Annotated in this window: 44 protein-coding genes and 3 tRNA genes (2 of these 47 running past the window's edge); 25 read left to right on the top strand and 22 right to left on the bottom strand. The window is 26.0% G+C overall.

Annotation, left to right across the window (positions count from 1 at the left end; translation table 11 throughout):
- A protein-coding gene (locus QMG63_RS00710) for a tetratricopeptide repeat protein (protein ID WP_281860843.1) crosses the window boundary here: on the top strand, positions 1 to 938 show its 3' portion. It extends 157 nt beyond the left edge of the window; the window shows 938 of its 1,095 coding nt (coding positions 158–1,095); its start codon lies beyond the left edge, outside the window; it ends in the stop codon at positions 936 to 938.
- A gap of 17 nt (positions 939 to 955) precedes the next feature.
- Here QMG63_RS00710 and QMG63_RS00705 read toward each other — a convergent pair whose 3' ends face one another.
- Positions 956 to 1,957, bottom strand: coding sequence for an L-threonylcarbamoyladenylate synthase (locus QMG63_RS00705; protein ID WP_281860841.1), 1,002 nt, complete (start codon positions 1,955 to 1,957; stop codon positions 956 to 958).
- 162 nt (positions 1,958 to 2,119) lie between these two features.
- Here QMG63_RS00705 and QMG63_RS00700 point away from each other — a divergent pair, with 162 nt between their 5' ends.
- On the top strand, positions 2,120 to 2,875 hold the full coding sequence (locus tag QMG63_RS00700) for a septal ring lytic transglycosylase RlpA family protein (protein WP_281860839.1): 756 nt from the start codon (positions 2,120 to 2,122) through the stop codon (positions 2,873 to 2,875).
- On the opposite strand, the gene QMG63_RS00695 is transcribed toward QMG63_RS00700, so the two are convergent.
- Positions 2,865 to 4,922 carry an ATP-dependent DNA helicase gene (locus QMG63_RS00695; RefSeq protein ID WP_281860837.1) on the bottom strand — a complete coding sequence of 686 codons (2,058 nt, stop codon included), beginning with the start codon at positions 4,920 to 4,922 and terminating at the stop codon, positions 2,865 to 2,867. The two genes, QMG63_RS00700 and QMG63_RS00695, sit on opposite strands and share 11 nt — an antisense overlap.
- 259 nt (positions 4,923 to 5,181) lie before the next feature.
- Here QMG63_RS00695 and QMG63_RS00690 point away from each other — a divergent pair, with 259 nt between their 5' ends.
- Together QMG63_RS00690 and valS are read left to right on the top strand one after the other, a co-directional pair.
- Positions 5,182 to 6,174 carry a tRNA dihydrouridine synthase gene (locus tag QMG63_RS00690; RefSeq protein WP_281860835.1) on the top strand — a complete coding sequence of 331 codons (993 nt, stop codon included), beginning with the start codon at positions 5,182 to 5,184 and terminating at the stop codon, positions 6,172 to 6,174.
- Positions 6,175 to 6,177: 3 nt separating this feature from the next.
- Positions 6,178 to 8,802: a valine--tRNA ligase gene (gene valS / locus QMG63_RS00685; protein WP_281860833.1), complete on the top strand. Its 2,625-nt coding sequence runs from the start codon at positions 6,178 to 6,180 to the stop codon at positions 8,800 to 8,802.
- A 133-nt stretch (positions 8,803 to 8,935) separates the two neighbouring features.
- Here valS and mnmC2 read toward each other — a convergent pair whose 3' ends face one another.
- Both mnmC2 and groES read right to left on the bottom strand, forming a co-directional pair.
- Positions 8,936 to 9,613 (bottom strand): tRNA (5-methylaminomethyl-2-thiouridine)(34)-methyltransferase MnmC2, encoded by a 678-nt coding sequence (gene mnmC2 / locus QMG63_RS00680; protein ID WP_281860831.1) that lies wholly within the window; start codon positions 9,611 to 9,613, stop codon positions 8,936 to 8,938.
- 216 nt (positions 9,614 to 9,829) lie between these two features.
- Positions 9,830 to 10,102: a co-chaperone GroES gene (gene groES / locus QMG63_RS00675; protein ID WP_247065955.1), complete on the bottom strand. Its 273-nt coding sequence runs from the start codon at positions 10,100 to 10,102 to the stop codon at positions 9,830 to 9,832.
- 143 nt (positions 10,103 to 10,245) lie between these two features.
- Here groES and QMG63_RS00670 point away from each other — a divergent pair, with 143 nt between their 5' ends.
- The 3 genes from QMG63_RS00670 (at position 10,246) to QMG63_RS00660 (ending at position 15,839) form a co-directional block, all read left to right on the top strand.
- A complete protein-coding gene (locus QMG63_RS00670) occupies positions 10,246 to 11,877 on the top strand; it encodes an ABC-F family ATP-binding cassette domain-containing protein (protein WP_281860830.1) in 1,632 nt (543 codons plus the stop codon).
- 28 nt (positions 11,878 to 11,905) lie between these two features.
- Positions 11,906 to 13,585, top strand: coding sequence for an outer membrane protein assembly factor BamB family protein (locus tag QMG63_RS00665; protein ID WP_281860828.1), 1,680 nt, complete (start codon positions 11,906 to 11,908; stop codon positions 13,583 to 13,585).
- Between the two features lie 130 nt (positions 13,586 to 13,715).
- Entirely contained in the window at positions 13,716 to 15,839 is a 2,124-nt protein-coding gene (locus tag QMG63_RS00660; RefSeq protein ID WP_281860826.1) for a P83/100 family protein, read from the top strand.
- An 85-nt stretch (positions 15,840 to 15,924) separates the two neighbouring features.
- On the opposite strand, the gene QMG63_RS00655 is transcribed toward QMG63_RS00660, so the two are convergent.
- Both QMG63_RS00655 and QMG63_RS00650 read right to left on the bottom strand, forming a co-directional pair.
- A tRNA-Pro gene (locus QMG63_RS00655) sits at positions 15,925 to 15,997 on the bottom strand.
- Between the two features lie 9 nt (positions 15,998 to 16,006).
- A tRNA-Arg gene (locus QMG63_RS00650) sits at positions 16,007 to 16,080 on the bottom strand.
- An 84-nt stretch (positions 16,081 to 16,164) separates the two neighbouring features.
- Here QMG63_RS00650 and QMG63_RS00645 point away from each other — a divergent pair.
- Positions 16,165 to 16,800, top strand: a complete 636-nt coding sequence (locus QMG63_RS00645; RefSeq protein WP_281862055.1) for an endonuclease III domain-containing protein — start codon at positions 16,165 to 16,167, stop codon at positions 16,798 to 16,800.
- Between the two features lie 8 nt (positions 16,801 to 16,808).
- On the opposite strand, the gene QMG63_RS00640 is transcribed toward QMG63_RS00645, so the two are convergent.
- The 3 genes from QMG63_RS00640 to QMG63_RS00630 are packed head-to-tail and all read right to left on the bottom strand — an operon-like array spanning position 16,809 to position 19,095.
- Positions 16,809 to 17,660 (bottom strand): ABC transporter permease subunit, encoded by an 852-nt coding sequence (locus QMG63_RS00640; protein ID WP_281860824.1) that lies wholly within the window; start codon positions 17,658 to 17,660, stop codon positions 16,809 to 16,811.
- Complete coding sequence (locus QMG63_RS00635; protein ID WP_281860822.1) at positions 17,660 to 18,607, bottom strand: ABC transporter permease subunit; 948 nt, start codon at positions 18,605 to 18,607, stop codon at positions 17,660 to 17,662. Before QMG63_RS00635 ends, QMG63_RS00640 begins: the two co-directional genes overlap by 1 nt.
- Before the next feature lie 47 nt (positions 18,608 to 18,654).
- Positions 18,655 to 19,095, bottom strand: a complete 441-nt coding sequence (locus QMG63_RS00630) for a septum formation initiator family protein (RefSeq protein ID WP_281860820.1) — start codon at positions 19,093 to 19,095, stop codon at positions 18,655 to 18,657.
- Between the two features lie 78 nt (positions 19,096 to 19,173).
- Here QMG63_RS00630 and QMG63_RS00625 point away from each other — a divergent pair, with 78 nt between their 5' ends.
- Positions 19,174 to 20,808: a hypothetical protein gene (locus tag QMG63_RS00625; RefSeq protein WP_281860818.1), complete on the top strand. Its 1,635-nt coding sequence runs from the start codon at positions 19,174 to 19,176 to the stop codon at positions 20,806 to 20,808.
- 28 nt (positions 20,809 to 20,836) lie between these two features.
- Positions 20,837 to 21,361: a hypothetical protein gene (locus QMG63_RS00620; protein ID WP_281860816.1), complete on the top strand. Its 525-nt coding sequence runs from the start codon at positions 20,837 to 20,839 to the stop codon at positions 21,359 to 21,361.
- Here the strand turns inward: QMG63_RS00620 and QMG63_RS00615 are convergent.
- The 6 genes from QMG63_RS00615 to QMG63_RS00590 all read right to left on the bottom strand — a co-directional run bounded on the left by QMG63_RS00615 (position 21,318) and on the right by QMG63_RS00590 (position 27,871).
- Positions 21,318 to 22,328 carry a DUF4340 domain-containing protein gene (locus tag QMG63_RS00615; protein ID WP_281860815.1) on the bottom strand — a complete coding sequence of 337 codons (1,011 nt, stop codon included), beginning with the start codon at positions 22,326 to 22,328 and terminating at the stop codon, positions 21,318 to 21,320. The two genes, QMG63_RS00620 and QMG63_RS00615, sit on opposite strands and share 44 nt — an antisense overlap.
- Before the next feature lie 13 nt (positions 22,329 to 22,341).
- Positions 22,342 to 23,844, bottom strand: coding sequence for a Gldg family protein (locus tag QMG63_RS00610; RefSeq protein ID WP_281860813.1), 1,503 nt, complete (start codon positions 23,842 to 23,844; stop codon positions 22,342 to 22,344).
- Positions 23,845 to 23,851: 7 nt separating this feature from the next.
- Positions 23,852 to 24,586, bottom strand: a complete 735-nt coding sequence (locus tag QMG63_RS00605) for an ABC transporter permease (protein ID WP_281860811.1) — start codon at positions 24,584 to 24,586, stop codon at positions 23,852 to 23,854.
- A complete protein-coding gene (locus QMG63_RS00600; RefSeq protein WP_281860809.1) occupies positions 24,583 to 25,509 on the bottom strand; it encodes an ABC transporter ATP-binding protein in 927 nt (308 codons plus the stop codon). The genes QMG63_RS00605 and QMG63_RS00600 overlap by 4 nt, the downstream gene beginning before the upstream one ends.
- Positions 25,510 to 25,530: 21 nt before the next feature.
- Positions 25,531 to 26,490, bottom strand: coding sequence for a ribonuclease Z (locus tag QMG63_RS00595; protein WP_281860807.1), 960 nt, complete (start codon positions 26,488 to 26,490; stop codon positions 25,531 to 25,533).
- A 319-nt stretch (positions 26,491 to 26,809) separates the two neighbouring features.
- Positions 26,810 to 27,871 carry an NAD(P)/FAD-dependent oxidoreductase gene (locus QMG63_RS00590; protein WP_281860805.1) on the bottom strand — a complete coding sequence of 354 codons (1,062 nt, stop codon included), beginning with the start codon at positions 27,869 to 27,871 and terminating at the stop codon, positions 26,810 to 26,812.
- A 222-nt stretch (positions 27,872 to 28,093) separates the two neighbouring features.
- On the opposite strand from QMG63_RS00590, the gene QMG63_RS00585 reads away from it, so the two are divergent.
- The 3 genes from QMG63_RS00585 (at position 28,094) to QMG63_RS00575 (ending at position 29,534) form a co-directional block, all read left to right on the top strand.
- Positions 28,094 to 28,684: an ATP-dependent Clp protease proteolytic subunit gene (locus QMG63_RS00585; RefSeq protein WP_281860803.1), complete on the top strand. Its 591-nt coding sequence runs from the start codon at positions 28,094 to 28,096 to the stop codon at positions 28,682 to 28,684.
- A gap of 46 nt (positions 28,685 to 28,730) precedes the next feature.
- On the top strand, positions 28,731 to 29,390 hold the full coding sequence (locus QMG63_RS00580; protein ID WP_281860801.1) for a hypothetical protein: 660 nt from the start codon (positions 28,731 to 28,733) through the stop codon (positions 29,388 to 29,390).
- Between the two features lie 60 nt (positions 29,391 to 29,450).
- Positions 29,451 to 29,534: transfer RNA gene (locus QMG63_RS00575), tRNA-Leu, on the top strand.
- Here QMG63_RS00575 and QMG63_RS00570 read toward each other — a convergent pair.
- Both QMG63_RS00570 and QMG63_RS00565 read right to left on the bottom strand, forming a co-directional pair.
- Positions 29,516 to 30,409: an undecaprenyl phosphate translocase family protein gene (locus QMG63_RS00570; RefSeq protein ID WP_281860799.1), complete on the bottom strand. Its 894-nt coding sequence runs from the start codon at positions 30,407 to 30,409 to the stop codon at positions 29,516 to 29,518. The two genes, QMG63_RS00575 and QMG63_RS00570, sit on opposite strands and share 19 nt — an antisense overlap.
- Positions 30,410 to 30,445: 36 nt before the next feature.
- Positions 30,446 to 30,775 (bottom strand): nucleoside triphosphate pyrophosphohydrolase family protein, encoded by a 330-nt coding sequence (locus QMG63_RS00565; protein ID WP_281860798.1) that lies wholly within the window; start codon positions 30,773 to 30,775, stop codon positions 30,446 to 30,448.
- 107 nt (positions 30,776 to 30,882) lie between these two features.
- On the opposite strand from QMG63_RS00565, the gene QMG63_RS00560 reads away from it, so the two are divergent.
- The gene (locus QMG63_RS00560) at positions 30,883 to 31,770 is read left to right on the top strand and encodes a LysM peptidoglycan-binding domain-containing M23 family metallopeptidase (protein ID WP_281860797.1); all 888 of its coding nucleotides are present in this window, start codon (positions 30,883 to 30,885) and stop codon (positions 31,768 to 31,770) included.
- Between the two features lie 177 nt (positions 31,771 to 31,947).
- On the opposite strand, the gene QMG63_RS00555 is transcribed toward QMG63_RS00560, so the two are convergent.
- The 5 genes from QMG63_RS00555 to murG are packed head-to-tail and all read right to left on the bottom strand — an operon-like array spanning position 31,948 to position 37,091.
- Positions 31,948 to 33,318 carry a sigma-54-dependent transcriptional regulator gene (locus QMG63_RS00555; RefSeq protein ID WP_281860795.1) on the bottom strand — a complete coding sequence of 457 codons (1,371 nt, stop codon included), beginning with the start codon at positions 33,316 to 33,318 and terminating at the stop codon, positions 31,948 to 31,950.
- Entirely contained in the window at positions 33,311 to 34,471 is a 1,161-nt protein-coding gene (locus tag QMG63_RS00550; protein WP_281860793.1) for a two-component system sensor histidine kinase NtrB, read from the bottom strand. Before QMG63_RS00550 ends, QMG63_RS00555 begins: the two co-directional genes overlap by 8 nt.
- Positions 34,471 to 35,514 (bottom strand): hypothetical protein, encoded by a 1,044-nt coding sequence (locus tag QMG63_RS00545; protein ID WP_281860792.1) that lies wholly within the window; start codon positions 35,512 to 35,514, stop codon positions 34,471 to 34,473. The genes QMG63_RS00550 and QMG63_RS00545 overlap by 1 nt, the downstream gene beginning before the upstream one ends.
- A 10-nt stretch (positions 35,515 to 35,524) precedes the next feature.
- The gene (locus QMG63_RS00540; RefSeq protein WP_281860791.1) at positions 35,525 to 36,013 is read right to left on the bottom strand and encodes a CvpA family protein; all 489 of its coding nucleotides are present in this window, start codon (positions 36,011 to 36,013) and stop codon (positions 35,525 to 35,527) included.
- The gene (gene murG / locus QMG63_RS00535; protein WP_281860789.1) at positions 36,003 to 37,091 is read right to left on the bottom strand and encodes an undecaprenyldiphospho-muramoylpentapeptide beta-N-acetylglucosaminyltransferase; all 1,089 of its coding nucleotides are present in this window, start codon (positions 37,089 to 37,091) and stop codon (positions 36,003 to 36,005) included. The genes QMG63_RS00540 and murG overlap by 11 nt, the downstream gene beginning before the upstream one ends.
- A gap of 72 nt (positions 37,092 to 37,163) precedes the next feature.
- Between murG and QMG63_RS00530 the strand changes: the two genes are divergently transcribed.
- The 11 genes from QMG63_RS00530 to QMG63_RS00480 form a co-directional block, all read left to right on the top strand.
- A complete protein-coding gene (locus QMG63_RS00530) occupies positions 37,164 to 37,556 on the top strand; it encodes a hypothetical protein (RefSeq protein ID WP_281860787.1) in 393 nt (130 codons plus the stop codon).
- Positions 37,553 to 39,187, top strand: a complete 1,635-nt coding sequence (locus tag QMG63_RS00525) for a replicative DNA helicase (RefSeq protein ID WP_281860785.1) — start codon at positions 37,553 to 37,555, stop codon at positions 39,185 to 39,187. The genes QMG63_RS00530 and QMG63_RS00525 overlap by 4 nt, the downstream gene beginning before the upstream one ends.
- Before the next feature lie 149 nt (positions 39,188 to 39,336).
- Complete coding sequence (locus QMG63_RS00520; protein ID WP_281860783.1) at positions 39,337 to 39,651, top strand: hypothetical protein; 315 nt, start codon at positions 39,337 to 39,339, stop codon at positions 39,649 to 39,651.
- Positions 39,652 to 39,945, top strand: coding sequence for a hypothetical protein (locus QMG63_RS00515; protein ID WP_281860781.1), 294 nt, complete (start codon positions 39,652 to 39,654; stop codon positions 39,943 to 39,945).
- A gap of 244 nt (positions 39,946 to 40,189) precedes the next feature.
- Positions 40,190 to 40,864 carry a tyrosine-type recombinase/integrase gene (locus tag QMG63_RS00510; protein WP_281860779.1) on the top strand — a complete coding sequence of 225 codons (675 nt, stop codon included), beginning with the start codon at positions 40,190 to 40,192 and terminating at the stop codon, positions 40,862 to 40,864.
- A gap of 53 nt (positions 40,865 to 40,917) precedes the next feature.
- Positions 40,918 to 44,064, top strand: coding sequence for a type ISP restriction/modification enzyme (locus QMG63_RS00505; protein ID WP_281860778.1), 3,147 nt, complete (start codon positions 40,918 to 40,920; stop codon positions 44,062 to 44,064).
- Between the two features lie 53 nt (positions 44,065 to 44,117).
- Positions 44,118 to 47,258 carry a type ISP restriction/modification enzyme gene (locus tag QMG63_RS00500; RefSeq protein WP_281860777.1) on the top strand — a complete coding sequence of 1,047 codons (3,141 nt, stop codon included), beginning with the start codon at positions 44,118 to 44,120 and terminating at the stop codon, positions 47,256 to 47,258.
- A gap of 53 nt (positions 47,259 to 47,311) precedes the next feature.
- Positions 47,312 to 50,452, top strand: coding sequence for a type ISP restriction/modification enzyme (locus tag QMG63_RS00495; RefSeq protein ID WP_281860775.1), 3,141 nt, complete (start codon positions 47,312 to 47,314; stop codon positions 50,450 to 50,452).
- Between the two features lie 53 nt (positions 50,453 to 50,505).
- Complete coding sequence (locus QMG63_RS00490; RefSeq protein WP_281860773.1) at positions 50,506 to 53,652, top strand: type ISP restriction/modification enzyme; 3,147 nt, start codon at positions 50,506 to 50,508, stop codon at positions 53,650 to 53,652.
- A gap of 53 nt (positions 53,653 to 53,705) precedes the next feature.
- Positions 53,706 to 56,846: a type ISP restriction/modification enzyme gene (locus QMG63_RS00485; protein WP_281860771.1), complete on the top strand. Its 3,141-nt coding sequence runs from the start codon at positions 53,706 to 53,708 to the stop codon at positions 56,844 to 56,846.
- Positions 56,847 to 56,899: 53 nt separating this feature from the next.
- Positions 56,900 to 57,671 carry the beginning of a type ISP restriction/modification enzyme gene (locus QMG63_RS00480; RefSeq protein WP_281860769.1) on the top strand. The gene runs 2,369 nt beyond the window's last position, so 772 of the gene's 3,141 nt are visible here — the first part of the coding sequence; the start codon lies at positions 56,900 to 56,902; the stop codon falls past the right edge of the window.

The raw sequence follows: 57,671 nt of genomic DNA, 5'->3' as shown, positions 1-57,671 counted from the left end.
TTCTTAAGATTTCGGCTTATGATCAAGGTAATGTGAATTTTTCTTATTATAAAAAGCTTCTCTTAGCTTTAAATCCTAATATTGTCAATACGCTTATTCATGTTGGACTTACTAAGATTGATGAGGGAGATTATAATTTGGCGCTTGAGATTTTTTTGGCATTAAAAGGTATTGATAATGAAAATGAAGTTTTTCTTTTTAATTTGGCATTATTATATGAGAAAATGGCTGAAAACTTCTTAAGGGTTGATCAAAACATGAGTGCTATGACTAGTAATCAAAATGCTTTAGAGATTTATGAGAAACTTTTAAAATTTGAAAGTCCAAATGAAAATGTGTTTGCAAATGCTGGCTTTTTTTTTGTTAAACAATACAAATTGGACAGGGCTCAAGAGTTGCTTAATCATTATTTAAAAATTTCTAATAATTTAAGATTGAAAAATAAGGTAAGTGACGTCTTAAATGCTATAAGAGTTCATAAAAATTTAGCTTTAAATCTTGAGAGAATATATGATCTGATAATTTTATCGAAGGAAGATGAGGCTATTTCTAAACTTGTTAAACTTTTGGAATATCATAAAGATTCTTGGAATGCTTGGTTCTTGCTTGGATGGGGATATAGGAGAAAGGGTTTTTACTTTGAGGCAAAAGACGCTTTTTTTAAGGTATTATCTCTTGATTCTAAAAATGTCGATGCTATGAACGAGCTTGCAATTTGTTTGATGGAACTCCTTGAGTTTGATGATGGTCTTAAATATTTACTTAAGGCTTTGAAACTTGAACCTGATAATATCAAAATTATTTCAAATCTTGGAATTCTTTATCTAAAAATGGGGCGCAGAAAAGAGGCTAGAGAGTATTTTAAGATAGTTCTTGAATATGATTCGAGTGATCCTATTGCCCTTAAATATTTGGAACTATTGAGTAGTGAATTTTAATTTATATTGTATTCCTTTTAGGAAATAAATTTATTAAGACTTGCCTTTTTAAGTCTATTATTAATTGAGTATCCAAGTTGACTGTTATCTACGAATTCAGCAAGTATTTGTTTGTATGTTTTTTCAGATTCTACAAATACTTTGTAGATGTTTTTTGCATATTCTTCTAATGTGTTAAAAACACAAATATTATTCATATTCCAAGATTTGTTAAACCAATATGAATTAAGAGTAGCTTTCATTATGAGCACTTTTGTATCTTGTCTTGATGCATACTGTCTTATATTATCTTTTTGCTTAAACAGGTAAACAGGTATGCGTGGTTTGTAATGTTCTAGTAAGTTCCCAGGTGATTTGGATAGCATTTCTTTTCCTACTGAGTATTTTACTTTAACTTTTCCTTTAAGTTCTTTTTCTATCATCTCTTTTGTAATTGAACCTGGTCTTAGTATTGATATATTTCCTTTAGAGTCAAATCCTATAACGGTTGATTCTATACCAATTTTTGATTCTTCATTTTTTTTGATAATTCCTTTAACTAAACCATCAAGTTCCCTGATTGCCATTTCAAAATTAGTGGCACTGGGACGTCTTGATAAATTTGCTGATGGGGCTGCTATTGGAACTCCGCTCATCTTTATTAACTTGAGGGCTACAGGTTCTGATGGTATTCTTACTGCTATGCTGTCAAGTCCCCCGCTTATGAAGTTAGATATTTTACCCGCATTTTTTAGTATAAATGTTAGAGGTCCCGGGGTGAATTTTTGCATTAAAATCAGTGCACTTTTTGGTATATACTCTACAAGTTCTTTTATTTTTTCTATTGATTCAACATGTACTATTAAAGGATTTGTGATAGGACGCTTCTTTACTAGAAAGATCATTCGTATTGCTTCGTCATTGTATGCATTAGCCCCAATGCCATATACTGTTTCTGTAGGAAATACTACTAGTTCTCCTGCTTTTATGAATTTTGCTGCTTTTTTTATTTCAAGTTGTTCTATGATCTCTGTTTTCATTAATGTCATTTCCTATATTAATTTTACTTACTTATTTAGTAAAGCAAAAAAATTGCAAATAAACAATTTAGGTTAACTTAACTTGTTGATTTTATGTTATAAGTCTTAAACTTTATAATATAATATGATACAATACATGTCATGGTAAATTTATTTAATCTTATGGATATTAGATTTGGGTTCTTATTTTTGTTTTTTGCTTTTACTCAATTAAACAGTGCTACTGTTGGACTTGCTTCATGGTATGGCGAGGCTTTTCATGGAAAATCTACTGCCAATGGTGAAAAATTTGATATGACAGCTCTTACGGCTGCTCACAAGGAACTTCCATTTAATACTATTGTAAGAGTTACTAATTTACTTAATAATAGGACAGTTGTTGTAAGAATTAATGATAGGGGTCCTTTTAGGAAAGATAGAATAATTGATTTGTCAAAATCTGCTGCTGAAAAGTTAGATTTTCTAGGAATAGGTGTTGCTCCTGTAAAAATTGAGATATTGGAACAATTGGATGAAAATAAAGTTGTGACTCAGGAGTCTAAAAAAACTGTTAATATTGAAAATTTTTCTAAAGATGATTCAGTTGTTTTGGGTTCAAAATTAAACGGTAATGATGATTTAGATAAAGATCACTTTGAACTTGCAGAAAAGATTTTAGATGATTCGACTAAAGAACCAGATTTTTATATACAAGTTGGTTCTTATAAGACTAAAGATTATGCTCAAAGAGCTTATAGAATACTTCAAAAAGTTGGACTTAATGTTTTAGTGAATTTTCATGGACCTTTTTTTACAGTGTTCATTCCTACTTATGCTGATGATATTCATAAAAATGTTGAACTTATTAAATCTACAGGATATAGGGATATTTTGGTAAGAAAGACTAAAATTCCAGGAGATAGTATTTCTATGGATTAGTACTTTGATTTATCTTTTTAAAGAATTTGTCTATTATTTGTTTGATATTTTCAAAGTTTGAGTAATAAGTTTTGATATTAGGTAAGGATTGTAGGAATAATGTACCGTAATTTTTTTCAACAAGTCTTTTATCAAAGCATACGATAATCCCATAGTCCTTTGGATCTCTAATTAATCTTCCAAATCCTTGTTTGAATTTCATTATTGCTTGTGGCAGTGTTTCTTGCGTGAAAAAATTTTTATTTGATTTTGTAGCCAATTCGTTTTTTGCCATTAAAATGGGATCAGAAGGAGTTTGAAATGGCAGTTTGGGAATTATTATCATTGTTAATTTATCTCCTTTAATATCAATTCCTTCCCAAAAATTTTTTATTCCTATGAGTACGCTTTTTTTTTGCGATTCTTTAAAAGAATTTATTAGTTCATGTTTTGGCAATTTTCCTTGTATGAAGAGGTTTATATCATTTGTAAATAAAAAGTCTTTAATATTTTTTCCTATATATTCTAAGCTTTTAAGTGAGGTTAAAAGAATTAAGGTACCGCCTTTGTTTAACATTACAAGTTCTTTAATATACTGTGTTGATTGATTTAAAAATTTTTCTTCTTTATTAGGGTATTCAATATCTGATATAATAGTGAGTATTGATCTTTGTCTGTAAGGGAAAGAATATGGTAACTTTTCCATTTTGATGTTTTGATCACTTAAATTTAATCCTGTTTGATTTAAAAAATATGAAAATGATTGATTTGTCATTAGAGTAGCTGAGATGAAAATTATCCTTTTTACTCGTTTATACATAATTTTATTTAGACCAGGGCCTAAATAAATCTCTGATATTTGAAATATAAGCACATTTGTTTTTTTTTCTATCCAAAAGCAAAGATTGTCATATTGATTTTCAGAGATTAAAATTTTAATTAATGATTCTTTATGTTCTATGTTTTTAATTAGTCTCTTTAGTTCTATTTTTGCTGTTTTATTTTTTATCTCTTGTGTTAAAGATGTTATGGTTGTTTTGTAATTTTCTAAGTTATATATGACATTTTGTAAATGTATTTTAATTTTTGTATAAAAATCTGTTTTATGTGTATCATTGGTAACTCTATAAATTGATGGAAAATCTTTTTGTGTTTGTATTATATATTCAATATTTTCAAAGCATCGCATTGTTGAAGTTTCAAAATCTTTCTTGTATTTATTATTTATGTTTTGTATTTTTATTATTTTATCTATTTTAGTAAAAATTTTTTTTATTCCAATTTTTGAAAAACTCCTGTTAAATAATGTTCTTGCAGCTTCTTCTAGATAATGAGCCTCATCAATTATTATGTTTTTTGTATTAGGCAATATTAAATTAATCTCATCATCATTTTTTTCAGAGCCATTTTCATAGCTTTTTTTTTCTGTTAATATTTCATTTTTTATATAGAGATCATTTAGAAGTAAATAGTGATTGGTTATAATAATATCACATTCTAATATTTGTTTTCTTGCCTTTTTAAAAAAACATTTGTTGTCATCAGGACAGTTAATACCTGAACATGTCTCAGGATTTGCCGATACTTCTTCCCAGATTTGCTCATCAATAAAATTAAGTTCATCTTTATCACCTGTTTGTGTATTTTGTGACCAGTAGATTAGTGATTGTAAATTTTTTTTATTAAATGTATATGTTAAAAGGTTCCTTTCAAATTCTTTAAGCCGGCGAATGCAAAGGTAGTTTTTCATTCCTTTAATTATTCCAAATTTCATTTTAAAAGGAATGATTTTTTCTAGAGATTCGATGTCTTTTTTTATTAATTGTTCCTGAAGGTTAATAGATGCTGTTGAGATTATTATTCTTTCTTGTGTTTTTTGAATGAAGTCAATAGCAGCAATTAAGTATGCAAAACTTTTTCCAGTCCCTGTTGGTGCTTCAATAACTAAAAAATTTTCATTTTCAAGGGCTTTGCTTATTTTTTCGATCATCCTTAATTGTGTATTTCTTTTTACAAAGCCTTTGATGTTTAACTCTGCTTTTTTGAATATATATTCAATTAAATTCAATTTTAGTAAGCGTCCTTTTTATTGATTCTTTAAAAATATTTTTATAAATATTATTTGTGAAATTATTTAATTTTGAGTTGCTATAAATTGAGCTCATTTCTTGAAATGTTGCTCCAAGTTATCATTTTTAATATACTCTTAAATCCATCTGCAGTTGATATTGAGAATTTTTTTATTCTTTTGCAAGGTATATTAGTTTCTTTAAAATTCATCTTGTGCACTTCTTTACCATTGTGTTGTCTTATTATATATTTATTTTATGAATTTTTTAAGCAATATGAGTCGTCCAATTATGATTTTGGCTCCAATGGAAGATGTTACAGATACTGTTTTTAGAAATTTGATTCATTTGGTAGGCAATGGAAAGTATGGTCCTGATATTTATTTTACCGAATTTATTTCTGTAAAAGGGCTTTTAAATAAATCAAAGCAGTCAATGCAACATATTTTGACAAAAAATGATGAACTGAATCGACCTTTGATTGCTCAAATTTGGGGCAATGATCCTGATGAATTTTTTAAAGCAATAGAAATCTTAAGTAATTTGGGATTTTGGGGCATTGATCTTAATATGGGCTGTCCTAAGAAGAAAATAGTTAAAAAGGGAGTTTGTTCTGCTTTGATTAATAATAAATCTTTGGCTCGTGAGATAATTATGGCAAGTAAAGAGGCGTGTTTAAAATTTGGATTGTCTCTTAGTGTTAAAACAAGACATGGTTTTTTTTATTCTGAGGTTGAAGATTGGTTGGGATTTTTACTTAAGTTAGGTATTGATATGTTGACCGTGCATCCCAGGCTTGCTATTAATCAAAGTGAAGGGCCTATAGATGTTTCTGTGTTTGATAAACTTGTTAATCTGAGGGATCAAATCAATCCTTCTACATTAATTATTGGTAATGGAGATATTTTGAGTTTAGAGCAAGCTTATCAGATTGTGGAGAAACATTCTATTGATGGGGTAATGTTTGGTCGTGGAATTTTTAGAAATTTAAATTTATTTGGAAAAGGCTTGCCTAACTTTTTGAGTAATAATTTAAATTTTAGATTAAATGTATTAAAATTGCATATAACAGATTTTCATTCTACTTGGAGTCTTACTAAGGATTTTAATAAACTTAAGAAGTACTTTAAAATTTATTTTAATGAAGATGAAAGATGTAGCGAGTATTTTCATAATATTATGAATTCAAGTGATTATGAGGAGCTTTTTAACAATCTAAGTCGAATGGACATTATAGGAGATAATCATTAAGTAATGAGTGATGACCTTTCAAAAAATTATAATCCTAAGGTTTTTGAAGATAGAATTTATAAAAAATGGCTAGATAATGGAGTATTTATTCCTAATGATAGGATTGGGCCTAAATTTAGTATAGTAGCACCTCCTCCAAATGTTACAGGCATTCTTCATATGGGCCATGCCCTTAATTTTACTTTGCAAGATATTCTTGTTCGTTACAAGAGAATGCAAGGAGCTGATACTCTTTGGCTTTTTGGGACAGATCATGCTGGAATTGCAACTCAAGCGGTTTTTGAAAAACAGCTTAAAGAAGATGGAAAAAGTAAGGATGATTTTAGTCGTGAAGAATTTGTTGAAGAAATTTTTAAATTAAAGGATAAACATAGAGAAATAATTGTTAATCAAATAGAAAGGCTAGGGGCTTCCTATGATCATTCCAGAGAGAGATTTACTCTTGATGCTGGGCTTTGTCAAGCTGTTAATAAGGTTTTTATTGATTTATATAATAAGGGATTTATTTATAAGGGAGAATATCTTGTCAACCTTGATCCTGGGTCTGGAAGTGTTGTTAGTGATGAAGAGGTTGAGTACAGAGAGGTTATTGGGAAGATTTATTTTATTAAGTATTTATTAGATGATAGTAACTTTATTGAAGTTGCAACCACTCGACCTGAGACAATGTTTGGAGATATGGCTGTTGCTGTTAATCCTAATGATGATCGGTATAAATCTTTGATTGGTAGGGACGTTACAATTCCTATTGCAAATAGAAAGGTTAAAATAATAGCAGATAGTTATGTTGATATGGAATTTGGTAGTGGTGCTTTAAAAATAACACCTGCCCATGATCCTAATGACTTTGAAATTGCAAAAAGACATGATCTTGCTAAAATAAATATTTTAACTAAGGATGCAAAACTTAATGAAAGTGTTCCAATTGAGTATCAAGGTTTAAGTGTTAATGTTGCAAGAGACAAGATAGAAAGAGATTTAAGAGACAGAGGATTTTTAATAGATGTTAAAAATCATAAACATCAGGTTGGACATTGTCATAGATCTGGAGAGATCATTGAGCCTTATTTATCAAATCAATGGTTCGTGCGAATGAAACCATTAGCTGATGCTGCTTTACAAGTTTTAATAAACGGTGAGATTAGGTTTTATCCTAAAAAGTGGGAAAATACATATAAACATTGGTTATTAAATATTAAAGATTGGTGTATATCTAGACAGTTGGTTTGGGGACACAAAATTCCTGCCTGGTATGATGTTAAAACAGGAGAGATTATTGTTAGTGAATTTGATCCTTCTTTAAGTGAAGAGTATAAGGGTAGAAGTTTCTTTAGAGATCCAGATGTGCTTGATACTTGGTTTTCTTCTTGGTTATGGCCATTTTCTTCTCTTGGCTGGCCAAAGGTTACTCTTGATTTTAAAAATTATTATCCCACAAATACTTTGGTTACCGCTTATGACATAATATTTTTCTGGGTAGCAAGAATGGTAATGGCAGGACTTGAGTTTACAGGACAAGTTCCTTTTAAAGATATATATATAACACCCCTTTTAAGAGATAAAAAGGGTAAAAAAATGTCAAAATCTTTAGGTAATGGCATAGATCCTCTTGAAATTATCGATCAATATGGAAGTGATGCTTTACGTTTTACTCTTGCATTTTTATCTGTGCAAGGTCAAGATTTGAATATTGATACTAAAGATTTTATGTTTGGAGCTAAGTTTTTAAATAAAGTATTTAATGCGTCTAAATTTATTTTATCAAATTTAGAAGGTAGGCTAGTATTAGACAATTTTGAGTTAGATGATATCGATAAATGGTTACTTACGAGTTTAAATTCAACTGTTGCCGTTATAAATTGGGCTTTTAAAAATTATAAGTATAATGAGGCTACTAAAGCAGTATATGAATTTTTTTGGAATGATTTTTGTGATTGGTACATTGAAATTAGTAAAATTAATTTAAATAGTGATGATATTAATCTTCAAAATATAACTATTTCTAAACTGATGTTTTTCTTGAAAGAATCTTTACTCATTATGCATCCCTTTATACCTTTTATTACCGAAGAGATTTATTCTAAGTTTACGTCTTTACAAGATGTATTAGCATTAAAAAAGTATCCTGAGTGTGTTAGTCAAAGAGATTTTAAGGAAGAGTATCATCGGTTTAATTTATTGAAAAAATTTATTGTATCAATGAGAACTCTTAGGAGTGAATTTAGTATAGTTCCTAATATTAAGATTAATGTTGCTTTGCGATTTTGTAATACTTTTAAATACGAGAGATATTTTAAGGAGCATGAGCATATTGCAAAGAAACTGATTAACTTTGATTGCATCTTTTACAATGAGAATTATGTTGATATGATAGGGGTTCCTAATGTTGATTTTGAGAGTTTTGCAGATATTAAGAGTCTAATAGATATTGATAAAGAGCTTGTAAAGCTTGGTAAACAACTAGAGAAATATGAGAGACTTAAGAATTTAGTTTTGGCAAAGCTTCAAAATCAAGACTTCTTGTCAAATGCTCCTGAAGAGATTATTGATCTTGAGAAATCAAAATTAGAAGAATTTGATTCTTTCATTGCGAAAATTAACAATTATATTCGTAATTTAAAAAAATAGTGACAATTTTTAATTTGTGATGTTACTTGTAATTACATTACATTTACGGTCATTATTTTTAGTATTTCGTTTATTGAAACAGCTTTTGTGTGTAATCATTAAGATGTGTTTTTAAAGTTCAAATTTTGCCTTATTATTGTTTTTTTTGTGCTTTTATCATATGTTTTTTATTGTTAAATCCTTTTATTCTAGAGTAATTAAAATTAGCGAGTTTTAATCCATCTTTTACAATTCTTGCTGCAGAAAATGTTGAGAGTTTTGCTCCAATTTTGCTCTTTTTTGCAATTATGGTGAATATTTCTTTATTCCACATTTTAGGATTTTTGATTGGACTAAACCCATCTAAAAACCAGTAATCTATGTATTTTGGTAGCTCTTTAAGCTTTTCTTTAGCTTCTCCAACTAAGATTTTTAAATTAATATTGTTTGTTATTTTGTACTTTATGTTCTTTTTTGGGGCATTAGGATATTTTTTAAGCAATGTCTTAAAATAATTTATGTCTTTGCTAAAAAATTGTGATACTTTTTTGATTTGTTCTTTTTTCAGTGGAAATTTTTCAATTGAGTAATAATTAATTTTTGTTTTGAGTTTATTTTCTTTTAAATATTTTAAAAGTGCTATGAGATTAAGACCAGTTCCAAATCCTAATTCTGCAATTGTTGCACTTTGTAAATCTGTTAAGTCTGTATCTAGTTCACATCCTTTGATAAATACATAAATACTCTCTTCAAGTCCGTATTGTGGATTATAATAAATATCTTTAAATTTACTTGAATATATAGTTTTATCTTTAAATATTAATTTATTCATGAGTAAAATAACAAATGAATAAATCACTTTGTGGTTTACTCATTTATAAAAATTCAATTTTAAAAAAAGCCATTACTTTTAGGAGTAATATTGTTATTGTCACATATCAACCTGAATTTGATTTGTTTGACTAGGATAATAGGATATAAATCGCTCATTTTAAGGTTTTGCCTTTGTAAGAGAAACTAAAGCTTAAGTTTAGTTTCTCTGTTTATTTTATTCTTCTATAATAGCTATTATCTCTTTTGCTTTTAAAATTAAGTGTTCCTTTTCCTCAATTTTGACAGCAGCTCCAGCGTACTTTTCATAAAGCACTGTATCTCCGACTTTAACAGTAATGTCTTCCTTGTTAGAGCCAATAGCTATAACTGTTCCAATGTTTGTTTTTTCTTTTGCATTTTCTGGTATATATAGTCCTGAAATTGTTTTACTTTCGGCTTCTTTTATTTTTATTAAAACTCTATCAGCTAAAGGTTTAATATTTTTCATTTTCAAACATCTCCTTAATTTGATAATATAAATATACGAAAAATTGAAGTATTAAGTCAATATATTTAGATAATACTTGAAACTTCATTTAATTTTAAAGATAATTCTTGTAGTAAAATGTCAAATTTAGGTGGAAAAATAGTTTGATAACAGTAAGTAATTTAGAAGTTGCATTTGGAGAGAGAATTTTATTTAAAGATGTTAATATTAAATTTTCTTCTGGAAATTGTTATGGGATAATTGGAGCTAATGGTTCAGGTAAGAGTACATTTTTGAGAGTTTTAGGTGGAACGATTGAACCTAGCAAAGGTGAAGTGTCAATTGCAAAAAATCAAAGAATGGCTGTGCTTGAGCAAAATCAGTTTGCTTATGACGATTTTAAGGTTATTGATACTGTGATCATGGGTCACAAGAAGCTTTATGCTGTTCAAAGGGAAAAAGATGAAATTTATGAAAAACCTGACTTTAGCGATGAGGATGGAATTAGGGCTGGAGAACTTGAAGCTGAATTTGCCGAACTTGGAGGTTATGAGGCTGAGTCTAATTCGGCGGTACTTCTTAAAGGGCTAGGCATAGATGAGTCGCTTCATTTTAATTTAATGAGAGATATTGAGGGGGCTTTAAAAGTAAGGGTGCTCTTAGCGCAAGCTCTGTTTGGAGAGCCTGATATATTACTTCTTGATGAACCTACTAATAATCTTGATATTCAATCGATTAAGTGGTTAGAAGAATTTTTGATTAATTTTGAAAATACAGTTATTGTTGTGTCACATGATAGGCACTTTTTAAATCAAGTTTGTACTCATATTGTTGATATTGATTATGGAAAAATTCAAGTTTATCTTGGTAACTATGATTTTTGGTATGAAACTAGTCAAATTCTTAATAAACAACTAAAAGATGCTAAGAAAAGATCTGAAGAAAAAATAGCAGAACTTAAGACTTTTATTCAAAGGTTTTCAAGTAATGCATCAAAATCTAGACAAGCAACTTCAAGAAAGAAGTTAATTGATAAGATTAAAGTTGAAGATTTAAAACCATCTTCAAGAAAATTTCCTTATGTCAACTTTAAGAGTGAGAGAGATCTTGGAAAAAATGTTATTACAATTAAAAATTTGACTAAAGAATTTGAAGGACAACATATTTTAAACAAGTTTAGTATTGTTGTAGAACCTGGGCAAAAGGTTGTTTTTTTAGGTAGTCCAATCTCAGCAAGTTTTCTTTTTGATGTAATTACCAATGAAGATAGACATTATAAGGGGCATTATGAGTGGGGTACTACTGTTAATTTTGCGTACTTTAAGAAGGATAATGAAAAATATTTTAGTGTGAATTTAAGTTTGGTAGATTGGCTAAGGCAGTATTCAAAGGATCAGGATGAAACTTATATTAGAGGATTTTTGGGACGAATGCTTTTTAGTCAAGATGAGGCTTTAAAAAAAGTTAATATCCTCTCAGGGGGTGAAAAAGTAAGGTGTATGCTTGCAAAGATAATGCTTAGTGGAGCTAATGTATTATTATTAGATCAACCGACAAATCATTTAGATCTTGAAGCAATTACATCTTTAAATACCGGGCTTCGAGATTTTAAAGGAGTTGTGTTATTTACGTCCCATGATCATCAATTTATTGATACCATTGCTAATAGGATTATTGAATTTACACCTAATGGTATAATTGATCGTTTTATGACTTTTTCAGAATATATTGATGATCCTAAAGTTAAGGAGTTAAGGGATAAGTTTTATGAAGGACATGCCAGCTTAAAACTTTAGTTATATGTTTAACCATTACAGGAAGTTTATGGTTTTGAAGTTAAATATTTGTATTTTTATATTTTTAGGTGCTTGTTTTTTCCTTTCAGCAAATGTTAACCTTTATTTCCAGAAAGCTTTAACAGGGCAGGTTTTAGGAAGTCCTATTCTTGATGAGCGACGTAATACTATTACGGTGTTAACAAAGGATAGGTGGTTGATAACTTATACTATGTCTTTGGATAAAAAATACTCTTATAGGTTAGATCGAGTACCGTATCCCTTCCTCTTAAAGGATTTTGGTAGTGGGTATTATGTTATTACAGGACGTAATGAAGTTCAAAAGATTAGAAGAGGAAAACTTATATGGAGATATAGTTTAAATGCTTCTCCTATAAAGGCTCCTTCAATGGGGAATGGTTATATTTTAATTCCTCAGGCTGATAAGAGAGTTATTGCTTTAAGACTTGGTGATGGGCAGAAAATTTTTGAGGTGAATATAGAAGGAAAGGCAGTGACTTCTTCTGTTGTTCTTGAAAATGGTAATTTTTATATTGCAAATGAACATTATAGAATGTTTGCTTTTAATCCTGAGGGAGAGAAAATATGGAGTGCTTCTCTTATGTCTTTTCCCAATGTATTAATGATAAGTACTAATAATGAGATAATTGTTGGATATCAATCTGGAGATGTCGTTGTGTATGATAGTGATTTTGGTGATATGTTAAATTCTATTAATTTGAACTATCCCATTAATTTTTTATTTGAAAAGTTTAATGGAGAATATGTTGCAGTGTCTGATAATGGTTTTTTTTTTAATTTAAGTAAAAATTTAGAACTTATGTTTTCTAAAAATTTATCTTTGAAACTTAAGGAAGCTGTGCTTTATGATAACAAAAATCTTTTTATTGTTAAGAAATCAAATGGTGTCTTAGCTCTTGATGAATATTTTAACCCGGTTGATAGATATGATGCTATGAAGGAAATATCGGGACTTGTAGCTAATATTGGAATCATTGTTACTGGTGGACTTAATTGGATATTAACTACTTACTATTATGAATATAAAGATGAGCTTGATGTTATTGTTTGGAATCATACATTAGGTAATAGGTATCATCAAAATAGGATAGATTTTATAGAAAAATATTTAATAGATTATGAGGATATTTATTTGGTTCTTGATGAAATGTTGAATTCTTCCTACAATAGGAGGGTTTATGATACTTTTTTAAGTACTCTAGATTCTCTGGTAATTAAATATGGTAGTTTTCCTAAAAAATATTTGGATTTATATAAAAAAGCTATTAATAATTGGCTTGCTCCAAAAAATGGAATAGATAGAATAGCTCAAAGAGGGCAACTTTATAAGTATTTCATATATGTTGATGATGCAGCTTCAGTTAAGAGTTTTATTAATATGGCAATTGAAGAAAAGGATATTAGCAATGTAATTCAATTGGTTAAAAGTATTGCTAAGTTTGAATATTATTATGGACAAGATGAACTTGTGTATAATTATATTCAGTATGTAATATTGAATTATCAGGGCAGTTTAGAGATAGCTTATGCTGTTCTTTTAAGCTTGCGCAAGATAATTTTGAATTCTACAGAGGATAATCTTGAAAAGTATAGAAATAAATATTTAACTCTTTTGAAATTTATAAAGCGACAAAATTTTTCTGACAAAATTAATCAGTGTGTTAATGAAATTATTGTAGCACTTTGATTCATTTTGTTGCTAGTTTTATGTTATCATTTGTTAAATACATCTTATTATAGTGTGTTAGAATTGATGTTTAATTTATGCTGATTTAGTTAATAATAGGGTTTATAATTGACTATGGGAGAATTTTATTATGAAAAGAATACGGGTACTTTTTATTTTTTTATTCATCTTTTTAAATATTTTTACTTTTTATTCTAGAGAAGTTGATAAGAAAAAGTTGAAAGATTTTATTAATATGGATCTTGAATTTGTTAATTATCGGGGTCCTTATGATTCTACAGATACTTATCAGCAAATAGTAGGTATTGGTGAATTTTTAGCTAGAAATTTAATCAATAACAAATCTAATTATTACAATAAATATTATGTTAATAGGTATATTGACAGTGAGGATGAAAAGAATAGTTCAGATGTTTTTATTATTGGTGAGAGAGCTTCTCTTGATAGTATTTTAAATCTTAGAAAAATACTTATAGGGTATTTAATGGAAGGTTTTGGTTACAATAAAGAGAGTGCAGAATTACTTGCTAAAGCTATTACAATATATAATGCTACTTATCGAGGTGATTTGGAGTATTATAGTGATTCTTATATTCAGCCTGCCCTTAAAGGTTTAAGTAATCATAATATAGGACTTTCAAGAGTTTATAGCCAATGGGCTGGGAAGACTCATATTTTTATTCCTCTTAAGAGAAATATTTTATCAGGAAACATTGAATCGGATGTTGATCTTGACAAAATAGTTACAGAGAAGGTGGTAATATCTCTTTTAAGTGAAAATGAAGAAGTTGGTACGGACTTTGCAAGAGATATAACCGATGTACAGGATGAAATTCGTGATGTTGATCAAAAAAAGATTGATATCGAATCTGTTACTTTAAGAAGCATTGATGATGAATTAACCGAGACTATTGATAATTTAAGAGAGCAGCTTGAGAAGGCTAGTGATGATGTTGAAAAGACAGGTATTAAGAAGCAAATTGATGATAAAATAATCGAGAGGAATATTTTAAAGGATAAAGCAGAAGGGCTTAAGAAGTCACAGGAAAAATTAGATAGTTTTCAGGAGAGATTGGATAGGCAAAGGGATATAGTTAAAGATAAAATACAAGAAAGTATTGATAAGGAAAACAAAGATAAGAATTTGCCAAAGCCTGGGGACATAATTTCGCCAAAAGTAGATGAAAAATTGCAATTAACTGAAACTATTGAAGATTTGAAAGAACAACTTGATAAGGTTACTGATGATGCTGAAAAGGAAGAAATTAAGAGGCAGATTGATGATAAGATAATTGAAAGGGAGGCAGTTAAAGATAATAATTTGCCAAAACCTAGGGAAGTAAGTTCATCAAAAGAAGATGAAAAAATAAAGTCTGATGAAGAGTTGAAAAAGCAACTTGAGAAGGCTAGTGATGATGTTGAAAAGACAGGTATTAAGAAGCAAATTAATGATGATAAGATAGGCGAGAGGAATGTTTTAAAGGATAAGACAGGAGGGCTTAAGGAGTCACAGAGAAGATTAGATAAGCAAAAAAATATAGTTAAAAAAGATAGGAATTTGCCAAAATCCGGAGAAGTAAGCTTATCAGCAAAGGATAAAAAATTGAAGTCAGCTGAAGAGTTGAAAAAACAACTTAAGAAAGCTACTGCTAATACTCCTAATAGCACTTTTAGTGTTTCAAATAATCGATTTAAGCCCTTGTTCAATAAGTCTTTAAATTCTAAAGATCAGTTGGGTCAACAAAAAGCTGTAGATAAATTGTCTTTTGAAGAAAATGAAAATCATAAACCTGTGTTTTTAGAAGTTTTAAATCCCAATACGAATTTAGGAGTTCTTAGGTTAATTGACTCAGATAAAGACCAGGATGAGAAAACTTCTCAGTATGGTATTAGAAGGTATGGAATTTATGAGAGAGAAGATGATTTTGTAGCTATAAAACTTTGTTCAGGTATTGCAAAGCTTCAGTTGCTTAATAAGGCAAAAAATTTACAAGTTGAATCTGAAGCAAACTTTGAGTTAAGTAGAGATTCTTCTCTTTTTGTTGATTCAAAAATGATTTTGGTAGTTGTTAAGGATAATAATGTTTGGAAATTAGCAAAGTTTTCTTCAAGGGACTTAAGTGAGTTTATTTTATCAGAGGATGAGGTTTTGCCATTTACAAGTTTTACTGTTAATGCAGGGCATATTTATTTGCAAGATGCATCTAAAAAGATTATTATTTTGGATCTAAATACTTTAAAAAAAGTATTTTAAATTGTTTTTTTGATTAAACATTGTTTAAGTAATTTAAAAAGGAAGAACAAGATTTTGCTCTTCCTTTTTATCATTATAGAAACAGTCGGGACAGTGAGATTCGAACTCACGCTCCCCTGCTCCCAAAGCAGGTGCCTTAGCCGCTAGGCCATGTCCCGAAAAAGTTACGCGCCAATTAGGACTCGAACCTAAAACCTACAGATTAGAAGTCTGTTGCTCTGTCCAGTTGAGCTATTAGCGCTTTTGAGCCTAAAGTTGAGTATATCATGTTGAAAACCCCTTGTCAATAAAAATATTATTACTTTATGTTTTGTTAAAATTGTGGATGTTTTATAATTATTTTATGCTTGATATTGATTTAATTGTAGATGAAACTCTATCTAGATATCCAGATGTTACACCTTTTTTAAATTTCAAAAATAGTTATGAGCTTTTGATAATGGTAATTTTGAGTGCAAGGACAACTGATAATATGGTCAATAAGATTGCACCTGAGCTTTTTAAAAGATATGGGGATTTTGAAAGTTTGGCGAATGCTGATTTGATAAATGTTGAAAACTTGATTTATAAGTTAGGATTTTATTCAAATAAATCTAAGAATATTATAAATTGTGCACGAATGGTTTTAGAAAGTTTTAAAGGTATTATTCCAAATAATATTTTTGATCTTGTGTCTTTGCCAGGAGTAGGTAGAAAAACCGCCAATGTTATTCTTGGAGTTGTTTATGATAAGCCGGCTATAATTGTAGATACTCATTTTAGTAGGGTTGTTATCAGACATGGAATTACATTTGAAAGAACACCTTTGAAAATTGAATTAGATTTAAAGAGTAAAATACCTTATGATAAGCAATATAAATTTTCTATGGCTATTAATAAGCATGGAAGAGATATTTGTACTTCACGTAGTAAGACTTGCAAGAATTGTTTTTTAGAGAAATTTGCACCAAGACTTGTTTGATTGTAGTTTTATGATGAAATGAAAGATTTCATATGTTTTTTAAGTTTTAAACTTATTGATGTTAGTATAATGTTAATGATGAGTAATATGATTAGGGGTTTTGCCCATATCCAAAAGTATTCTCTTCCCATTTCTATATATCCTAAAAGTTCTCCAAGGCTTGGATAAGAGCTTTTATCTTCTTGTTGTAAAAAATTTATTACTTCAAAGGTAGTTAGACTTTTTGAGATTTGTAGGGGAATTATTGATGATATTGATGCTAAAACTTCTGGAAATATATGATATATGATTATTCTAAATTGACTTGCACCCATAATCTTGCTTGCATACACATAATCAAGGTTTTTAATTAATAATGTGTTATTTCTTGTTATGAATGAAAATTTGATCCATCCGTGTATTAAGGCTAAAGTAAATGAAACTTCCAATATGTTATAATTTTTTTGTTTTGCAAAGTAGTAAAAAATTAGCATTAATATGTAAGAAAATGGTATTGTTTGTAGTGCTTCTATTGGTTTTGAAATTATCAGACAAGTTTTAAATTTTAAGTTTCCTATTATTATTCCTATAAAAATTCCAATTATTGCAGAAATTGCTGCATAACTAAAAGCAAGTAAAATAGAGTTTCTAGTGGCAAGTATTAGTCTTGCCAATATATCTCTGCCCATTTTATCCGTTCCTAGAGGATGTGAGGCTGTTGGTGTTTGAGGTAGTTTGTTTATTGTCTGAATGTATGTTTTATTTGGATCTTTTTTGTATATTGCAAATTTTGAACCTTCATTAATTAATTTAGGAGTTATCATTAAAAATGAGATGAAGATTCCTGATACTATAATATATAGTTTTTTGGATTTATACATTATTCTAATACGTCCTTATAAGGATTAATATTATATGTTACAATATCTGTTATTAAATTTGGTATGAGCATAATAAATACACCAACGAATAGCAAATCTCTATAAACAATATAATCATTATTTTTTATTGCATTAATTGTTAGGGCCCCAATTCCATCAATTCCAAACATTATTTCAATGAAAGATGAACCAAAGAAAGCTATTGCTAGAGTAGGTCTAAGATTGGTAATTAATGGAACTAAAGAGGGAATTAATGCATGGACTGTTATTATTTTAAAAATTTTTATTCCCCTTGATTTTGCAGATGTTATATAAAATTCGGATAAATTTTTGTCTAGGGATTGTTTAAAAACAACAGCATTAAATATGAAAAATGAAAAAAACCATGCAAATCCACCTATTATTAGATTTTTTGGATTTACTTTTAGATAGTAAAGTAGAGAAACGATTAATATTACAGTCAGATTTCTTGGTAATGAATGCAAGAATAACATTATGTATTCTAAAATATTATTTAAAATGTTATTTTTTATAAATAAAGTCCAAATGATAATAAAAAAAATAGCTATAACATAAGACAGTACGATACCAGGTATTGATATTTTCAATGTGTTTTTCATTTTGCTAAAAATTGTGCTCATTGGCGATTTACCATTTATAAGAGGGGAATTGTGAGGTGTTCCCCATATTATTCCTTTGTACTTTGTTTCATAAACTATGTATAAGTTATTTACAATATGTTTAACAAAATGATCTTTGCTTAGGGGAATGTTTGGGTCAAAGTCGTATATTAATTTATAGCTTTCGATGCTCTTAAGTATTCCAATGTATTCTAAATAATCTTTAAATATATTCTTTTGTATAAATGGGATGTTTGAATTGTTATTAGAAAATATGTTTAGCAATGATATGCAAAAGAATGTTGATATAATAGCATTAAGCAACATATATAATATATTTTTTAGAATAAATGCAGCTGTAATTCTATCTCCTTTTATTTTCCTTTATTTAAGAATTTTATTTTGTCTAGATAACTTAATAAAAAGTAAAATATCAGTGAAATTACTATTGAGATTAAGTAAAAATTTTTGCCTATGTTTTTGTTTTCTGATGGGTGTTTTATATTTAAAAAATTGCCTTGGTAGTAATTTTCATCTTCATCAAGACCCTTTATGATTATGGAATTTTTGGGATAATATCCTAATTTACTAGCTTCTTTTAAAATTGTTGGTTTAGATATTTGCAAATTAATATACTTTGTTGTTAAGTTTTTTTGTATTTTTTTTAATTTTTCAGTATGGTTTTTCATTAAAATTAGATTATTATTTAATTTATTGTAATTAATAATCCCTGTTTCTCCAAAGATTGGTGTAATTACGAAATAACTTATTACACCTGTATAAATAGATAACATAATTTTTTTTGTTAAAGACATATTGTCTTGTAATTATATCTTTAATATATTATATTTACAAGTGTATAGTCGTTGGCTATAGATTGTTATAATCTTTGTTTGAATAGATTTGGAGAAGAACTTTTTAACATGACAAATCATAAAAATTCTTTTTTTATCAAGGAGGGCCCTAAAGAAGTTGATTTCGATATAGATGGTGTGTTTTCACAGCACTCAGTTAATGGTAAAATTATTTCTCTGCGTTCTGAGGAGATTAAAGATCTTTTAGATGAAAAACTATTAAAACTTGATTATTGTTTAAAACAAAGACATAGTGAGTTAGTTGATTATTTAAAAAAAGTTGAAGGTCGTATTTCAAGGGTCGAAGACGAAATACTTGGACGGAGTTTGAGTGAGCATGAGGAAGTTGATAATTTTAGTCTGAAAACAATGAATTTTATGAATTTTCAAAATGAGGCTAATGTTAAAGAGAATGAGTTTGGTGAATTAGTAAAAAAAGAAAATAATTTACCAAATGTTTCACTTGATCAAGAAGAGTTAGATGCTCTTCTTGAAGGTCTTAATGAAATTTCAAGCGATAACAAAAAAAGTTTTAGTAATAGTAATAAATCGGATAATGATGAAGATATAGGTATTTCTTTTGACAAAGCTCTTAAAGATGAATCTAGTAATGTGAATATCGATTATGCTTTGTTTTCAAACACAAAGAGCAATACTCATAATGTTGTTGATTTGTTATCTAATAAAAAAGATAAAGAAGAGATAGAGTCTGTGGGTATTGATTTTACTACATCTCAGGATAATGACTCGTTGAGTGAATCTTCTTCTGTTGGTTTAACTAATGTTGTTAATGGAGATGATAGTAAGGTTCAGGATTTGATGATAAACTTAAATATAGATGAAAAAATTTTAAAAAAACCTGTACTTGATCAAAGTTCTGTTAATGTTGATTTGGAGGTAAAAAATAGTGCTTATTTAGATAATTTTGTCCTTGATAAAAAACTTTCCAATATAGAAAGTGTAGAGAAAGAGAACGTTTCATCTTATGAGCAAGATAATTTGAGGGATCATGATTATTCTTTGGGTGATAGTTTAAATAAAATTGAATATTTCGACAAAAGCTTAGAAGATTTAAATAGCGAAAAATTTAAGGAAGGAGATGAAGAATTAAGTAATTTTAATGATATTGCTGTTCATAAAATTGATAGTGTGGATGTGAATTTGAGTAATGATGCATCTGTGAGTAAAAGAGATGATGTTGTTAATAATAATGCTTTAAGACAAAATCAAGAAATTGATAATATTTCTTCTGATTTAAAAAAGCTTGATAATTTTGAAGATATGTTAAAGGCAGATTTAAATTGTGTAGACTTGCAATGTTGTATTGAAGATTTTGAAGAAGAAAATCTTTATGATGCTGAGGTAAGTGATTTAGAAGAAAAGTTGGAGCAATATGAAGAATTGAATTCATATTCTTTAAAGGGGCAAGAGATCAGCGATGATAGTTATGCTTCCGATTTTAGTTTTTCGGATGTTGAGACTATAATAAATAAGTTTAGTGACAATGAGTATTTAAGTAAGATTAGGTTGAATGATGAAGAACGGGTTGTATTAGTTAACTTTATTAATAAATTGGAAAGCGATCTTGAGCCTAGTACTAAGGGGAATAGTTTTAAAATTAAAAAAGAATATGAGATTTTACAAAAAATTAAGCGTTTACTAGTAAGAGAGTAGAGCTATTTATTTAATTAGATATTATTTTTTGTTTTTTGTTGCTTCAGTTTTATTTTTATTTTTAACTTTTTTTTATTTCGTTAATGAATTTTTAAATCAGATTAATTTTGATTTTAATGATTTAATAGATGATGTAAAATCATATAACATAGATTTTTTTAGGGATTTAGATTTAGAAAATTATTTCGAGCAAACTTTATTTGATAATGATTTAGTTAATTCTTATTATTTACTTTCATCGGTTAATGGAATGTTGATTTATAAATCAAAAGATGATTTAATTTATAAACTGACTGATAAATTAGAACCGACTTTTCTTAAAAATAGTGTTTTTATAAAAAAAGTTAAAGTTAATTTTGAATTGAGTAATATCCTTGTTACTTTAGTTATATATTATAATATCCTGCCAAAGAGCAGGATACTTTACATTTTACATTTTTATCTCTTTGTAATATCTCTTGCCTATTTTTGTTTTTCTGTTTTTATTTTGTATTGCATATATCGAGACATTAATGGTGGAGATCATGATGCTCGTTGTTATCTTTTAAATTAGCTTCATTAGGATCATTATCTTTGATTTTTATCTTTTTCTCTAAGTTGAATATGTCAAAGAAAGTCCACTTGTTAGTGATATAGTAATATACATCATTATCTCTCTTTAGTAGGATGTTTCTGTTTTTTTCATCTTTATTGAAATAGACATCAATATTATTGATACTTTTGTTATTCCATTGTATTTCAATATTGTATTGGAGAGCATAGTCGTTGACTTTGGTTTTGTCTATTTCAATACCATCTGTTGTGAATTCTTGGATCATTTGTAGGAGCTTTTCTTTGCGTAGTACTTCTTTATTGAAGAAGTAAAGACCGTCTTGAATAGATATATTATAATCATTGTGTATTGTATCTTCTTCAGTTTTTTTTGGCTTATTTAATACTTTGAGAGATAAACATTCTATTTTTGTATTTTGTTCATCAAAAAGTTTAGTATTTGAAAAGGTATTGTAAGAGTTGCCTTTGTAAGGTAGGAATATATTTTTTGTTAAATATACGTTTGAATCACTGCTTTTTATGTAAGATAATCTTGAATCCCCTTCACCTGAATTTCCAATAAATATCTCTGTTAGCAAATTGTTTTTATCGTCGAAGAATTTAAAATCTGGCTTTTCTTTTATTCCTAGTTCTTTATGTTTTTTTGGATCTCTACTTACAAGTTGATTTTTTTGAAGTTTTTCTAGATCTTGGATCATAGAGTTGACTTTTTTGTCATCAATTGGAAGTTTTATGTCGTTATATTGAAGTTCCCAATCTTTTCCTGATTTTGTAATTATTCCGTCAAGTTCTGTCTCAATTTTTGCAGTTTGATTAAAATCGACTGCAAAAAATTTTTCTTCTAAAAGCCTTGCAACTTGATTTTGGTTGGAAAATATTATTCCTAATAAAAATGTGGATATTAATATTACGATTATTACTATTTTTATGTTTTCTTTCATTCCTAGCAGCATTTTTTTATTGTCCATAAACTCTCCTTGATTAGTTGATTCTTCTTTTTTTGGTAAATCTAATAAGTCCAAATATTATTATTGCTATAGGCAATATAATTAAATTTATGATTATTAATGAAAATTTTGCATTTAACATTTCTCTTGATGAATTTATAAATTTTAGTTTTGAACGTACTTCTCTTGATTTAATACTAAAAAACGCTTCTTTTTGCATCAAGTAATCAGAAATTCTTCCAGCAAGTTCAAAGTTTGAGGGAGAACCATTATACATATAATCACTAAATATCATGCTTGAGCCTAATAAAATTATTTTTGAATTTTCAGATTTTTTGTCTTTATAGAAACTTTTAATTTGTCCTTCAATCGAATATCCAAGAATTTTTTGCTTATCTTCTTTATTAAAGGTTTTTGGAACGTTAAATGAATGCATAGCTATGCTTGCAACTTCTTCATCATTAACTTGCCAAGATTCTTTAGAGCTTGCAAATAGGGGTAAATATTTTATATCACCATTGTCTTTAGTTTCTATTAGATCTATTGAATTACTCCAAGGAATTATGGCATCATAGAAATTTTTAAGTAAGGGATTACCGAGATCTATGATATTACTTTTATCAATCAAGATCCATGGGTAATAAGTTTGAAAATTGCCCCCTAAAAAAAGGCTTGGTGCTCTTTTATCAAGTATAATATTATCATTATATTTGATGCCGTAACTTTCAATTAGATTAAAAAGTTCGGATTTGATTGAAGTTGTGGTATATGGGCTTTGAGGATTATAATCAATCTTACTTGCAGTAAGTAAGACTCTTCCGTTATTGACAATAAATTCGTCAATTTTTCTCAAAGTTTCTCCATTTATTTCTTTAGAGCCAATTATAAATAATCCATTTATGTCTTTTAATTCTTCATTATTGGGGTTTATTTCTTTAACTTCGGTTTTGAAAGCTTTCTGCATTATTTCTATGAAATTTTTGTGTGTTGCTTTTAATTTGGCATCTCCAAACACAAGTCCTAATACTTTTTTTGTATTATTTATTAGCTTGTCCAGACTGCTTGCAAGATCATATTCTAAGTTGCTAATTTCTGTTACTATTGGAAGTACTTCACGTTTACCTTCATAAATTATTTCAATTCCTGAATATATTTTGAGTATTGAAAGTTGATTGATTTCTCTTAGATCGATTTGTTGAGATGGAATTCCAATTTGTTCTAAAGGAGTGCTTAATTTGTCAGCATCTATTTCTCTATAAATTACTTTTCCGCTTGAAGAATCGGCAAAACTTGTTAAAAAGTTTTTTATTTGTTCTGGAAATGCAAAATAATTTCCAAGGCTTGCAGAATTATAGTAAGTAATATATATGTTTTCATTTGCATTTGAAATCAAATCTTTTGTAACTCTAGAAATTGTAAAAGCTCTGTTTTTAGTAAAATCTATTTTGAAAATAAAAATAGATATGTTGCAAAAGAGCAAAAATATTATTGTAAGATTTAAAGTTAAATTTAGAATCTCTTTATGTTTATTTTTCATAAAATAATTATCTCCATTTTTTTAATCTTATGCTATATGTACTTAACATCAAAAATGTAACTGAAAATGTAATGAAGTAAATAAGGTCTGATAAGTTTAATATTCCCATATTAAAGTAACTAAAATGATTAGTAATTGAGATAAAGTTGAGTATTTGTCCAAATATATTGTCTTTTCCAAATATCATTACTAACTTTCCTGAAAAGACTATTATGATTAATATAAACACACTTAGTATGTAAGATACTATTTGACTTTTAGTAATAGATGATATAAATACTCCCATGCTAAGCACTGAGTAAGAGTAAAGAATTATTCCTAAATATTGAAGAAATATTATACCAAGGTCAAATTCGCCCATGAAAATTGTCATTATTGTTAGTGGTAGTGTTAGAGCAAAAAGTATGAATGTAAATATTTTAAGTGTGATAAATTTGCCAAGTACTATCTCTTGTGGACTTATTGGTAGTGCATAAAGTAATTCAATGCTTCCTGTTTTATGCTCTTCTGAAAATACTCCCATACTGAGAGCTGGAAGCACTAACATTAAAATGATAGGCATTGATGAAAAATAAGACATTAATGATGCATTGTCTTTAATAAAAAATCCTGATAAGAAAATAAAAGAAAAATTTACAAATATTAGGAAAAATAACATTACAACATATGCAGTTAATGTGCCAAATAAAACTTTTAATTCTTTTTTTGACAAAGCTAAGGATTGTCTTAGATCTATTTTCATTGTTTTTTCTCCTTTGTTAGTTTACTAAATATTTTTTCTAAACTTTCATGTTTTGGAATCATTGCTTTTATTATCATTCCTTTACTTACAACATAATTAAAAAGTTCTTTTTCAGTTTTATCAGGTGCAAGTCTTAATGAAACATTTATTTCTCTTTCATACTCTTCTATTTTAATTGAGGTAAATATGTCATTGTTACTGAAATGTTCTTTTGTTGTTCCAGAATCTTTATAAATAATGAGATCTAGTTCAGTTTCTTTAAGTCTGTTTTTAACTATATTTTCTTTAGTATTATCAGCAATAATTTCTCCATTATTAATAATAATTATTCTTTTACAAATTGATTCAACTTCGCTTAAAATATGAGAGGAAAACAGTATTGTACTAGTTTTTGTAAGTTCTTTTAAAAATTCTTTAAATTCTATAATTTGATTTGGATCAAGCCCATTTGTAGGTTCATCAAGTATTATAAGTTTGGGATTATTGATTATAGCACCAGCTATGCCTACTCTTTGCTTAAATCCTTTTGATAGTGCAGATATTAGTTTATTTTGGACACTTTCAAGCTTAAAAATACCTATTGCCTTATCTATTTCTTTTTTTGGATTTTTAACGCCTTTAATTTCTGATATAAAATTTAAATACTCTTTAACAGATAATTCGGGATAAAGAGCAAGTTTTTCAGGTATGTATCCTACATTTTGCAATATTTCTTTTGAATTTTCTGTAATATCTTTTCCAAAGATTTTTACATTGCCCTTATTTGGATAGTGAAATGATGTTAGAATTTTGATTAATGTCGATTTTCCAGCTCCATTTGGACCAAGTATTCCAAGAACCTCTCCTTCGTTAACTTTGAAGCTAACATTAAAGAGAGCTGTAAATGAGCCATATGTTTTAGTGATATTCTTTGCATTTATCATATGATGTCTCCTTAATTACTATTATTCTATAATAAATTTATCTTTATTTGCTTTAAGTTTCATTCCATCTTTTGTTAAAAATATCTCTTTATTTGGATATTCTTGTTTTGCTTCGTCTAGTAACTCGAATAGATCTCTATTTAGTGTATATCTTTCACTAAAATGGATCAGTCCTGTTTGATGTACCTTTGCTTCTTTTGTAATTTTTGCTGCTAATTTTGCTGTTAAGTGTAATTTTTTTTTAGCCTCCTCTTTTAATTCGTTTTTGAATGTACTTTCAATAATTACTAGATTAAAGTTGTTGATATGTGTGCTTAATTTTTTAAAGTAAGCCGTGTCTGTAATATATGCAAATTTTAGGCCTTTTTGAGGCTTCCCTAATATGTCAGAAGGTAATATTTTTTTTCCATTAAGTATTACTTCATATCCTTCCTGTAATTTTTTTCTAATAGGTCCTTTTGGTATGTTTAAACTTTCTGCCTTTTGAGTATCAAATTTTCCAGGTTTATTTTTTTCTATAAATAGATATCCGATACAGTCTATTGAATGTTTAAGTTTTATATATTCTATTATTTTCTTTTTATCTTCATATAAAATTGATTTTGTTTTATTGATTATTATTTCTTTGTATATTATGTCATAATTTTTATGCACTCGTAAAAGTTCTATGTTTGTTTCTAGATATTTTTTAATCCCAATAGGTCCAATAATGGTTAAAGGTTCTTTCCTTGTATTGCCACTTTGTGCCATTAACATTACTATTCCAAGTAAACCTGTTATGTGATCGGCATGTAAATGTGTAATACAAATCATTTTGATTTTTTGCCATGATATTTTTTGTTTTCTAAGCGACATTTGAGTACCTTCTCCGCAGTCAAAGAGAAAACTTTCTCCATGGTATTCTATTAAAACAGAAGTTAAATATCTGTTGGGTAATGGTCTTGTTCCTCCTGTGCCAAGAATATTGATATTAAAGTTCAAAAATAATCTCCCAAATTTTTTTTGTTAGCAATGTGTAAAGATACGTTTCAAAACCAGTTTTGAAAGTGAACATGGGATTTGTATTGTTATCTTTTATTTTTTTAAAATGATTTTTTAATTTAATAATACATGCTCCTTGATATTTTATGTAGAATTTCTCTCTTGATAAAGTGTAGGTAAATATTATTTTGATTATTAGATTTTATTTTTTCATACACTTTGATATTATATTATTTTTTTGTAAATTTAGAAATATTTCAAGTGAAAATTATTTGTTGAAATAAAAATTTAAAGAAGATGAAGTTGTAAGATATTTTGGCTATTTTAAGGAATTATATAAATTTTCATATCTTTTAATGTCATAATAAGTTGGAAGATTAGACTTGTTTTCAATATAATCTAAAATCTTTTTAGATAAATATGCTGCCATTGATATTCCTCGTGTTCCAAATCCATTTAATATAAATATGTTTTTGTATTTTGGATGTTCACCAAGAAAAGGTTCTCGGTCAAGTGTAGAGGGTCTAATGTGCGCTTTGTGTTGTATTACTTTGTAATTTAGGTTTGTAATCTTTTTAAGCTTGTTTAGTAATTCTTTTTTTGCCCATTCATTTGTGCTTGTATCTAACGTTTTCCATTCATAAGTTCCGCCAAGGTAAAATTTGTTATCTTGTAGAGGTATTAAGGATACATGCCTATTATAAATTTCTTTAAGATTTAATCCTTGCATTTCTATTATCAGTATTTCTCCTTTTGCTAGTTTAAATGGAAGGTATGAAAAAAGCCTTGCAATTTTTTCTTTGTATCCTCTTGTCAATATTAATTTTTTGAATTTAAATTTATTTATTATAAAAGATTTGTCATTTGTTTTAATTTGATCTTCATTGATTTCTGCTTCTATGTATGCGTTATACTTTATAAAGTACTTTTTAAGGGTTTGTATATATAAATTTGTATTCATTATTGCACCTTTTATTAGTATTCCCCCATCATTGTCATTGGAAAAATCGTGTATTTTTCCATTTTTTATTTCCGTTATGAAGTCTTTTATATTCTCATCATTTTTGATTTTTGAAATCAGTTCATCTTTTTGTGTTTTTGTGGTAAATGGTCTAAAAATAGGATTTTCTTTTAAGAACTTACAGTTAATATTTTTTTCCATTTCTTTGTAGTATTGAATTGCAAATGTGAAAATTTCAGGGTCTCTCCAAGCAATGTTCATTTTTCTTCCCATAATAGGGTTAATCAGCCCTCCTGCTACGATTGTTGCTTTCTCAGCTCCATTGTCAAAGAGAATCACGCTTTTTTTTCTTTGAAGTATTTCATAAGTTAAGGTACTCCCAGCAATGCCACCACCAATGACTGCAAATTCATATTCCATTTAAATATTCCTTTTTTTAAGTTTTATTTTATTTGTAATTTTAAAGAATTACTTTTAAGTAAGCAATTTGTTTATAATTTATTCTTAAAGCTTTCATTATTAAAAATTTCAGCTTGTTTTTTTTAAATATTGGTTATCTTTATTATGTTGCTGGGAGATTTAAAAACCTTTTGTTTTTAATTATAATATGTATCACATTATATTTGTTGAAAAGGTAAGTTTATGGATTTTAAAGATATTAAGATGCAAACAGAAATACAGCAATCATTGGAGTTTGCATTAAAGAGTAGATCAATAGTTATTACAGGCGAGATTAATAAAGATACGTCTAAGTTATTTCAGGAAAGAATATTATTTTTGGAAGCATCGGATTGCAATAAACCGATATTTGTTTATATTGATTCGGAGGGTGGTGATATTGATGCTGGGTTTGCTATTTTTAACATGATACGTTTTGTAAAGCCTAAAGTTTTTACAATTGGAGTTGGACTTGTGGCAAGTGCTGGTGCTTTAATTTTTTTGGCTGCAGATTCAAAGAGTAGATTTTCTTTGCCTCATGCAAGATATTTATTGCATCAACCCTTAAGTGGTTTTAAAGGAGTTGCTACAGATATTGAAATTTATACAAATGAACTTAATAAAGTTAAGAGTGAACTTAATGATATTATTTCAAAAGAGACGGGTCAGGAACTTGATAAGGTTGAAAAGGATACCGATAGAGATTTTTGGTTAGGTAGTGAATCTGCAATGAAATATGGTCTTGTCTTTAAAATTGTTACAACTAGACTTGAGCTTGAAGAATTTATTTCTTAGTTTTTTAATATTATCTTGTAGTTTACCAAGGAGAAATTTTAGTATTTTGGAATTTGGTATTACTAGTTTGCCAAAAAATTTTATTTCTTTGGATACATTAGTAGATGTTGCTTATAATATGTTTTTGTCAGATTTTGATTTAGTCATTATTAAAAATTTAGATAATAAAGAAGAGTTGGATCTAGTTAATAACAGAGTTTCATTTGGAAGTTTTAAAAATTCCTATTTTATTAGGCAAAATAATGCCTCTTCTATTGGTATTCTTGCTAAAGAAAAGATTAAGATTCAAATTTTAGGTTTTATCGAAGGCTTTTATGAGTGCAGGTTAGGTGTGGTTGTTGATTTTATGTTTAAAGATCATCATTATGGGATTGTTATTTTTAATTTTGATGAAGAAATAGCTAATAATGTAGATATTTGTATTCTGGATGATCAAATAACATATTTAAATTACAGGTATAAAAATTTACTTTTTATTTTGGGTAAGCGTGAGCTTGGTATGGTAGATATCATTATTAAAAATGGTTATTTTAGTTTGATTTATAATTCAATTAATCCTCTGCATATAGTTAATACTATTGATGATCGAGTTTATTCTAATTTTTCAGCTCAAATATCCTTTCGTTCTTTGATTTATGTTGTTTTAAGTTGTTTATATGATGATTTTTATATAAATAACTTTCCAAAAAGTATTTTGATTAAATAAATTTTGGTAAATATTTAGTTCTTGACATCATTTTTGCATTATTATATCATTACTAGCGATGCCGAAATGGTGGAAATGGTAGACACACAGGACTTAAAATCCTGAGGAGGAAACTCCGTACCGGTTCAAGTCCGGTTTTCGGTATTTAAAATTTTCAAATTGCTTAATTTATCCTCAAGTAGTTTATTTATATAAATTCCTGTAATAAATAGGATACTTAAAGATAGATTAAGTATTAAATTATGTTGTACGTTGAGTTTTGTTATGACAAATAGCATATTTATGATTGATCCCACGATTAAACCTGTAGATAAATAGAGAAATTTTACAATATGTTTGTCTATTGTTTGTTTGATTATTAGTATTGTAATTGCTGTTCCTATTATTGTGGATATTCCAAATATTATGCATAGTTTTATATTGAGTTGTGAAATGATGTTGATAATTTCTCTATAAGTTCCAAGGCTTAACAATATGAGTGTACCTGAGATGCCCGGTAAAATCATTGCACTACCACCTATTATTCCTGAACTAGCAATGAGTAAGTAATATTTAATTGAGCTTTTATCTTGATATTCTGATATATTTAGTGATATATCGTAAATTCTTAATATCAGTAAAAATAGTGTAGTGAGTAATCCAACTGAAAATAATAAATGTTTTCTACTTTCTTTATGTTTGTTAATTTTTGTTTTTGTATCTATTTCTTTTTTTAATGTGAATATACTTCCTGTGATTAATCCTATAAAAAACACATTTAAGTATATTTCTTTTATTGCTCCATCTAAAATATAGCTTTTAAATATTTTTGCAAGGATGGTTGTTGAGGTTAATATTCCAAGTGATAATATTCCAAGAAAAATTGTATTTTCTTTTACTTTTTTTAATTTTATTAAATTTACAGATGAATTTATTATATTGTAGTAGACCCCTAGCATTAAAGCTAAAGTACCCCCTGAAACTCCCGGTATTATGATTGCAATACCAATTATTAGACCTTTTATATAAATGCTTATCATTATTTTTGTATACTTAAATGTAGAGCTTAATGTTTTTTATCTTTCATCACCTTCGCCATTAATTGTACCGTTTTCATGTCTTTTTTTTAATTTTTCTAAATTTGTAATAGCAACATCTTCAAGTGTTATTCCAAGATTATTACTTAAATTTGAAATATACCATAACACATCACCAAGTTCTTTCTTAATTGCCAATAAATATTTATCATCAAGGATATATTCTTTATCACGGCCTAGTTTTTTTATTTTCTCTACAACTTCACCTGTCTCTCCAGCAAGCCCAAGAGTTGTTAAGATTAGTTCTTCCTTTTTATTTTTATATTTAGCAGTTTGTTTAGCCTTTATTTGATATTCGTTTAATTTCATAATTAAGATTAGTTTAATATAGTTTTTATTTATTTACAAGTTTATTTATTATTTCCTTTTTTTTAAATTTTTATTATATTAACCCATATATTAATTGAGGTTTATCTTTGAGTAAATTTGCTCTTTTATTAGAATTTGTCTTCTTCTTTTTTCAGTTTGATTGTGCCTATTCTTATCCTGTAATAAAGAATTTTTCAAATAAAGATCCTATTTTTTATGATCTTAAGTCAAAAATTGCTAAATATAATAAAAGAGTACAAATTCCTTTGTTTATTTATTCATATAAAGTTAAAGAAGGTGATACTTTTTTTAAGATTGCAAATAAGGTAAATGGTTGGCAAACTAGCATTTCAACAATTAATTTATTAGATTCTCCTTTTTTAAAGCCAGGAGAAGAGATTTTAATTCCTAGTAAAAAAGGCATTTTTATTATTGATAATAAGGAACATAGATTTAATAGTTTACTTTTAGCAACAAGGGATTTAACAAAAGCAGAAAAGATAAAGGTTAGACAAAATAATAAAATTTGTGAGTTTTATTTTTTTGATTCTTTGATACAACCAGAGTTAAGTTACCTTTCAAGCACAGAAATGCTTTTCTTTTTAAATTCTGATTTTATTTTGCCTTTAAAGAGCTTTATTATTAGCTCTGATTTTGGATTTAGAGCAGATCCGTTTACTGGTATTAAAAATTTTCATAAAGGTATAGATCTTGCAGCTCCAATGAATTCTTTGGTTTTTTGTTCATCTTATGGTGTTGTAGTTGTAGTTGATTATAATGATCTTTATGGCAAGTTTGTTGTGGTTGAACATAAAAACAATATTAAATCTCTTTATGGTCATCTTAGTTCTTATATTGTAAGGAAAGGTGATGTTTTAAGAACAGGGGATATTATTGGTAGAGTAGGTCGCACTGGTCGTTCAACAGGTCCTCATTTACATTTTGAAATATTGAAAAAAAATGCACCTGTTAATCCTATTAAAATTTTGAAGTAGATAGATACTTATTTTATCAGTATGTGATAGGTCGATTTTAAATATAAGGATATAGTTTGTTGCCGTACTTTTTTTAAAATTATTTTAATTTGATCTATATATTGTCATTAATATATTTTTATACTAAAGAATATACATCATGAAATAATCGTTATATTTTTTTCTAGTAATTGTTAATTAATTGTGCTTTATTGAAGCTATATCATATTCTGTTATTTTGTTATGCAAGGTTTTTCTTCCTATTTTAAGTATTTCGGCACATTTGCTTTTATTGTTTTTAGAATGTAGAAGTGTTTGCTTAATGATTTCTTTTTCTGCTTCTTTTAAGCTTATACCTATTGGTAGTGTAATTTTAACTATTTGGTTTGTGTTATTTCTAATTTTGGGAGGTAAATCATCTTTTATAATTTGCTTTCCCTTAGATAATATTAAGGCGCTCTCTAATACATTTTTAAGTTCTCTAATATTTCCTGGCCAATCATATGCATAAAGGGCCTTTAGTGCATCATTAGAGAGATTTTTTTCTTCTCTATTATTTTCACTTGCAACACCTTTAATTAGTATTTTTGCTAGTTTTGATATGTCGTCTTTTCTCTCTCTTAAGGGAGGAATATTGATATTTATTATATTGAGACTATAAAATAAATCTTCTCTAAACCTTCCTTTTTTAATTTCTTCTTCAATATTTTTGTTTGTTGCTGTTAATAATCTAATATCAACTTGCATATTACTTTCTCCACCTATTCGTTCGAATGTCCTATTTTGAAGCACTCTTAGTAATTTTACTTGAACCTCAGGTGATGTTTCTACTATTTCGTCTAGAAATATCGTTCCTTTATCTGCTAATTCGAATCTACCTTTTTTTTGAGATATTGCACCTGTGAAGGCTCCTTGTTCATGTCCAAAGAGTTCGCTCTCAAGTGTGCTCTTAGAGAGTTCAGCACAATTGACTTTAATGAAGGGTTTATCATTTCTATTTGATAAGTCAAATATAGCATCTGCTATTACTTCTTTTCCAACTCCGCTTTCTCCAGTTATTAATACAGATGCTTTTGATTTTGCTATTTTTTTTACAAGTTCTAAAGTTTTTTGCATTATAAGTGATTTTCCAAATATACGTTCATAATAATTTAAATCTTTTCGAATTATGACATTATCTTGGGATATGTTTTCATGCCTTTTGTCATTTTTACCATTTAAGGCTCGCTTTATTATGAGTAACAGCCTTTCAAGATCAACAGGTTTTGTTAAAAAGTTATAAGCACCTTCTCGCATAGCATCGACTGCTGAATCGACAGTTCCATGAGCTGTAAGAATAATGAATGGAATATTTGGATTTTTATCTTTCACGATTCTAAGTAGTTCTTCTCCTGATATTTGGGGCATTCTAAGGTCAGATATTATAGCATCAATCTTTTCATTTTTAATTGTTTCAAGTGCTTCTTTTCCGTCACTAGCAGTAAATACAAAATAACCTTCCTCTTCAAGATAAGTTGCTATTCCTTCTCGTATATTTTTTTCATCATCTGCTACCAGTAGTTTACTCATTTTCTAAACATCCTTCAATTAGAATTTTGCCTGTATTTAATTTTGGAAGTGTAATTGTAAAAGATGTTCCCTTCATCTCTTTACTTTCTACAAAAATTTCACCCCCATGTTCTTTAATTATTTTATAAGAAATAGTTAGTCCTATGCCATTTCCACTTTCTTTTGTGCTAAATTGAGGCTTGAATATATCATCTTTTGTTTCATTTTTTATTCCATTTCCATTATCTTTAATATTAATGTATATTTTTTCTGTGTTTTCATGAATAGAAATTTCTATTTTTTTTGTCTTTTTATTTGATTCAAGTAGTGCTTCTTCTGCATTTTTTACTATGTTAATTATTACTTGTCGGATGAGTTTTTCGTCAATTAATGTAGGGCTTACTTTTTTTAGATTGAGTAGGAATTTAATATTTTTATTGTTTAATTCTGGATTTAATAGGTTGTAGACACTTTTTATAACTTCAGTAAGATTTCTTTTTTCTGCTACTATTTTTATTGGTCTTACTGTTAATAAAAAATCTGTTACAGTTTTATCCATTCTATTTATTTCTTCTTTTATTATTTTGAAATAATTATTTGCTTTTGTACTTTTGATACTTTGTCTATCTATTTCTTTTTTAAGTAATTGTAAGTTTATATCAATTGCTCCTAGCGGATTTTTAATCTCATGAGCAATATTTCTTGCATGTCTTGTAAAAGCAGCTAAAGCCTCAGCTCTTCTAAAAAGTTCTTCTTTATGTTTTTTATCTTTAATATCTTCAATTAAAATAATATTTCCTTCAAGCTTTTGATCTTTGACGTATGGCATCAATGATATTTTAATGTATATGTTTGTTGAAATTTGTACCTCAAATCCTATTATTTTATCTTCGTTTGTTACTAATTCTTCTATTAAGTTTGTTAGAGTTGGAATTTGAATATCTTTAAGTGTTTCTAGTTTGTATTTAGGACTTATAACTAAAATTTGAAATAGCATTTTGTTTAAGTAAATTATGTTATTAAGTTTATCAAGAACTAGGATCCCTTCATTAATGGATGCAAAAATACCATCGTATATTTCTATTTTTTTATAGATATCTTGAATAAATTTAAGTTTTTGATCACTTGATAATTTATTTAATTTGGTCAAGGTTTTCTTTAAAAATTTGCTCATTAATCTTCGTAATTTAGCATTAAATTTTCGATTATTAATTTTTTGTTTTGGTTGTATGGACTGTATTTTGAGATGTATTTTAGATATTCTAATCTTTTCAGATATGTATTAATATCTAAATTTTGGCTTAAAAATTCATGTCTAAGTTGGTTTGTAAGTTCTTCTAAGAATAATTTAAATATATTTTCATCTTTTAGGAAATTAAATGTGTCAAGATTAAATATACCCTGTTTTTCCTTTATTATATTTAAAATTCGTTTGACTTCTTCTTTTAATTTTGTGTTTTCTTCACTATAAAATGAGTCAAAATATTCTTTTGTTGTTACTTCATCATTTTTATTAAAGATTGTTTTGAATTTTTTGATCTCAAAATCTCTATTTTCCTTTCTGAATTTGTATAGTCTTAGTCTTGAAAGGATTGTTTTTGGAATTTTGTTTTTATTTCTTGTAGCTAAAATAAAATAAATGTTTAAAGGTGGTTCTTCTAGTATTTTTAGTAGTGCATTATAGACATTAAAATTTAGATTTTCAATTTCATTAATGTAAATTACCTTTATCTTATGCTTTTCTGATAGTACCCAGGATTTAATTTTTCTAACATCATTAATGGTAATGTTAAAGTTTATGTTTTTAATTATTTTCTCAATTTTTTTAATAAGTTCTTTTGTGATTGTCTCATTATATTTGTTTTTGTAATAGGTATCATTAATAAAATTGACCTCTGTTTCTATTTTTTTAAGATTTTTATCACTGCTGAAATTGTATTTAGTAAAAATGATATTCTTAACATATTCTAGATATTTATTTATAACTTTATTTGAGTTTACATTAAGATATGCCTTTGCCTCTATTATGTTAAGACTTGAGAAAATTATTAAATTTGGGTTTGTTAGAGTTTTTATATTTAAAATTCTTTTTGCAAGTTCAATTGCAGTTGTTTTTTTAGAAGAAAATCTCTCTCCCCAAAAAAGTATTGCATTTGGTAAGATTCCTTTTTCATACTCATTAATTATTTCGTAAGTTATTTCGGATAAGCTTTCCATGTGATTCTCTTTACTGTGTTTTTGATATTTTAAACAAATAGTTTATGTTAGGATTTAGATATTTAAGCAATTTGCTTTCTTCTAAGAAGTAGTTGGGATTAAAGATTTGTTGAGAGTATATTATATATACTACAATTGCAATTATTCCAAAGGCTTCAAATAAACCAAGTATTAGTCCCAATAACCTGTTGAAAAATAATAACTTAAGATGATTTATTATTGATTCGATTAGTGTTTGTAAGATTAAGAATCCTATGTGTATTATTAAAAAAAATACTAGTAGTGCTTGAACATATGATAAATCGAGAATAGGTGATATTAATTTTTTAAAATCATTAGTTTTATTGTAAAGCAAAAATATTAAAGTAAAAATTTCAACAAATCCAGCAATTTCTTTGATGAAACCCCGTAAGAATCCTCTAAATCCTAGTGATATAAAAATTATTATTATTAGTATGTCGACTATACCAGTTATTTTGAAAGGATCGTTAATGAGCATTTATTTCCTCGAATTCTTTTAACAATAGATTAGCTATTAGGTTTGATGAATCTTGATTGTGAAATTTTTTTATATTATTTCTTAGTATATTGGACTTTTCTTTATTTTTTAGGATCTCTTTTATCATATTTATGATTTTACTTTCACTTAAATTCTCTTCATCTATTTTGAAACATGCATTTTGTTCTTCTAATAGTTTTACATTTCTGACTTGATCTCCTCTTGAACCTTTTACAAATGGAATAAATATTACGCATGCACCAGCATTGGCAAATTCTTTAATAGCCCCTGATCCTGCTCTACTTATTATTATATTTGAAAATTTTATTATGCTTGCCATTTCTTCTGCATTAAAAAATTGACTTCTTAAATAATTATTCTCTCTAGTTGCATCTAAATTTTTTCCACATTGGTGGATAAAATACGCATCAATTTTGTTTTTGATATTGAGTGTTAATTTATTTAGAATTGCTGCTCCAAGAGAGCCTCCAAGTATACTAATTATGTTTTTTTTTGTATCTTGAGTTAAGTTTTTTATTATATTTGGATTTGGATTTGAGAATTCTTTTCTTATTGGTGATCCTGTATATAAGACATTTTTATTCTTAAAATATTTTGTGCTTTCTTTAAAGCTGATATGTATTTTATTTGCAAATTTTGAATTGATTTTTGTTGCAAGTCCAGGATCAAGATCCATTTCGTGAGTTATGCTTTTTACCTTAAGTAAACTTGCTGCAATAATTGGTGGACTTGATACAAAACCGCCAGTTGCGTATATAATTTGAGGTCTATATTTTTTTATTATAAAAAAGCTTTTGATTATTCCAAATATAACCTTAAAAAAATCAGTAAAATTTTGTAGTGAAAAATATCTTCTAAGTTTTCCTGATGGAATTGTGATAAATTTGATATAGGCATACTCTCTTATGATCTTATCTTCCATTGAGTCTTTTTGTCCTAACCAAAAAAATTCGATATTTGCATCAAGTTCTTTTAATTTTGAAATTATTGCTATTCCTGGGAAAACATGCCCTCCTGTACCTCCTCCTGTAAAAAATATTCTTTTCTTAGTTTTCATATATCTCTTTTATATACATTGTAATTTAACAATGCATTTTAATGCAAATATTATACATATTTTTACTTCAAAATGATCAAATATTATACAAATAAACCCCACTGTATAAGTAAATACTACTCTGAAAAACTAAACTTTAAAACCAATGACTATCAAAGCATACTAGATCAGTTTTTAAAAGAGACAAAAGCAATTAATCAAGACAATGCAAGGCAAATCAGATACAAAAACAGCATAGTAAGTAAAGACACTATCAAAATGAAACTAAGAAAAGAGATCCAAAACGACCCCAACTACAGCCCTCAGGTTTATAGACCTCAGGTTATTTTTGATATTATCGGTGAATTTTACTTAAAAAAAGATTCTAAGCTTACTATAAATGAATTTTCAACTCAGTTAGATAACATAGTAGGTTATTTGAAATCATGTATAAAAAAACATGCTTCTAGTGAGGTTATATCATGAATAGTAAACTCGACTTAATTGGAAATAACATTAACTTAGCGGCTAATGTTAAAAGAATTAATTTTAATAAGAAAGAAGAATTTGCTTCTTACGAAACTGAAAAGAGAATTTTAAGTGGTCTTATGCAAGATAATACACTGATTGATTTTGTAGATACTGAAATCAAACCCAGGGATTTTTACTATCCTGATCATCAAATAATCTATCATTATATTTCTAAATTATATAATCAGAACTACAAATTCGATGAGGAAACCAGGACAAGAGAATTCAACTTTGAAGAAATTTTTACTAAATATAATGTTAATTTAAAAGATTTGAATCCATTTGTATTAATGGCTATAGAAACAAAACAAAAAGATTATTTTAAAAAACTAACTATTAATAAGCTTCATAGAGATCCAAATAAAACAACCGATAATGATCATGATATTTTAATGGAAATTAAAGACAGATTTCAAACTAGAATAATAGATCCAGAAATGGTTTTCAATGCAATTACAAAAGAAGGAAAGTACTTAAAAGATATGAATTTCAATAGCCTTCTTGAGTTAATAGATTATAGATTAGCAAATGAAAGCAATATAAAAGATCATGTAAAAACTATTAAAGAACTATCAATAAAAAGGACTTTACATTATGAGCTCAATACAATAGTAGCAAACTTAAAATCTACTCCATTGAATGATGTTTTAAATAAAATAACTGCTTTAAGTTTTAGTGACAAAATACTTCATGAGCCCTCTTATGATGAATATAATAATGATGTTAAAAAACACTTAGATATTGTATTAAAGACAATTTGGCTTAGAATTAATTCTTCTTACGATCCTTCTTCAATAGGCTATAAAACTGGATTTAAGGGTATTGATAATATAATAGATTTTTTTGATAAAGGAAATTTTATTATATTGGCAGCTAGAACTTCTATAGGAAAGACTGCACTAGCATTAAATATTGCTTACAATTTAATAAAAAATGATCATAAAGTAGTTTATTTTTCTTTAGAAATGTCATCTAGAACCATGACAACTAGATATTTAAGTATCATGAGTAATATGAAAGCAAAAACACTTTATAGAGAACCAATTTCGAAAGATGATTATTATAAGATTGATGATATTAGGGAACATCATAAAAGAGATATGCTTTACTTTAATGACAAGCCCAATATTGATTTAATGGATCTATGCACTGAAATTAGAAAATATGTTAGAAATAAAGGAATTGAAGTGGTTTTTGTAGATTACATTGGACTTATTAGTTTTACAAGAGAAAGATCATTAATGACACATTATGAGCGAGTTTCTTTTATATCTAAAACCTTAAAAGAAATGTCTAGTAGATTAGAAATTCCAATAATAGCAATGGCTCAAGTTAATAGAGATGCACAAGATAAGGAACCGACTTTGGCAAATATAAGGGACTCAGGGGCTTTAGAACAAGATGCAGACATGGTTATTTTTATGCATAGAGAAGAAAAACAAACTGAAGTAGAAAATTCTGATTTTGAAGATGAATATCCAACTGAAATCAAAATAATAGTAGCAAAAAATAGAAACGGCAATATTGGAAGATGCTCTTTAAATTATTATGCTAGTTGTCTAACTTTTAAAGATACTAATAGATAGTTTTAACAATAAAATATTGTATAACCTACAGTGTAAAAATATAGTTTTAATGTACAAAAGTGTACATGTATGATGTTCATTTAGTGAACTTTTATAGTTTTTTGTGAACTATTGTGTACTTTTTAGAATTTTTTATTACCATAATTGTAATGACTTATTGTAAAAATGATTATTTTGAAATGTTTAATAAAGGTTATAGAAATTTAGAAATTGCCAATGAATTTAAAGTTGGAAAGTCAGTGGTATCTAAATATAGGCAAATGTATAATAAACTTTATTGTAAATTCAATAAAGATAAAATAGCAGAAATTACAAATGAAAAAATACAAAATACTATAAAAAAAGAAATAGAAAGAAATGAAGCCTATGTTAAAGATTTAATGAAACAAATTGCAATCAATGATCTGGAAATTTATTTAAAAGGCTATTCCTTAGAAAATGAAAGAATCCCATTAACTACTTAGTTGATAAAAAAAATCGTATCAATTTCTAATAATTATGAGCGTGTTAAGGAGATTGAATTAAGGAAGTATGAAGAACAATTACAAGAATTATTAAATAATATTGAAATATTAAAAGCAAATTTAATAAAAAATGAAAATGAACAATTAAAAAAAGAACTTAAAGAATTGGAATCCAAGTCACTTGTAATTGAAAAACAAATGAGATTAGAGAATATAGATATGGATATCAAGTTTCTTAATAGACTAGTAAAACCATTGAAGGTGTTAATGAGAATACAATCTGGAATTAAGTAATTATTGCTATTATTTTAACTTAAAATAATAATTTATAGATCCAACAATCTCAATAAAAAATTATAAATGAAAAAGAGTTTTAAATAAAATAAATAAACAATATACAAAGTAAAAATGATTTTATCCTTTATTAGTTCCTACAATCCTTTTTGAATTTATTTTTTAAATAAAAATCTATCACAAAATTATTCTTTTATGATAAAAAATGTTGACTTTTTTATCACAAAAGAATGATAATTACAATATGAAAACATTAAGTAAGATATATACAAGCATTAAAAACAAAATAGTAAAACCAAAAAGAAAAGTTAAAAAGAGATCACTACCTGATGTTTTAACTAATAAGGAAGTTAAGATACTACTAAGTTCTTTTAAGATAAAAAATCGGATACAATATCGAAATAAGCTAATTTTGGAACTTATTTTACAAACTGGACTTAAGATTTCTGAACTTATCAATTTAAAATGGAATGATATAAATGAAAACAACGGTCGCATTCATATTAAACAAGGTAAAAATAATAAGGATAGGATTTTATTTATACAACCTGCTTATTTTAATAAACTTAACGAGTTCTATACTAAGTTTAAAATTACTAAAAATATTTATTTATTTGAAACTAATAAATCTTTAAAATTGACACAGAGAGTATTACAAAAAAATTTAGAATATCAATTGAAAAAATTGAACTTTGATAAAAGAGTTTATTTTCATTTATTTAGACATACTTATTTAACTAATTTGTATAGACAAACTAAAGATATTATGCAAATTAAGCAAGTAGCAGGTCATTCTAATATATCTACAACCCAAATTTATACACACATTGCATCAGAACAAATTGAAAATGCTATGCTATTTTATTCAAGCAAATTTCTTAAAATGGATAGTAATGACCTTGTATCAAAGATCAATTAAGCTGGACGTTATAATCAAGAGTATAGGGGAATTCAGAATAAACAATGAATTATATGCAAGTTACTAAAGAATCAATGTTAAATGCGGTTTTTAGTGAATATATAAAATCTTTAAAAGAGATTCCAAAAGAAAGTAAAACTGAGCATACTGATCGTTCTCATTTAGAAAAACTACTTAATGAACTTAAAGAAAATAAAGATATAAAAATACAACACGAGCCTAGAAGAGATAAGTCAGGGCTAGGAGCTCCTGATTTTCTTATTAAGTTAAATGATATTAATATAGGTTATGTTGAAGTCAAGAAAACCAATCAAAACTTAAATGAAACCTTGGCAAGCAAACAAATAGAAAAATATAAAGAACTTTCAAATAACATTTTATTAACAAATTATCTTGAGTTTATTTTAATAAAAAATGGCATTGTTACTTTAAGAGAGATTTTACTTTATGATATTGAATTAAGTAAAACTAGCAAATTGGATAGTATTAGAGTAGCTAAAGTTGATTTTATAATAAAAGAATTCTTAAGAAATTCTTATGAAAGAATTACTAATATTGAAAGTTTGGCAAGCTTACTAGCCATAAGAACTAAAACATTAAAGGATCTTATTAATGAAAAATTAGACATTTCTCTTAAAAAAAATAATCAAAATAGTTTAGTAAGTTCTTATCAATTCATTAAGACTGAACTTTATTGTGATACTTTAAATACTAGTGAATTCAGTGATTCTATATCTCAAACCATAACTATTGGTCTTTTTTTATCAAAATTAAATGATCCAAATGATGCTGTTTTTATTGATTTTGATAATATAAAGAAATTTATACCAAATAATTTTAGTTTAATAACAAGTATTTTAAGACTAATTGAAGATATTTCTATTGATTTTGAATATATAGATATTAAATGGATTTTAAATGAGCTTCTTAACATTATAAATTGTATTGACAGTAAATCGATATTTAAAAGATTTTCTTTTATACAAAATGAAACAAAATCTTTTAAAGATCCTTATTTATACTTTTATGAAGATTTTCTAATTAAATATGATAAAGATCTTAGAAAAGGTAAAGGAGTTTACTACACACCTCATGCTGTAGTGGAATTTATTGTAAAAAGTTTGCATTTTATATTAAAAACTGAATTTAATTTATCAACTGGCTTTGCTAATAAAGATAAGGTGAGTGTATTGGATTTTGCAACGGGTACGGGCACTTTTCTACTTGAAACTATTAAATGCATCCTTAAAGAGCTTAATAATACAAGTAAAGAACATTTCTATATAGAAAATCATATTCTTAAAAACTTGTATGGTTTTGAATATTTGATGACTCCTTATACAGTTGCTAATTTAAAAATAAGTCAATATTTAAAAGAAGTTTGTAATTTTAATTTAGATAATGAGAATAAGTTGAAAATTGTATTAACGAATACACTTGATAATACAATAAAGTCTCAACAACAAGTTATTCATGGCATTTTCAAAGCAATTAGTAAAGAAAATGAACTTGCAAATGAAATAAAAAATAAAAATATTTTAGTAATTTTAGGCAATCCTCCTTATAGTTCAAAATCAAAAAATAATAATGAATTTATAAGACATTTATTAAATGACTATAAAAAAATAGATAATGAAACTTTAAATGAAAAAGCAATTATTTCATTAAATGATGATTATGTTAAATTTATTAGATATTCTGAATATAAAATTGAAACTTCTAATCAAGGTTTGCTTGGTTTTATTACTAATAATGCTTATCTAGATAATGTCACTTTTAGATTCATGAGATGGCATTTATTAAAAACCTTTGAAAAAATATATATTTTGAATTTAAATGGTAATTTAAGAAAAAAAGATAGATTTGATAATGAAACTGATGAGAATGTATTTGATATACAAACCGGCGTTGCTATTGCGATCTTTATAAAAACAAAACAAAAAACAAATCCTAATGAACTTGCTACTGTACTGTATAAAAGTATAAAAAATACAAGAGAATATAAATATTCTTATTTAGAATTGAATGATATCGACACAATTGATTTTGAAACATTAAAACCAAGTCCTCCTTATTATTTTTTTGTTAAAAAAGATTTTAAAAATGATTGTTCATACAATAATAAAAACTCAATTTCATTAAAAGATATTTTTATTAATAATTGTGTAGGTATTGAAACCCAAAAGGACAGAATAGCTATTGATTTTACTAAAAGCGAACTTTTAGATAAATTAAAAGATTTTGCTTATTTAAATGAAAACGATGTTCGTATTAAATATGATATTCAAAAAGATTCAAGAGATTGGAAGTTAACAAAAGTACAACAATTCTTACAAAATACTAATATAGATTCTAAATATGTAAAAAGAATAACTTACAAGCCGTTTGATACTAGATTTGTTTACTATTCTGTAATCAAAGGCGGAGTTATTTCATATCCTAGATATAAAATAATGAAACATATTTTAGAAATTGATAACAATATTGCATTGATAAGCAGTAGAATGTTGCCAAGTAATAACTTTAAACACGCTTTTGTATCAAATGAAATTATAGATAGAGCTTCTATAGGAGGAGTATCATATTGTATGCCCTTATATATAAAAGATAATAATATAATTACAAATAATGAGATTAAAGAAAACTTTAAAGACACATTTAGAAATTTTATAAATAACAAATACTGCAAAGCATACAATCCAAATGAAATATTAGGTTATATTTATGCAATTCTTTATTCAAATATCTATAGAAATAAATTTATTGAATTCTTAAAAATAGACTATCCAAAAATCATTTTTGTTAATGAAGTTGAAATATTTGAAAAACTAAGCAATTTAGGTTGCAAGCTGATTGATATGCATTTACTAAAAAATATTGACATACAAGCTAATGATATTGGATTACATTTTTCACAAGATAACAATAAACAAAATTTTAATATAAAGAAAATTAACTATAACAATGAAACTCAAGAGCTCTTTTATAATGAAAACAATGGTTTTAAAGGAGTGTCTAAAGAAGTTTTTGAATATACTATCGGTTCTTATCAAGTAATTAAAAGTTATCTTAAATATAGAATGAAAAGAAGTTTAGATATTAATGAAATAGAAACTCTTGAAAAAACAATCAAAGCCTTACATTATACGATTGAAATACAAAATGAAATTGATACTATTCTTGTATCAAAGATCAATTAAGCTGGACGTTATAATCAAGAGTATAGGGGAATTCAGAATAAACAATGAATTATATGCAAGTTACTAAAGAATCAATGTTAAATGCGGTTTTTAATGAATATATAAAATCTTTAAAAGAGATTCCAAAAGAAAGTAAAACTGAGCATACTGATCGTTCTCATTTAGAAAAACTACTTAATGAACTTAAAGAAAATAAAGATATAAAAATACAACACGAGCCTAGAAGAGATAAGTCAGGGCTAGGAGCTCCTGATTTTCTTATTAAGTTAAATGATATTAATATAGGTTATGTTGAAGTCAAGAAAACCAATCAAAACTTAAATGAAACCTTGGCAAGCAAACAAATAGAAAAATATAAAGAACTTTCAAATAACATTTTATTAACAAATTATCTTGAGTTTATTTTAATAAGAAATGGCGTTGTTACTTTAAGAGAGATTTTACTTTATGATATTGAATTAAGTAAAACTAGCAAATTGGATAGTATTAGAGTAGCTAAAGTTGATTTTATTATAAAAGAATTCTTAAGAAATTCTTATGAAAGAATTACTAATATTGAAAGTTTGGCAAGCTTACTAGCCATAAGAACTAAAACATTAAAGGATCTTATTAATGAAAAATTAGACATTTCTCTTAAAAAAAATAATCAAAATAGTTTAGTAAGTTCTTATCAATTCATTAAGACTGAACTTTATTGTGATACTTTAAATACTAGTGAATTCAGTGATTCTATATCTCAAACCATAACTTTTGGTCTTTTTTTATCAAAATTAAATGATCCAAATGATGCTGTTTTTATTGATTTTAATAATATAAAACAGTTCATTCCAAATAATTTTAGTTTAATAACAAGTATTTTAAGACTAATTGAAGATATTTCTATTGATTTTGAATATATAGATATTAAATGGATTTTAAATGAGCTTCTTAACATTATAAATTGTATTGACAGTAAATCGATATTTGAAAGATTTTCTTTTATACAAAATGAAACAAAATCTTTTAAAGATCCTTATTTATACTTTTATGAAGATTTTTTAATTAAATATGATAAAGATCTTAGAAAAGGTAAAGGAGTTTACTACACACCTCATGCTGTAGTGGAATTTATTGTAAAAAGTTTGCATTTTATATTAAAAACTGAATTTAATTTATCAACTGGCTTTGCTAATAAAGATAAGGTGAGTGTATTGGATTTTGCAACGGGTACGGGCACTTTTCTACTTGAAACTATTAAATGCATCCTTAAAGAGCTTAATAATACAAGTAAAGAACATTTCTATATAGAAAATCATATTCTTAAAAACTTGTATGGTTTTGAATATTTGATGACTCCTTATACAGTTGCTAATTTAAAAATAAGTCAATATTTAAAAGAAGTTTGTAATTTTAATTTAGATAATGAGAATAAGTTGAAAATTGTATTAACGAATACACTTGATAATACAATAAAGTCTCAACAACAAGTTATTCATGGCATTTTCAAAGCAATTAGTAAAGAAAATGAACTTGCAAATGAAATAAAAAATAAAAATATTTTAGTAATTTTAGGTAATCCTCCTTATAATTCAAAATCAAAAAATAATAATGAATTTATAAGACATTTATTAAATGACTATAAAAAAATAGATAATGAAACTTTAAATGAAAAAACAATTACTTCATTAAATGATGATTATGTTAAATTTATTAGATATTCTGAATATAAAATTGAAACTTCTAATCAAGGTTTGCTTGGTTTTATTACTAATAATGCTTATCTAGATAATGTCACTTTTAGATTCATGAGATGGCATTTGTTAAGAACTTTTGAAAAAATATATATTTTGAATTTAAATGGTAATTTAAGAAAAAAAGATAGATTTGATAATGAAACTGATGAGAATGTATTTAATATACAAACCGGCGTTGCTATTGCGATCTTTATAAAAACAAAACAAAAAACAAATCCTAATGAACTTGCTACTGTACTGTATAAAAGCATAAAAAATACAAGAGAATATAAATATTCTTATCTAGAATTGAATGATATCGACACAATTGATTTTGAAACATTAAAACCAAGTCCTCCTTATTATTTCTTTGTTAAAAAAGATTTTATAAATGAAAGTCTTTACAATAATGAAAATTCCATTTCATTAAAAGATATTTTTATTGAATATAGTATTAGCGTTAAGACTCATAAAGATAAGATAGCAATTGATTTTACCAAAAGCGAACTTTTAGATAAATTAAGAGATTTTGCTTATTTAAATGAAAACGATGCTCGTGTTAAATATGATATTCAAAAAGATTCAGGAGATTGGAAGTTAACAAAAGTACAACAATTCTTACAAAATACTAATATAGATTCTAAATATGTAAAAAGAATAACTTACAAGCCGTTTGATACTAGATTTGTTTACTATTCTGTAATCAAAGGCGGAGTTGTTTCATGTCCTAGATATAACATAATGAAACATATTTTAGAAATTGATAATAACATTGCATTGATAACAAGTAGATTATTACACATTGATTTTAAACATGCTTTTATATCTAATATTCTGGTAGACATACATTCAATTTCTGATGCTTATTTATTTCCTTTGTATATAAAAAATAACAACACAATTATAAATAATGAGATTAAAGAAAATTTTAAAGACACATTTAGAAATTTTATAAATAACAAATACTGCAAAGCATACAATCCAAATGAAATATTAGGTTATATTTATGCAATTCTTTATTCAAATATCTATAGAAATAAATTTATTGAATTCTTAAAAATAGACTATCCAAAAATCATTTTTGTTAATGAAGTTGAAACATTTGAAAAACTAAGCAATTTAGGTTGCAAGCTGATTGATATGCATTTACTAAAAAATATTGACATACAAGCTAATGATATTGGATTACATTTTTCACAAGATAACAATAAACAAAATTTTAATATAAAGAAAATTAACTATAACAATGAAACTCAAGAGCTCTTTTATAATGAAAACAATGGTTTTAAAGGAGTGTCTAAAGAAGTTTTTGAATATACTATCGGTTCTTATCAAGTAATTAAAAGTTATCTTAAATATAGAATGAAAAGAAGTTTAGATATTAATGAAATAGAAACTCTTGAAAAAACAATCAAAGCCTTACATTATACGATTGAAATACAAAATGAAATTGATACTATTCTTGTATCAAAGATCAATTAAGCTGGACGTTATAATCAAGAGTATAGGGGAATTCAGAATAAACAATGAATTATATGCAAGTTACTAAAGAATCAATGTTAAATGCGGTTTTTAATGAATATATAAAATCTTTAAAAGAGATTCCAAAAGAAAGTAAAACTGAGCATACTGATCGTTCTCATTTAGAAAAACTACTTAATGAACTTAAAGAAAATAAAGATATAAAAATACAACACGAGCCTAGAAGAGATAAGTCAGGGCTAGGAGCTCCTGATTTTCTTATTAAGTTAAATGATATTAATATAGGTTATGTTGAAGTCAAGAAAACCAATCAAAACTTAAATGAAACCTTGGCAAGCAAACAAATAGAAAAATATAAAGAACTTTCAAATAACATTTTATTAACAAATTATCTTGAGTTTATTTTAATAAGAAATGGCGTTGTTACTTTAAGAGAGATTTTACTTTATGATATTGAATTAAGTAAAACTAGCAAATTGGATAGTATTAGAGTAGCTAAAGTTGATTTTATAATAAAAGAATTCTTAAGAAATTCTTATGAAAGAATTACTAATATTGAAAGTTTGGCAAGCTTACTAGCCATAAGAACTAAAACATTAAAGGATCTTATTAATGAAAAATTAGACATTTCTCTTAAAAAAAATAATCAAAATAGTTTAGTAAGTTCTTATCAATTCATTAAGACTGAACTTTATTGTGATACTTTAAATACTAGTGAATTCAGTGATTCTATATCTCAAACCATAACTATTGGTCTTTTTTTATCAAAATTAAATGATCCAAATGATGCTGTTTTTATTGATTTTGATAATATAAAGAAATTTATACCAAATAATTTTAGTTTAATAACAAGTATTTTAAGACTAATTGAAGATATTTCTATTGATTTTGAATATATAGATATTAAATGGATTTTAAATGAGCTTCTTAACATTATAAATTGTATTGACAGTAAATCGATATTTAAAAGATTTTCTTTTATACAAAATGAAACAAAATCTTTTAAAGATCCTTATTTATACTTTTATGAAGATTTTTTAATTAAATATGATAAAGATCTTAGAAAAGGTAAAGGAGTTTACTACACACCTCATGCTGTAGTGGAATTTATTGTAAAAAGTTTGCATTTTATATTAAAAACTGAATTTAATTTATCAACTGGCTTTGCTAATAAAGATAAGGTGAGTGTATTGGATTTTGCAACGGGTACGGGCACTTTTCTACTTGAAACTATTAAATGCATCCTTAAAGAGCTTAATAATACAAGTAAAGAACATTTCTACATAGAAAATCATATTCTTAAAAACTTGTATGGTTTTGAATATTTGATGACTCCTTATACAGTTGCTAATTTAAAAATAAGTCAATATTTAAAAGAAGTTTGTAATTTTAATTTAGATAATGAGAATAAGTTGAAAATTGTATTAACGAATACACTTGATAATACAATAAAGTCTCAACAACAAGTTATTCATGGCATTTTCAAAGCAATTAGTAAAGAAAATGAACTTGCAAATGAAATAAAAAATAAAAATATTTTAGTAATTTTAGGCAATCCTCCTTATAGTTCAAAATCAAAAAATAATAATGAATTTATAAGACATTTATTAAATGACTATAAAAAAATAGATAATGAAACTTTAAATGAAAAAGCAATTACTTCATTAAATGATGATTATGTTAAATTTATTAGATATTCTGAATATAAAATTGAAACTTCTAATCAAGGTTTGCTTGGTTTTATTACTAATAATGCTTATCTAGATAATGTCACTTTTAGATTCATGAGATGGCATTTATTAAAAACCTTTGAAAAAATATATATCTTAAATTTAAATGGTAATTTAAGAAAAAAAGATAGATTTGATAATGAAACTGATGAGAATGTATTTGATATACAAACCGGAGTTGCTATTGCGATCTTTATAAAAACAAAACAAAAAACAAATCCTAATGAACTTGCTACTGTACTGTATAAAAGCATAAAAAATACAAGAGAATATAAATATTCTTATTTAGAATTGAATGATATCGACACAATTGATTTTGAAACATTAAAACCAAGTCCTCCTTATTATTTCTTTGTTAAGAAAGATTTTATAAATGAAAGTCTTTACAATAATGAAAATTCCATTTCATTAAAAGATATTTTTATTGAATATAGTATTAGCGTTAAGACTCATAAAGATAAGATAGCAATTGATTTTACCAAAAGCGAACTTTTAGATAAATTAAGAGATTTTGCTTATTTAAATGAAAACGATGCTCGTGTTAAATATGATATTCAAAAAGATTCAAGAGATTGGAAGTTACAAAAAGCACAAAAATTCTTAAAAGATACTAATATAGATTCTAAACATGTAAAAAGAATAACTTACAAGCCGTTTGATACTAGATTTGTTTACTATTCTGTAATCAAAGGCGGAGTTGTTTCATATCCTGTTTATAACATAATGAAACATATTTTAGAAATTGATAATAACATTGCATTGATAACAAGTAGATTATTACACATTGATTTTAAACATGCTTTTATATCTAATATTCTGGTAGACATACATTCAATTTCTGATGCTTATTTATTTCCTTTGTATATAAAAAATAACAACACAATTATAAATAATGAGATTAAAGAAAATTTTAAAGACACATTTAGAAATTTTATAAATAACAAATACTGCAAAGCATACAATCCAAATGAAATATTAGGTTATATTTATGCAATTCTTTATTCAAATATCTATAGAAATAAATTTATTGAATTCTTAAAAATAGACTATCCAAAAATCATTTTTGTTAATGAAGTTGAAACATTTGAAAAACTAAGCAATTTAGGTTGCAAGCTGATTGATATGCATTTACTAAAAAATATTGACATACAAGCTAATGATATTGGATTACATTTTTCACAAGATAACAATAAACAAAATTTTAATATAAAGAAAATTAACTATAACAATGAAACTCAAGAGCTCTTTTATAATGAAAACAATGGTTTTAAAGGAGTGTCTAAAGAAGTTTTTGAATATACTATCGGTTCTTCTCAAGTAATTAAAAGTTATCTTAAATATAGAATGAAAAGAAGTTTAGATATTAATGAAATAGAAACTCTTGAAAAAACAATCAAAGCCTTACATTATACGATTGAAATACAAAATGAAATTGATACTATTCTTGTATCAAAGATCAATTAAGCTGGACGTTATAATCAAGAGTATAGGGGAATTCAGAATAAACAATGAATTATATGCAAGTTACTAAAGAATCAATGTTAAATGCGGTTTTTAATGAATATATAAAATCTTTAAAAGAGATTCCAAAAGAAAGTAAAACTGAGCATACTGATCGTTCTCATTTAGAAAAACTACTTAATGAACTTAAAGAAAATAAAGATATAAAAATACAACACGAGCCTAGAAGAGATAAGTCAGGGCTAGGAGCTCCTGATTTTCTTATTAAGTTAAATGATATTAATATAGGTTATGTTGAAGTCAAGAAAACCAATCAAAACTTAAATGAAACCTTGGCAAGCAAACAAATAGAAAAATATAAAGAACTTTCAAATAACATTTTATTAACAAACTATCTTGAGTTTATTTTAATAAAAAATGGCGTTGTTACTTTAAGAGAGATTTTACTTTATGATATTGAATTAAGTAAAACTAGCAAATTGGATAGTATTAGAGTAGCTAAAGTTGATTTTATTATAAAAGAATTCTTAAGAAATTCTTATGAAAGAATTACTAATATTGAAAGTTTGGCAAGCTTACTAGCCATAAGAACTAAAACATTAAAGGATCTTATTAATGAAAAATTAGACATTTCTCTTAAAAAAAATAATCAAAATAGTTTAGTAAGTTCTTATCAATTCATTAAGACTGAACTTTATTGTGATACTTTAAATACCAGTGAATTCAGTGATTCTATATCACAAACCATAACTTTTGGTCTTTTTTTATCAAAATTAAATAATACAAATGATGATATTTTAATTAATTTTAATAATATAAAACAGTTCATTCCAAATAATTTTAGTTTAATAACAAGTATTTTAAGACTAATTGAAGATATTTCTATTGATTTTGAATATATAGATATTAAATGGATTTTAAATGAGCTTCTTAACATTATAAATTGTATTGACAGTAAATCGATATTTGAAAGATTTTCTTTTATACAAAATGAAACAAAATCTTTTAAAGATCCTTATTTATACTTTTATGAAGATTTTCTAATTAAATATGATAAAGATCTTAGAAAAGGTAAAGGAGTTTACTACACACCTCATGCTGTAGTGGAATTTATTGTAAAAAGTTTGCATTTTATATTAAAAACTGAATTTAATTTATCAACTGGCTTTGCTAATAAAGATAAGGTGAGTGTATTGGATTTTGCAACGGGTACGGGCACTTTTCTACTTGAAACTATTAAATGCATCCTTAAAGAGCTTAATAATACAAGTAAAGAACATTTCTATATAGAAAATCATATTCTTAAAAACTTGTATGGTTTTGAATATTTGATGACTCCTTATACAGTTGCTAATTTAAAAATAAGTCAATATTTAAAAGAAGTTTGTAATTTTAATTTAGATAATGAGAATAAGTTGAAAATTGTATTAACGAATACACTTGATAATACAATAAAGTCTCAACAACAAGTTATTCATGGCATTTTCAAAGCAATTAGTAAAGAAAATGAACTTGCAAATGAAATAAAAAATAAAAATATTTTAGTAATTTTAGGTAATCCTCCTTATAATTCAAAATCAAAAAATAATAATAAATTTATATTGAATTTAATGAATGATTATAAAAAGATAGATAATCTAACTTTAGGTGAAAGGAATATAAAGCCTTTAAATGATGATTATGTTAAATTTATTAGATATTCTGAATATAAAATTGAAACTTCTAATCAAGGTTTGCTTGGTTTTATTACTAATAATGCTTATCTAGATAATGTCACTTTTAGATTCATGAGATGGCATTTGTTAAGAACTTTTGAAAAAATATATATTTTGAATTTAAATGGCAATTTAAGAAAAAAAGATAGATTTGATAATGAAATTGATGAGAATGTATTTAATATACAAACCGGCGTTGCTATTGCGATCTTTATAAAAACAAAACAAAAAACAAATCCTAATGAACTTGCTACTGTACTGTATAAAAGCATAAAAAATAAAAGAGAATATAAATATTCTTATCTAGAATTGAATGATATCGACACAATTGATTTTGAAACATTAAAACCAAGTCCTCCTTATTATTTCTTTGTTAAAAAAGATTTTATAAATGAAAGTCTTTACAATAATGAAAATTCCATTTCATTAAAAGATATTTTTATTGAATATAGTATTAGCGTTCAGACTCATAAAGATAAGATAGCAATTGATTTTACTAAAAGCGAACTTTTAGATAAATTAAAAGATTTTGCTTATTTAAATGAAAACGATGTTCGTATTAAATATGATATTCAAAAAGATTCAAAAGATTGGAAGTTAACAAAAGTACAACAATTCTTACAAAATACTAATATAGATTCTAAATATGTAAAAAGAATAACTTACAAGCCGTTTGATACTAGATTTGTTTACTATTCTGTAATCAAAGGCGGAGTTGTTTCACGTCCTAGATATAACATAATGAAACATATTTTAGAAATTGATAACAATATTGCATTGATAAGCAGTAGAATGTTGCCAAGTAATAACTTTAAACACGCTTTTGTATCAAATAAAATTATAGATAGAAATTCTATAGGAGGAGAATCATATTGTATGCCCTTATATATAAAAGATAATAATATAATTACAAATAATGAGATTAAAGAAAACTTTAAAGATACATTTAGAAATTTTATAAATAACAAATACTGCAAAGCATACAATCCAAATGAAATATTAGGTTATATTTATGCAATTCTTTATTCCAATATCTATAGAAATAAATTTATTGAGTTCTTAAAAATTGACTATCCAAAAATAATTTTTGTTAATGAAGTTGAAATATTTGAAACACTAAGCAATTTAGGTTGCAAGCTGATTGATATGCATTTACTAAAAAATATTGACATACAAGCTAATGATATTGGATTACATTTTTCACAAGATAACAATAAACAAAATTTTAATATAAAGAAAATTAACTATAATAATGAAACTCAAGAGCTCTTTTATAATGAAAACAATGGTTTTAAAGGAGTGTCTAAAGAAGTTTTTGAATATACTATCGGTTCTTCTCAAGTAATTAAAAGTTATCTTAAATATAGAATGAAAAGAAGTTTAGATATTAATGAAATAGAAACTCTTGAAAAAACAATCAAAGCCCTCAATTATACAATTGAAATACAAAATGAAATTGATACTATTCTTGTATCAAAGATCAATTAAGCTGGACGTTATAATCAAGAGTATAGGGGAATTCAGAATAAACAATGAATTATATGCAAGTTACTAAAGAATCAATGTTAAATGCGGTTTTTAATGAATATATAAAATCTTTAAAAGAGATTCCAAAAGAAAGTAAAACTGAGCATACTGATCGTTCTCATTTAGAAAAACTACTTAATGAACTTAAAGAAAATAAAGATATAAAAATACAACACGAGCCTAGAAGAGATAAGTCAGGGCTAGGAGCTCCTGATTTTCTTATTAAGTTAAATGATATTAATATAGGTTATGTTGAAGTCAAGAAAACCAATCAAAACTTAAATGAAACCTTGGCAAGCAAACAAATAGAAAAATATAAAGAACTTTCAAATAACATTTTATTAACAAATTATCTTGAGTTTATTTTAATAAGAAATGGCGTTGTTACTTTAAGAGAGATTTTACTTTATGATATTGAATTAAGTAAAACTAGCAAATTGGATAGTATTAGAGTAGCTAAAGTTGATTTTATTATAAAAGAATTCTTAAGAAATTCTTATGAAAGAATTACTAATATTGAAAGTTTGGCAAGCTTACTAGCCATAAGAACTAAAACATTAAAGGATCTTATTAATGAAAAATTAGACATTTCTCTTAAAAAAAATAATCAAAATAGTTTAGTAAGTTCTTATCAATTCATTAAGACTGAACTTTATTGTGATACTTTAAATACTAGTGAATTCAGTGATTCTATATCTCAAACCATAACTTTTGGTCTTTTTTTATCAAAATTAAATGATCCAAATGATGCTGTTTTTATTGATTTTGATAATATAAAGAAATTTATACCAAATAATTTTAGTTTAATAACAAGTATTTTAAGACTAATTGAAGATATTTCTATTGATTTTGAATATATAGATATTAAATGGATTTTAAATGAGCTTCTTAACATTATAAATTGTATTGACAGTAAATCGATATTTGAAAGATTTTCTTTTATACAAAATGAAACAAAATCTTTTAAAGATCCTTATTTATACTTTTATGAAGATTTTCTAATTAAATATGATAAAGATCTTAGAAAAGGTAAAGGAGTTTACTACACACCTCATGCTGTAGTGGAATTTATTGTAAAAAGTTTGCATTTTATATTAAAAACTGAATTTAATTTATCAACTGGCTTTGCTAATAAAGATAAGGTGAGTGTATTGGATTTTGCAACGGGTACGGGCACTTTTCTACTTGAAACTATTAAATGCATCCTTAAAGAACTTAATAATACAAGTAAAGAACATTTCTACATAGAAAATCATATTCTTAAAAACTTGTATGGTTTTGAATATTTGATGACTCCTTATACAGTTGCTAATTTAAAAATAAGTCAATATTTAAAAGAAGTTTGTAATTTTAATTTAGATAATGAGAATAAGTTGAAAATTGTATTAACGAATACACTTGATAATACAATAAAGTCTCAACAACAAGTTATTCATGGCATTTTCAAAGCAATTAGTAAAGAAAATGAACTTGCAAATGAAATAAAAAATAAAAATATTTTAGTAATTTTAGGTAATCCTCCTTATAATTCAAAATCAAAAAATAATAATGAATTTATAAGACATTTATTAAATGACTATAAAAAAATAGATAATGAAACTTTAAATGAAAAAACAATTACTTCATTAAATGATGATTATGTTAAATTTATTAGATATTCTGAATATAAAATTGAAACTTCTAATCAAGGTTTGCTTGGTTTTATTACTAATAATGCTTATCTAGATAATGTCACTTTTAGATTCATGAGATGGCATTTGTTAAGAACTTTTGAAAAAATATATATTTTGAATTTAAATGGTAATTTAAGAAAAAAAGATAGATTTGATAATGAAACTGATGAGAATGTATTTAATATACAAACCGGCGTTGCTATTGCGATCTTTATAAAAACAAAACAAAAAACAAATCCTAATGAACTTGCTACTGTACTGTATAAAAGCATAAAAAATACAAGAGAATATAAATATTCTTATCTAGAATTGAATGATATCGACACAATTGATTTTGAAACATTAAAACCAAGTCCTCCTTATTATTTCTTTGTTAAAAAAGATTTTATAAATGAAAGTCTTTACAATAATGAAAATTCCATTTCATTAAAAGATATTTTTATTGAATATAGTATTAGCGTTAAGACTCATAAAGATAAGATAGCAATTGATTTTACCAAAAGCGAACTTTTAGATAAATTAAGAGATTTTGCTTATTTAAATGAAAACGATGCTCGTGTTAAATATGATATTCAAAAAGATTCAGGAGATTGGAAGTTAACAAAAGTACAACAATTCTTACAAAATACTAATATAGATTCTAAATATGTAAAAAGAATAACTTACAAGCCGTTTGATACTAGATTTGTTTACTATTCTGTAATCAAAGGCGGAGTTGTTTCATGTCCTAGATATAACATAATGAAACATATTTTAGAAATTGATAATAACATTGCATTGATAACAAGTAGATTATTACACATTGATTTTAAACATGCTTTTATATCTAATATTCTGGTAGACATACATTCAATTTCTGATGCTTATTTATTTCCTTTGTATATAAAAAATAACAACACAATTATAAATAATGAGATTAAAGAAAATTTTAAAGACACATTTAGAAATTTTATAAATAACAAATACTGCAAAGCATACAATCCAAATGAAATATTAGGTTATATTTATGCAATTCTTTATTCAAATATCTATAGAAATAAATTTATTGAATTCTTAAAAATAGACTATCCAAAAATCATTTTTGTTAATGAAGTTGAAACATTTGAAAAACTAAGCAATTTAGGTTGCAAGCTGATTGATATGCATTTACTAAAAAATATTGACATACAAGCTAATGATATTGGATTACATTTTTCACAAGATAACAATAAACAAAATTTTAATATAAAGAAAATTAACTATAACAATGAAACTCAAGAGCTCTTTTATAATGAAAACAATGGTTTTAAAGGAGTGTCTAAAGAAGTTTTTGAATATACTATCGGTTCTTATCAAGTAATTAAAAGTTATCTTAAATATAGAATGAAAAGAAGTTTAGATATTAATGAAATAGAAACTCTTGAAAAAACAATCAAAGCCTTACATTATACGATTGAAATACAAAATGAAATTGATACTATTCTTGTATCAAAGATCAATTAAGCTGGACGTTATAATCAAGAGTATAGGGGAATTCAGAATAAACAATGAATTATATGCAAGTTACTAAAGAATCAATGTTAAATGCGGTTTTTAATGAATATATAAAATCTTTAAAAGAGATTCCAAAAGAAAGTAAAACTGAGCATACTGATCGTTCTCATTTAGAAAAACTACTTAATGAACTTAAAGAAAATAAAGATATAAAAATACAACACGAGCCTAGAAGAGATAAGTCAGGGCTAGGAGCTCCTGATTTTCTTATTAAGTTAAATGATATTAATATAGGTTATGTTGAAGTCAAGAAAACCAATCAAAACTTAAATGAAACCTTGGCAAGCAAACAAATAGAAAAATATAAAGAACTTTCAAATAACATTTTATTAACAAATTATCTTGAGTTTATTTTAATAAGAAATGGCGTTGTTACTTTAAGAGAGATTTTACTTTATGATATTGAATTAAGTAAAACTAGCAAATTGGATAGTATTAGAGTAGCTAAAGTTGATTTTATTATAAAAGAATTCTTAAGAAATTCTTATGAAAGAATTACTAATATTGAAAGTTTGGCAAGCTTACTAGCCATAAGAACTAAAACATTAAAGGATCTTATTAATGAAAAATTAGACATTTCTCTTAAAAAAAATAATCAAAATAGTTTAGTAAGTTCTTATCAATTCATTAAGACTGAACTTTATTGTGATACTTTAAATACTAGTGAATTCAGTGATTCTATATCTCAAACCATAACTATTGGTCTTTTTTTATCAAAATTAAATGATCCAAATGATGCTGTTTTTATTGATTTTAATAATATAAAACAGTTCA

Origin of the sequence: Candidatus Borrelia fainii (assembly GCF_027925085.1) — a bacterium.
Taxonomy (GTDB): Bacteria; Spirochaetota; Spirochaetia; order Borreliales; family Borreliaceae; genus Borrelia; species Borrelia turicatae.
This window is presented reverse-complemented; position numbering and strand designations above follow the sequence as displayed.

Bases quoted from the DNA above. Each gene is read 5' to 3' on its own strand.
- QMG63_RS00705 (WP_281860841.1), bottom strand. From the start codon at position 1,957: ATGAAAACAGAGATCATAGAACAACTTGAAATAAAAAAAGCAGCAAAA.
- QMG63_RS00700 (WP_281860839.1), top strand. From the start codon at position 2,120: ATGGATATTAGATTTGGGTTCTTATTTTTGTTTTTTGCTTTTACTCAA.
- QMG63_RS00690 (WP_281860835.1), top strand. From the start codon at position 5,182: ATGAATTTTTTAAGCAATATGAGTCGTCCAATTATGATTTTGGCTCCA.
- valS (WP_281860833.1), top strand. From the start codon at position 6,178: ATGAGTGATGACCTTTCAAAAAATTATAATCCTAAGGTTTTTGAAGAT.
- mnmC2 (WP_281860831.1), bottom strand. From the start codon at position 9,613: ATGAATAAATTAATATTTAAAGATAAAACTATATATTCAAGTAAATTT.
- groES (WP_247065955.1), bottom strand. From the start codon at position 10,102: ATGAAAAATATTAAACCTTTAGCTGATAGAGTTTTAATAAAAATAAAA.
- QMG63_RS00665 (WP_281860828.1), top strand. From the start codon at position 11,906: ATGGTTTTGAAGTTAAATATTTGTATTTTTATATTTTTAGGTGCTTGT.
- QMG63_RS00660 (WP_281860826.1), top strand. From the start codon at position 13,716: ATGAAAAGAATACGGGTACTTTTTATTTTTTTATTCATCTTTTTAAAT.
- QMG63_RS00645 (WP_281862055.1), top strand. From the start codon at position 16,165: ATGTTTTATAATTATTTTATGCTTGATATTGATTTAATTGTAGATGAA.
- QMG63_RS00640 (WP_281860824.1), bottom strand. From the start codon at position 17,660: ATGTATAAATCCAAAAAACTATATATTATAGTATCAGGAATCTTCATC.
- QMG63_RS00635 (WP_281860822.1), bottom strand. From the start codon at position 18,607: ATGTTGCTTAATGCTATTATATCAACATTCTTTTGCATATCATTGCTA.
- QMG63_RS00630 (WP_281860820.1), bottom strand. From the start codon at position 19,095: ATGTCTTTAACAAAAAAAATTATGTTATCTATTTATACAGGTGTAATA.
- QMG63_RS00615 (WP_281860815.1), bottom strand. From the start codon at position 22,328: ATGGACAATAAAAAAATGCTGCTAGGAATGAAAGAAAACATAAAAATA.
- QMG63_RS00610 (WP_281860813.1), bottom strand. From the start codon at position 23,844: ATGAAAAATAAACATAAAGAGATTCTAAATTTAACTTTAAATCTTACA.
- QMG63_RS00605 (WP_281860811.1), bottom strand. From the start codon at position 24,586: ATGAAAATAGATCTAAGACAATCCTTAGCTTTGTCAAAAAAAGAATTA.
- QMG63_RS00600 (WP_281860809.1), bottom strand. From the start codon at position 25,509: ATGATAAATGCAAAGAATATCACTAAAACATATGGCTCATTTACAGCT.
- QMG63_RS00590 (WP_281860805.1), bottom strand. From the start codon at position 27,871: ATGGAATATGAATTTGCAGTCATTGGTGGTGGCATTGCTGGGAGTACC.
- QMG63_RS00585 (WP_281860803.1), top strand. From the start codon at position 28,094: ATGGATTTTAAAGATATTAAGATGCAAACAGAAATACAGCAATCATTG.
- QMG63_RS00570 (WP_281860799.1), bottom strand. From the start codon at position 30,409: ATGATAAGCATTTATATAAAAGGTCTAATAATTGGTATTGCAATCATA.
- QMG63_RS00565 (WP_281860798.1), bottom strand. From the start codon at position 30,775: ATGAAATTAAACGAATATCAAATAAAGGCTAAACAAACTGCTAAATAT.
- QMG63_RS00555 (WP_281860795.1), bottom strand. From the start codon at position 33,318: ATGAGTAAACTACTGGTAGCAGATGATGAAAAAAATATACGAGAAGGA.
- QMG63_RS00550 (WP_281860793.1), bottom strand. From the start codon at position 34,471: ATGAGCAAATTTTTAAAGAAAACCTTGACCAAATTAAATAAATTATCA.
- QMG63_RS00545 (WP_281860792.1), bottom strand. From the start codon at position 35,514: ATGGAAAGCTTATCCGAAATAACTTACGAAATAATTAATGAGTATGAA.
- QMG63_RS00540 (WP_281860791.1), bottom strand. From the start codon at position 36,013: ATGCTCATTAACGATCCTTTCAAAATAACTGGTATAGTCGACATACTA.
- murG (WP_281860789.1), bottom strand. From the start codon at position 37,091: ATGAAAACTAAGAAAAGAATATTTTTTACAGGAGGAGGTACAGGAGGG.
- QMG63_RS00530 (WP_281860787.1), top strand. From the start codon at position 37,164: ATGATCAAATATTATACAAATAAACCCCACTGTATAAGTAAATACTAC.
- QMG63_RS00525 (WP_281860785.1), top strand. From the start codon at position 37,553: ATGAATAGTAAACTCGACTTAATTGGAAATAACATTAACTTAGCGGCT.
- QMG63_RS00520 (WP_281860783.1), top strand. From the start codon at position 39,337: ATGACTTATTGTAAAAATGATTATTTTGAAATGTTTAATAAAGGTTAT.
- QMG63_RS00510 (WP_281860779.1), top strand. From the start codon at position 40,190: ATGAAAACATTAAGTAAGATATATACAAGCATTAAAAACAAAATAGTA.
- QMG63_RS00505 (WP_281860778.1), top strand. From the start codon at position 40,918: ATGCAAGTTACTAAAGAATCAATGTTAAATGCGGTTTTTAGTGAATAT.
- QMG63_RS00500 (WP_281860777.1), top strand. From the start codon at position 44,118: ATGCAAGTTACTAAAGAATCAATGTTAAATGCGGTTTTTAATGAATAT.
- QMG63_RS00495 (WP_281860775.1), top strand. From the start codon at position 47,312: ATGCAAGTTACTAAAGAATCAATGTTAAATGCGGTTTTTAATGAATAT.
- QMG63_RS00490 (WP_281860773.1), top strand. From the start codon at position 50,506: ATGCAAGTTACTAAAGAATCAATGTTAAATGCGGTTTTTAATGAATAT.
- QMG63_RS00485 (WP_281860771.1), top strand. From the start codon at position 53,706: ATGCAAGTTACTAAAGAATCAATGTTAAATGCGGTTTTTAATGAATAT.